Origin of the sequence: Streptomyces sp. AA4 (assembly GCF_000158875.1) — a bacterium.
In the GTDB taxonomy this organism is placed as follows: Bacteria; Actinomycetota; Actinomycetes; order Mycobacteriales; family Pseudonocardiaceae; genus Amycolatopsis.
This window is the reverse complement of record NZ_GG657746.1, coordinates 4786233-4833136: the sequence shown is the minus strand read 5'-3', so window position 1 is coordinate 4833136 and position 46904 is coordinate 4786233. Positions and strand designations below refer to the sequence as shown.

Here is a 46904-nt window from a genome sequence, read left to right as displayed (position 1 = left end):
GTGAGACAGTTCGGTCCCTATCCCGCCGCGCGCGCAGGATACTTGAGGAAGGCTGTCCCTAGTACGAGAGGACCGGGACGGACGGACCTCTGGTGTGCCAGTTGTCACGCCAGTGGCATGGCTGGTTGGCTATGTTCGGAAGGGATAACCGCTGAAGGCATCTAAGCGGGAAGCCTGTTCCAAGATGAGGTATCCCACCCCATGTGGGTTAAGGCCCCCAAGAGACGATTGGGTTGATAGGCCAGAAATGGAAGCACAGTAATGTGTTGTCGAGTTGACTGGTACTAATAGGCCGAGGACTTGCCCACAAAGATGTTACGCATCCACTCTACGGTTCTGAAACACCACACCGGCTGTCACGACAGTGACAGGTGTGTGTTGTTTCGGAGTGTTTCGGTGGTTTTAGCGTCAGGGAAACGCCCGGTCCCATTCCGAACCCGGAAGCTAAGCCTGACTGCGCCGATGGTACTGCAACCGAAGGGTTGTGGGAGAGTAGGACACCGCCGAACTTAACCTGATAGGTCTGGGCCCCGGTCCGAGAACCCCTGGTGGTTCTCCCGGGGCCCAGACTCATGTTCGCATCCGCTCGAAGCAGCGCGCGGGGACCGCTGAGGGTCCGCCCGCGCGAGGTTGCTCCGAACGGGCCCGTAGGATAGTCAATCGGCCCTCGTGCGAGGGCCTACTTCAGAATTCCAGAGTTGTCTATGGCAGGAGGCCAGGTGTCCGAGTTCGGTCGACGAGACTCAGCGGATGAGGGGTCCGGTCGGTCGGCTCGCCGCGACCAGGACTCCCGCGGCGGACGGTCCGACGCGCCCCGGGGAGACCGGCGCGGCGCGCGGCAGGACCGCGGCGGGCGCGACAGCCACCAGGGCCGGCTCCGTCGGGACGACCGCGGCGCGCGCGGATCCGGCGGGTTCGCCGGCCGCCCCGACCGCGGCGACGGCCCCCGCGAGAACCGCGGATACGCCGGCAAACGCGACGACGACCGCGACTTCCGCCCCCGCGGCAAGCGCGAGTTCGACCGTCCGCAAGGCAAGTCGTACGGCGATCGCTCCGGGCGTCCCGAGGGACGCTCGTCCTACGGCGACCGTTCGGAAGGCCGCTCCTACGGGGAGCGCTCCGGCGGGCCCGGCAAATCGTACGGCGACCGGTCGGGACGTCCGGAAGGCAAGTCCTACGGCGATCGCGGTGGGCGGCCGCAGGGCAAATCCTCTTACGGGGAGCGGTCCGGCGGGCGCTGGAACGACGACCGGCGCGGCAGCGACGACCGCCGCGGCGGTTACTCGGGCGGCGACGACCGGCGCGGTCCGGGCGGATATCGCGGCAAGGACTCTCAAGGCGGCGGATTCCGCGACGGGGCGGCTGGTTCCGGCGGATTCCGTGACAACGACCGGCGCGGCGGTTACGGCGACCGCGACAATCGCGGCGGCAAGCCGGGCGAATCGCGTGGCGGCTACCGCGATGACCGTGGCGGCAAGCCCGGTGGGTACCGCGATGACCGTGGCGGCAAGCCGGGTGGGTACCGCGATGACCGTGGCGGCAAGCCGGGCGGGTACCGCGATGACCGCGGTGGCAAGCCCGGTGGGTATCGGGACGACCGCGGTGGCAAGCCGGGCGGGTACCGGGACCGGGACGACCGCGGTGGCAAGCCGGGCGGGTACCGGGACCGGGACGACCGCGGTGGCAAGCCGGGCGGGTACCGGGACCGGGACGACCGCGGTGGCAAGCCGGGCGGGTACCGGGACCGGGACGACCGCGGGCCCCGCGAAGGCGGATTCCGTGGCGGGAACCGGGGTTCCGGCGGATTCCGGGACGACCGGTCCGGCGGCAACCGGCGCGACGACCGCGGGTTCCGCGACGACGAGCGCCGGGACAGCCGTCCGGGCGGGTTCCGCAACGAACGGCGGGACGAGGGCGGTTACCGCCGGGACGATCGCGGCGGATCTCGTGACAACCGTCGGGACGACCGGTCGGGCGGTTTCCGCGGCGAGCGGCGCGACGAAGGCGGCTACCGGGGTGACCGTCGGGACGACCGTTCCGGTGGATACCGGAGCGAAGGCGGCTACCGCGGGGACCGTCGGGACGACCGGTCCGGTGGCTTCCGTCGCGATGACCGCGCTGGCGGGGAGCGCCGGGACGAGCGTTCGGGCGGGTTCCGGAAGGACCGTCAGGACGAAGGTTTCCGGGAGTGGCGTGACGAGACCTCGTCGGCCGCGGTCGAGGAAACCGCAGTCGCCGACGAGGTGACTGCGGGCTCGGATGCCGTGGACGTGGAGTCGGGTGCGGGGGACCGGGTCGAGGCCGCTGACGGCCAGGACAAGCGCGACGCGGACAGCTCGCAGGACCGCGGCGACCGGGACGAGCAGCGCGACCGCCGGGAACGCGACGACCGGGGCGGCCGCGGCGAGCGAAGCGACCGGCCCAGCCGCGACAACCGTGGCGATCGCGACAGCCGGGACAACCGAGGCGACCGTCGCGACCGCAGGGACGACCGTCCCCGCGCCAAACGCCCGGTGACCCTCGAGGAGCAGGACGCGGCACTCGCCCGCGGGCTGCTCGAAGCGCCGGAACTGCCCGAGGACATCGAGTTCTCCGACCTCGACGAGGAAGTCCGCCGGGAACTGCGGACCCTGCCGAAGGGGCTCGCGGAGACCGTCGGGAAGCATCTGGTCGCCGCGGGCGGGCTCGTCGACAGCGACCCGGAGGCCGCGCTCGAGCACGCCCGGTACGCGAAGACCAAGGCGTCGCGGGTGCCGATCGTGCGCGAAGGGCTCGGGCTCGTCGCGTACCACGCGGGCGACTGGCAGGAAGCGCTGTCCGAACTGCGCGCCGTCCGGCGGATGACGCGCAGCGACGAGCACATCGCGATCATCGCGGACGCCGAGCGCGCGCTCGGCCGTCCGGAGCGCGCCCTGGACCTCGCCAAGGAGACCGACAAGGAGCGGCTCACCAAGTCGACCCAGGTCGAGCTGGCGATCGTCGCGGCGGGTGCGCGGCGCGACCTCGGGCAGCTGGACGCGGCGGTCGTGTCCCTGCAGGGGCCGGACCTCCAGGCGGGCAAGCGCGACCCGTGGAGCGCGCGCCTGTTCTACGCGTACGCCGACAACCTCGAGGCTGCCGGGCGCAAGGAAGAGGCCGTCCAGTGGTTCCTCAACGCGGCTGAGGCCGACGCCGAGGACGAGACGGACGCCGCCGAGCGGGCCGCCGACCTGGCGAACGAGGCGAACGCGACCGAGACCAACGAGCCCAGCGAGCCCAGCGAGACGGATGACTGACGTGGTCTACGACGCGCTGCTGTTCGATCTCGACGGCACCGTGTACCACGGGCCGCAGGTGATCGAGGGCGCCGCGGAAACCGTGACCGCCGTGCGCGAGCAAGGCACGGCGGTCCGGTTCGTCACCAACAACGCGTCCAAGGCCCCGTCGGCGGTCGCGGAGCACCTCCGGGACCTCGGGATCTCCGCGGACACCGAAGAGGTGCACACGAGCGCTCAGGCGGCCGCCGCGCTCCTCAAGGACCGCCTGCCCGTCGGGGCGAAGGTGCTCATCGTGGGCACCGCCTCGCTCGGCGACCAGGTCTCCGCCGCGGGACTGGAGCCGGTGCGGACCGCGGGCGACGACGTTTCCGCGGTGGTGCAAGGACATTCGCCGGAAACCGGATGGGCGGACCTCGCCGAGGCGAGCATCGTGATCCGGGCGGGCGGCCTGTGGGTCGCCACGAACACCGACAGCACGCTGCCCACCGAACGCGGGCTGATGCCGGGCAACGGATCCATGGTCGGGGCGCTCAAAATCGCTACCGGCGCGGAGCCCGTGGTCGCGGGGAAGCCGCAGCCGTTGTTGTTCGAGACGGCCGCGCGGTCGGCGAAAGCGAAGCGTCCGCTGGTGGTCGGGGACCGGCTCGACACCGACATCGCGGGTGCGGTCGCGGCGGGGCTCGACTCGCTGTGCGTGCTCACCGGCATCGCGACTCCGGCGACGCTGCTCACCGCGATTCCGGCGGAACGGCCCACCCATCTCGGCCACGACCTCACCGCGCTCGCGCAGCCGGTGGACGAATTGCGCGTCGGGAAGAAGTCCGGCTGGGAGATCAGCGAAAGCGACGTGCTGACTGTGCGCGGCGAAGGGGACAAGCTCGACCTGCTGCGCGCGCTGTGCGATTCGGCGTGGCGCACCGGAGTCTCGCAGGTGCGCGCGGACGGCGACGCGGCCGCGGCGGCAGTAGCCGGGCTCGGACTGGCCTGACTGGTAGTTTGGGGCTGTGCACCCGAACGTTCCGCGGCCGGTTCCCGGACCCCCGCCGATCCCCGGACCCGGCCCGCAGCAGACTGACCCGCGGGCGGGCATCGACGAGGCCGTCGCCGGGCTCGACGACCTCGACACGCTGCCGCCGGCCGAGCACGTGGACCGGTTCGAGGCCGTGCACACCGAGCTGACCGTGGCCCTGTCCAGCATCGACAAGGTCTGACCGGCGTGGCCAAACGGGCCAGGCTCGACGCGGAACTCGTGCGGCGCGGACTCGCCCGCTCCCGCGAACAAGCCTCCGCGCTGATCACCGGCGGCAAGGTCACCGTGCGCGGCATGGTCGCCACGAAACCCGCCACCGGCGTGGAAAACGACGCGCCGATCGTCGTGAAGGACGAGGACGACCCGGGCTGGGCGTCGCGCGGCGCGCACAAACTCCTTGGCGCGCTTGACCGTTTCGGTCCCGAGGGGCTGACCGTCGAAGGTCGCCGCTGTCTCGACGCGGGCGCATCCACCGGCGGCTTCACGGATGTGTTGCTGCGAAACGGCGCGGAGAAGGTCATCGCCGCCGACGTCGGGCGCGGGCTGCTCGATTGGAAGCTGCAGACCGACGACCGCGTCGTCGTCCTCGACCGCACGAACGTCCGCAACCTGACGCCGGACGTCCTCGGCGGCCAGGTCGACCTCGTCGTCGGCGACCTTTCCTTCATCTCGCTCAAACTCGTGCTGCCCGCGCTCGCCGCGTGCGCGCGCGACGGCGCGGATCTCGTCCCGATGGTCAAACCGCAGTTCGAGGTCGGCAAGGACCGGCTCGGCAGCGGCGGCGTGGTGCGCGATCCCGAACTGCGCGTCGAATCCGTGCTGGGCGTGCTCGCCGAAGCCGCGAAGCTCGGCCTGTCGCTGCGCGGGGTCGTCGCGAGCCCGCTGCCCGGTCCGTCCGGGAACGTCGAATACTTCGTGTGGCTCCGCAAAACGGAGCCGGAAGACGCGGGCAGCGAAGAGGCCGAACCGCTCGTGCGCGCCGCAGTCCAGGAAGGACCCCAGTGACCGCCGAACGTGAAGTGCTCCTCGTGGTGCACCCCGACCGGGACACCACCCGGGAGGCCGCCCGCGAGGTGTCCCAGCGGTTCGCGAAGGCCGGGATCCGGCTGCGCGTGCTCGACGAGGACGTCCTCCGGCTGATCGACCCGGACGGCTGCATGGCCATGCCGTGCACCGTGGTCGCGCCCGAGCACAACCCGGCCGAGGGAGCCGAACTCGTGTTCGTGCTCGGCGGCGACGGGACCCTGCTGCGCGCGGCGGAACTCGCCCGTCCGGCCGAGGTGCCGGTGCTCGGCGTGAACCTCGGCCGCGTCGGCTTCCTCGCCGAGGCGGATTCGGACGCGCTCGCCGACGCCGTGCAGCGCGTGGTCGACCGCGAGTACCACGTCGAGGACCGGATGACGGTCGACGTCACGGTCACCGCCGACGGCGCGGAGATCTACCGGACCTGGGCGCTCAACGAGGCCAGCGTCGAGAAGTTCAGCCGCGAGCGGGTGCTCGACGCGCTGATCGAGGTCGACGGCCGTCCGGTGTCGTCCTTCGGCTGCGACGGCGTGCTGTGCGCGACGCCGACCGGCTCCACCGCGTACGCGTTCTCCGCGGGCGGGCCGGTGCTGTGGCCGGACGTCGAGGCGCTGCTCGTGGTGCCGAGCAACGCGCACGCGATGTTCTCCCGTCCGCTGGTGGTCTCGCCCGAGTCGGTGATCACCGTCGGCATCGACCCGAAGGGCCCGAAAGCGGCGCTGACCTGCGACGGGCTCCGGTCGTTCGACCTGCCGCCGGGCGCGCTGGTGCGCGTCGTGTGCGGCACGCGGCCGGTGCGGCTGGTGCGGCTGTGGGACGGCGTGTTCACCGACCGGCTGGTGTACAAGTTCGGCCTGCCGGTGCGCAGCTGGCGCGACCGGCGCTCGGGAGACCGCTGAGCGCGACGCGCCCGCACAAGTGTTCGACCAGCGAAAAGAAGAGTTAGCGGACCTCGAACGCACAGAACGTCGGTGCGGGCCGCTACCGTATGCGTCGTGCTGGCCGAGATGCGCATTCAGGGCCTCGGAGTCATCGAGGAAGCCCTGCTGGAACTGCACGCGGGCTTCACCGTGGTCACCGGTGAGACGGGTGCGGGCAAAACCATGGTCGTCACCGGGCTGCATCTGCTCTCGGGCGGACGGGCCGAGGCGTCGAAGGTCCGGAACGGGATGCTGAAGGCATTCGTCGAGGGCCGCTTCACCGTGGGCAAGGACGACGCGGCCGCCCGCATCGTCACCGACGCGGGGGCCGACGTGGACGAGGACGGCAGCGTCATCGCGCTGCGCACGGTCGCGGCCGACGGGCGCTCGCGGGCGCACCTTGGCGGCCGGTCGGTGCCGGTCGGGGTGCTGTCGGAGCTGTCCGAGCAGGTGATCGCCGTGCACGGGCAGAACGACCAGCTGCGGCTGCTGCGCCCGGCCGAGCAGCGGGCGGTGATCGACCGGTTCGCCGGCGACGCGGTGGGCAGGCCGCTCGCGGAGTACCGCCGCGTCCGCGAGGAATGGCTGTCCGTGCTCACCGAGCTGAGCGAGCGCTCCAACCGCTCCCGCGAGATGGCGCAGCAGGCGGACCTGCTGAAACACGGGCTGAACGAAATCGACGCGGTCGCGCCCGAACCGGGCGAGGACGTCGAGCTCACCGAGCAGATCAAACGGCTCGCCGCGGTCGACGAACTCCGCGCGATGGCCACCGAGGCGCACGCGGCGGTGTCCGGCGCGCAGGACGGCGATCCGGACGCCCCGGGCGCGCTCGGCCTGGTCGGCGAGGCGGTGCGGCGGCTGGTTTCGGCGGAGGACTCCGTGCTGCGCGACCTCGTGCCGCGGCTCGAGGAAGCCTCCACGCTGCTGAGCGACGTCGGCGCGGAACTGGGCGGCTACGTCGAGAACCTGGACGCCGACCCGGCACTGCTGGAGAAGGTGCTCGCGCGGCAGGCCGATCTCAAACGGCTCACCCGCAAGTACGCGGCGGACGTCGACGGCGTGCTGGCGTGGGCCGAGGACGCGCGGCGGCGGCTCGAATCGATGGACACCTCCGAGGAAGCGCTGGCGGCGCTGGCCTTGCGCCGCGACGAGCTGGCCGTGGAGCTGGTCGCGCACGCCACCGAGGTTTCCGCCGCGCGCGGCAAGGCGGCCGCGGAACTGGCCACGGCGATCACCAAGGAGCTGTCCGGCCTCGCGATGGGCCAGGCGGAACTGGAGATCACCGTCGAACAGCGTCCGGCCGAGCACGGCGACCGGCAGGCGCTCGCGATCGACGGGCACGCGGTGCACGCAGGCCCGGACGGCGTCGACGAAGTGGAACTGCTGCTGCGGGCGCACAACGGCGCGCCGCCGCTGCCGGTGCACAAGGCCGCCTCGGGCGGCGAGCTGTCGCGAGTGATGCTGGCGATCGAGGTCGTGCTGGCGCACGCGGACACGGTGCAGACGCTGGTGTTCGACGAGGTCGACGCCGGGGTCGGCGGCCGGGCCGCGGTGGAGATCGGACGGCGGCTGGCCCGGCTCGCGCGCACGCACCAGGTGCTGGTGGTTACACACCTTCCGCAGGTCGCCGCGTTCGCCGACCAGCATCTGGTGGTGGACAAGGGAACCAGCGGCGGCGTCACGCGCAGCGGCGTGAAGACGCTCGGCCAGGACGACCGCGTGCGCGAGCTGGCACGGATGCTCGCGGGCATGGACGGCACCGAAACCGGCCGCGCGCACGCCGAAGAACTGCTTGCCACCGCGGAAAAAGACAAGGCGAAGTACGCGGGTCCGAAGCGCAAGCGCGCGAAGAAGGGCTGAGGCGGATCCGATGACCTGGGCCACGCTGGCCGACGTCGAAGCCGAACTCGCCCGCGCGCGGCGGGAGGACGATCTCGACCGCTTCCTCGAACTCCTCGGCGACGAGGAGCTGTTCGTGCCGATCCACCGGGACGAGGCGCAGCGGCTCGCGCAGGAGCGGACCTGGACGCCCGCGAAAGTCTGCTGCGCGCACGGCGGCGAACCCTCGCTGCAGGTGTTCACGCGCGGCGCGCTGCCGGATTTCGGCGCGGACGTGGTGTTTCTCAGCGGCGACCTCGACTGGGCCACGCACGGTCTCGCGCCGGACGAGCAGGTCGTGTTCAACCGCGGCACGCTCGGCGAATGGCGGGTGAGCGCGGCCGCCGTGCTGCCCTGGGTCGACGCGAACCCGCACCGGGTCACCGCGGTGGAGCAGCAGGTCGAGCGGCTTTACACGGCGCGGTACGGAATTCTCGACGGCCCGGTCGCGCACGCGCTCGCGTGCGGCGCGCACCAGGCGGTGCTGTCGGCCGAACCGTGGAACGTGCTCGACGCGCGCTACCACGATTACGTCGCCGAGGTCCGCGGCCTGCGCGACTGGTGGGGCGTCGCGGACGCGGAGGGCTGGCGGGCCGCGATGGACCGGCTGCTCGGCGATTCCTACCAGCTGACCACCGGAAACCTCGTGCTCGTGCTGCGCGCCCGCAGCGGGCTCGCGCTGGACGTCTACGGCTGGGTCGAGCTGGTCCGGCAGTGGTGCGCGGACAACGACGCCGAGGACCAGGCCGGGCCGCTCGTCGACGCGGTGCGTCGGATCGTCCGGTACGAACAGCGGTTCCGCGCCGACGGCCTGCTCGCGCCGGACGGCGTGGTGGACAGCATCATCGGCTGGGACGTCGGCCGCGCGGTCGAACTGGCGCGGTGGGGGCTGGCGGTCGGCTACTGCGACGCGCTCACCGCGGAGCTGATGGTGCTGGAGGCGGGCGCGATCGCCCGGCGCTACCACGGTTCGTGGGCGGAACTGTCCACCGGCTACGTGCTCGGCAGGCTGCTCGCGCTCGACGGCGAGGAATTCGGGCCGGAGTACGTCTCGGCCGCGCGGGTGCGCCACCGGCTGCTGAACGATCCCGCGAGCCCCTGGTCGACCTTGGATTTCGAAGCGGGCGGACCGCACAGTTAACCCCGGCCCGGCGCCGCGCGCGACATGGCTCACCACAACGAGTCATGTCCGCTTCGGCGCGTCGGCTCCGCACCCACGCACAAATTTGTCACCATCAGCCACATGAAGCTCACTGGTCTTCTCGCGCGGAACCAAGAAGCCCTCCCCGGCGTCATCGGTGTCGCGCGGGTCGACCGGCGCACGCGGGAGCTGCTGCGCCGGGTCAGCGCAGGCGACATCGTCGTGCTCGACCAGCTCGACCTCGACCGCGCCACGGCCGACGCGCTGGTCGCCGCCGAGGTCGCCGCGGTGGTCAACGCGTCCCCGTCGATTTCCGGCCGGTTCCCCAACCTCGGCCCGGAAATCCTCGTGGCGGCGGGCATCCCGCTGGTCGACTCGGTCGGCGGCGACCTGCTGCGCAGCGTCAAGGACGGCACGAAGCTGCGCGTCCACGAGGGCGCGGTGTACCTGGGGGAGCGGCAGCTGGCGACCGGGGTCGAGCAGACCGCGGAAAGCGTCGCCGACCAGATGATCGAGGCCAAGGCCGGGATGTCGACCCAGCTGGAAGCCTTCTCCGCCAACACGATCGAGTTCCTGCGCCGCGAGCGGACGCTGATCCTCGACGGCGTCGGCGTGCCGGAGCTGAAGGTCCCGGTGCGCGACCGGCACGTGCTGGTCGTCGCCGCGGGGACCGGGCACGCCGAGGACCTCAAGAAGCTCAAGAAGTACATCGGCGAGCACCGGCCGGTGCTGATCGGCGTCGACGCCGGCGCGGACACCCTGCGCGCGCAGGGCTACCAGCCGGACGTGATGGTCGGCGACCCGACCGGGATCGGCACCGCGACGCTGCGCAGCGGCGGCGAGGTCGTCGTCCCCGCGCAGCCGGACGGGCACGCGCCGGGCGTCGAGCGGATCCAGGACCTGGGCATCGGCGCGGTCACCTTCCCCGCGTCCGGCAACGCCGAGGACCTCGCACTGCTGCTGGCCGACGCGCACGGCGCGAGCCTCGTGGTCACCGTCGGGTTCCAGGCCACGCTGCGGGAATTCCTCGACCACGGCCGGTCCGGGTCGAACCCGTCCACGTTCCTCACGCGGCTCAAGCTCGGCACGAAGCTGGTCGACGGCAAGGCCGTCGCGACGCTGCACCGGGCCCGGGTGTCGCTCGGCGCGGTCGCGCTGCTCGTGCTCGCCGCCATCGTCGTCGTCATCGCCGCGCTGCTGGTCTCCGACGTCGGCTCCGTCTATCTCGAGTGGATCCAGCACACCTGGTCCACGTTCGTCGCCTGGGTGAAGGGTCTCTTCACGTGATTTCCCTGCGGTACCACATCGTTTCCATCACCGCGTGCTTCCTGGCGCTGGCCGTCGGCGTGGTGCTGGGCTCGACCGCGCTCAACGGTTCGCTGCTGTCCGGGCTCGCGGACCAGAAGAAAGACCTCGGCACGCAGGTCGCCGACCTCGAGGCGCAGCGCAACAACCTCAAGGCGCGGCTGGCCGACGCGGACGCCTTCGCCGGGACCATGGGCCCGAAGGTCGTCGCGGGCGCGCTCGACAAGCGCAGCGTCGTCATCGTCACCACGCAGGACGCGCGTCCGGCCGACCGCGACGCGCTCAAGAAGCTCGTCGGCCAGTCGGGCGCCTCGGTGACCGGCGAACTGCAGCTCACCAGCGCGTTCACCGACCCGGCGAAGGCCGACCAGCTGCGCGACGTCGTCACGAGGCTGCAGCCGGCCGGGGCGAAGTTCCCGACCGCGGGCGACTCCGGCACGCTCGCCGGCGCCCTGCTCGGTTCGGTGCTGCTGCTGGACAAGGCCAGCGCGAAACCGCAGTCGAGCGGCGACGAACTCGCCGCCGCGCTCGGCGGGCTGACCGACGGCGGGTTCGTGAAGCAGAGCCAGGGCGTGCAGCCCGCCCAGCTCGCGATCGTGCTCACCGGCGCCCAGGAGACCGGCGACGGCGCGGGCGACCGGGCCGCCACGATCGCGCGGTTCGCCGCGCAGATGGACCGTTCCGGCGCGGGCACGGTGCTCGCCGGGGACCCGGGCTCGGCCGAGGGCGCCGGTCCGATCGGCGTGGTGCGCGCGGACACGTCGGCGACGTCGATCCTGTCCACTGTGGACAACGCGGATTCGGCGGCCGGGCGCGTGGCGACGATCCTGGCGCTGCAGGAACAGCTGAACGGCGGTTCGGGGCGGTACGGCATCGCGGGCAACGCGCAGGCGATCGCGCCGGGCGTGGCCGCTTCGGGGAACTGAACGAGAGACTTTCCGCCTCCCGCACTACAGTCGGCGGCGGCGCCGGATTCCCTTCGTGGGCGAGGAAACCCGGTGCCGTCGTCGGCTTGTGCTTGCCGCGAGGGCGGCGAGCAGGGAGGACGTCCGGCGTGATGCGCGGATGTCCAATGTGGACAACGCGGACCGGATGACAGTGCGGGAGCCGGGGCATCCTCGGCCAGCGGCTGACCTGGGTGCTCGCCGCGGGGCCGGTGTCCGGTGCGGACAACGGCGGCACCGGGCCCCTTCGGGGTAGGGAACCCGGTGCCGCCGCCGTTATTCATGCGCCTGCCGCGGGGGTCAGCAGGTGCCGTTGTCCGCCCAGACCGCTGCGCTGCCGGGCGTTTCGCCTCGCGTCCACCACTTGGCGGACCAGCGGTGGCCGTTGTAGGACACCACCGCTCCGGCGTTGTAGGACTGGGAGGTGCTCCACGCCGCCGGGCACGCGGTCGTCGGCCCGCCGCCGCCGGAGCAGGCTCCGTTGTCCGACCAGACGTCCGAGGTGCCGGGCTGCTCGCCCTGCGTCCACCACTTCGCCGTCCAGGTGTGGTTGTTGTACGACACGACCGCGCCGCCGTTGTAGACCTTGCCCGAATCCCAGGCCGGCGCCGTGCACTGGCCGCCCGGCGGGGTGGTCGGAGTGGTGGGCGTGGTCGGGGTCGTCGGAGTGGTCGGCGTCGTGGGGGTGGTCGGAGTGGTAGGCGTGGTGGGCGTGGTGGGCGTCGTCGGGGTGGTCGGCGGCGGGCCGGAGCAGCCCTCCGTCGGCGCGGCGAGCCCGTCCACCACCGCGTGGAACAGCGTCGAATCGGGGTCGAGGTCGTACAGCGAGAACATCATCGCGCCGCCGAGGCCGTTGCAATGGATGTAGTCGGTGCGCGCCTTGATCGACTGTTTCGACGATCCGCCGTAGAAGCTCGTCCCGTCGTAGAACCACGCGGATTGCGTTGTCGGGTCCCAGAACGTGGTCGCCGGGTTGTCCACCACGCCGGTGAGTTCCTTGTACATCGCGACGCCGGGCACGTTGCCGCTCAGCGGATGCGGAGCGGACGGGCCGGTCGCCGTCTGGTACAGCCCGTGGTTCGAGCCGGCCGGAACGCCGGTCCAGCCCCGGTAGTAGAACGGGATGCCCAGGGTGAGCTTCGAAGCCGGGAACCCGCCGGGGATGCCGTACGCCGGATCTCCTTGCGTGTACGCCTTCATCACCTGGTCGATGGTGTACTTCTCGGTGCCCGGCGGAACGTTCGGGGACGGGTCGTTCGGCGACGGGTACAGCGGGTCCTGGAAGTTCGTCGGACCGGTCTTGTCCCACGCGCCGTGCATGTCGTAGGTCATCGGGTCCGCGAAGTCCATGTACTGGTGGATCTTGTCGGTCTGGATCTTCGCGATCTTGTCCTGGCCGCCGGGCAGGGCGGCCGAGAGCGCGTAGTGCTTGCCCAGAGCGTCCAGCTGGCCGCGGAACTCGGCGAGCAGCGAGGTGAAGTTCTGGGTGTCGTTGGGGCTGTAGTGGTTGCCCGTGTGGCCGCCGGGGTGCGCCGGGTACTCCCAGTCGATGTCGAACCCGTCGAAGATGTTGGCGGCGGTGCCGGGGCCGCCGAAGCCGCCCGCGGCCGGGATGTTGCCCTTGATGAACATGTCGATGCAGGAGCTCACGAACTTCTTGCGCGAGGCGTCGCTCGCCGCCGCGTCGGAGAAGTACTTCGAGTACGTCCAGCCGCCGAGCGACAGCAGCACCTTCAGGTTCGGGTGCCGCGCCTTGAGTTCCTGCAACTGGTGGAAGTTGCCGACGATCGGCATGTTGTAGGTGTCGGCGGTGCCGTCGACGCTGATGTCCGAGCCGAACGACTTCTGGTAGTCGGCGAACTGGTCGCCCGCGCCGTCGCCCGCGTTCGGGTCGTCCTCGCCGCCCGGGTCGGGGGTGGTCGCCTTGGTCGTCTCGAAGCAGGTGAGGTTGGCCGGGTCGATGTTCTCGAAGTCGTAGAGCAGGTAGTCGATGTTGTCGGCGATCTTGTCGACGTTCTTGAGGTAGTAGGCGTTCTGGTAGATGCTCCATTGGTCGAAGTAGGCGATGCGCAGGCCTCCCGAGGAGGGCGCGGGCGTCGCGGTGGCCGGGGCGGGCCGGGCCAGGATGGTGAGACCGGCCACGACCACGGCGGCCAGGGCGGCGCAGGCCACGGCCAGCGGTCTCAAGGTCCGGTGGGGCATGAGCGTTTCTCCCTCGCACAAGCGAAGTCCGCCCGCCGCACCGGAATGCGCGGCGAGCGTCGGACGTCGGGTGATCACTGCAGGAGCGGGGGCCGGCCCGCTTCCGAATGTGAACCAGGGCACAGCCGGAGTCAATACTGTGGACTAGACCAATTTCCGCGGCTGGGCGGTTTGTGGTGAAGTGTCCGGAAAGGCCCGACGAACGGCCTGTTCCAAGCGGGCCGAGTGGTCCGGACCACTGCGGGCGTCCGGTTCACCCGTCCGGGTGTGGCTGACCCGACATCCGGCTCGCGCGGCATCAGCCGGGTCTCAGGAAGATCATGGGTGGTTCACAGCTGCGCACGAGAGCCTGGCACCATGAGCGCCAACGACCCCGGGAGCACGGCCGAACGATGACCACTACCGAGATCCCGCTCGTCCGCGCGGACGAGCCGGCGCCCGCCAGATCGCCGCACCTGCGTCAGCTCGACGCGTACCGGGTCGTCACGTTCGCCTTGGTCATCCTCATCCACGTGATCGGCTCCACGACCTTCCCGCAGGACGTCGTCGCCGACGCGATCCAGACCCCGCTGCACCTGACCCGCGAAGCGTTCTTCGCGCTGACCGCGTTCGTGCTCGTGTTCCAGTACCGCGACCGGCCGCTGAAGGCCGGGAAGTTCTGGCGCAGGCGGTTCCCGCTGGTCGCGGTCCCGTACGTGGTGTGGACTGTCATCTACCGGGGTTATTCGGTGCTCACCTCGGACCAGCCGTTCGGGTCGATCGGCGCGCAGCTGCGCACGCTCGGACTGGACCTGCTGACCGGGAACGCCTGGTACCACATGTATTTCATGCTGGTGACCCTGCAGGTGTACCTGCTGTTCCCGCTGCTGGCCAAGCTGTTCGACCTGATCCGCCGCCGTCCGTGGACCGTGCTGGCGGTCTCCGGCACGGTCCAGGTCGGGGTCGCGATCTTCATGAGCTACCCGCCCGCCGCGCTGGGCTACGTCTTCGTCAGCAAGTTCTTCGCGACCTTCGTGGTCTACCAGTTCTACATGCTGCTCGGCGCCGCGGCGGCGCTGCACTTCGAGGCGGTGCACGCCTGGCTGCGCACGCATTCGCGCTGGGTCCTGGTCGCGATGGCGGCCGGGCTCGCGATCGCGGAAACCGGCTACTTCGTGAGCGTCCGCTTCGGCGAGTGGCCGGAGATGGCGTCGGACGCCTTCCGCCCGTACCTGATCCCGTGGTTCGTCGCGGTGATCGCCGGGATCTACCTGGCGGGCGCGCGCTGGGCGGAGAGCAGGCAGCGCGGCGGGCGGTTCGTGTCGTGGGCGGTGAACCGGTCGTTCGCGGTGTTCCTGACCCACCCGATCGCGATCGCGCTGCTGGACCCGCTGTTCGTCTTCGTCGGCGACCGGTACGGCGCGCCGTGGACGACCCTGGTGGCGTACCCGGCGACGGTGGCGCTGACCTTCGGGATCGTCGAGGTGCTGCGGCGGCTGCCGTGGAGCAAGGCGCTGACCGGGCGCGCCCGGGTGCCGGTGCGCGCGGCGGCCTGAGGGGCAAAGGTCCGTGAAGGACTCCTTGAGGGAATCAGATTCCCTCAAGGAGTCCTTCACGGACCGCGGAGCTGCTTCAGGCGCCGGGCCAGGTGCGGTGCTTGTCGAGCGGACGGGCGTAGGAGCCGGCCCGGCTGGTGCGCAATCCCAGCGCCACCAGGGATTCCGCGAGCCGGACCGCGGCCGCGACGCCGTCGACCACCGGCACGTCGAGCATCGCCGACATCTTGCGGTCCAGCCCGGTCATCCCGGCGCAGCCGAGCACCAGCACCTCGGCCCCGGCGTCGCGGGCCCGGAGACCGGCGGTGAGCAGGGCCGATTCGGTCCGTTCCTCGTCGCGCAGCTCCAGCACGCTCAGCCCGGTGCCGACGACCGCGACGCAGTTCCGGTCCACCCCGGCCGAATGCAGGCTGTCCTCGATCAGCCCGCACGTGCGGTCCAGCGTCGTCACCACGCCGTACCGGCGGCCGAGCAGCCCGGCGAGATGCGCCGCGGCCTCGGTGATGTCGACGACGGGCACGTCCAGCAGTTCCCGCGCGCCCTCGCGGCCGTGCTCGCCGAACCCGGCGAGGACGACCGCGTCGAACGGTTCCTCGGTGGTGCGCAACAGGTCCAGCACCGCCGCGGCGGACAGGAAGCTGTCCAGCCAGCCCTCGGCCGATTCCGGGCCCCACTTCGGCGTCAAGGCGATGATTTCGGTGCCGGGGCCGGCCGCCGCCCGCGCCCCGGTCTCGATCTCCTTCGTCATGGCCTCGGTGGTGTTGCAGTTGGTGACGAGGATCCGCATCAAGCCCTCCGCTGGCGGTACGAAACGGCGTAGTAGAGCACTCCGGCGCTGGCGGTGCCGAGGAACCACGAGTACGGCGCGGCCGGCGCGAAGAACGGCACCAGCGCGATCGCCGCGGACAGCACGGCGCACGGGAAGAAGGCCGCCATCGCGCGCGGATTCACCTTGGGGTACTTGCCGTCGCGCACGAAGAGCTGCTCGACGTCGACCTTGCCGCGGCGGATCAGGTAGTAGTCGACGATCATGATCCCGAACAGCGGGCCGAGGAACGCGCCGAGCCCGCCGAGGAAGTAGTTGACCACCACCGGCGACGAGTAGAGCTTCCACGGCAGCACGCACAGCGCGGCGACGGCGCTGATCATGCCGCCGACGGTGAACGAGATCCGCTTGGGCCAGATGTTGGCCAGGTCGTAGGCGGGGGAGACGAAGTTCGCGACGATGTTCACGCCCATGGTGGCGATGGCGAAGGTGAGCGCGCCGACGATCAGCACCGGCGTGTTGTGCACGCGGGCGAGCAGTTCGGCCGGGTCGGTGATCGCCTCGCCGAACACCTGCAGGCTGCCCGCGGTGACGATCACCGACAGCAGCGCGAACGCCGTCGAGTTCACCGGAAGGCCCCAGAAGTTGCCGCGCCGCACCGTTTTCTGGTCCGGGGCGTTGCGGGAGAAGTCGCAGAAGTTGAGCATCAGCGTGCCGTAGGTGGACAGGATCAGCCCGGCCGCGCCGAACCACTGCCGCACCTGCTCGCCGCCGGACAGCTGCCGCGGGCTGCTGGTGAACGAGATGTGCCAGTGGCTCGCGGCGAGGATCCAGACCGCGAGCGCGATCATCACGACCCAGATCAGCGGGCCGCACCAGTCCTGGAACTTCCGCACCGCCTCCATGCCGCGGGTCAGCACGAGCGCCTGCACCAGCCACAGCGCGACGAAGCACATCCAGCCGAGCGCGTGCAGGCCGAGGAAACTGTGCTCGGTCAACGGTTTCAGGCCGGGGTCGATCGCCAGCACCAGCAGCGTGATGGCGACGCTCGCGAGATAGGTCTGGATGCCGTACCAGAAGATCGCGATCACCGCGCGGATCAGCGCGGGGAGGTTCGCGCCGAACGTGCCGAAGCTGATCCGCGCCACCACCGGGAACGGGACGCCGGTGCGCTGCCCGATCCGGCCCATCAGGTTCATCCCGAAGAAGATGATCACGAACCCGAACAGCAGCGCGGTGAACACCTGCCAGGCCGAAAGGCCGAGCACGAACAGCCCGGCGGCGAAGGTGTAGTTGCCGAGGTTGTGCACGTCCGACATCCAGAGCGCGAAGATGTCGTACACCTTCCAGCGCCGTTCCTGGGCGGGCGCGAGGTCCTCGTTCCACAGCCGGGGGTCGGGTTGCGTCTGGACGTTCGCGCTGGTTGCGGTGGACGGGGCGTGCGTCATCGCTGACCTCCGGGCGTCGTGCCGGCAGCTTTGGGATCCCAAACTTGGAATCCCAATATCGCCCCGCGCGGCTGCTGCGTCAACCCTCTTACCGATAAACTCGCGATTGTCCGGTGTCGGCGAGAGGGGGTCAGGTGGGCGCCATCCAGGAGCGGCAGCCGCTCGCGGCGACGCGCGCCCGGGTGCTCGACGAGCTGCGCGAGCGGATCCTGACCGGGCGGCTGAAGCCGGGGGACCGGCTGGTCGAGCGCGAGCTGGCCGACGATCTCGGGGTCTCGCGGGTGCCGGTGCGCGAGGCGATCCGCAGCCTGGAAGCCGAGGGGTTCGTGGTCGCGCCCTCGCCCCGGCGGGTGGTGGTGCGGCAGCTGGCGCGGGTGGACGTCGAGGAGCTGTTCGACGTCCGGGAGGCGCTGGAGAGCCTCGCCGCCGCGCGCGCGGCGGAGCGGGCCGGGAAGCCGGAGATGCGGCGGCTGGAGCGGTTGCTCGCCGAATCCGCGCGGGTGACCCAGGGCGGCGACGGCGCGCGGATCTCCGAGGTCAACAGCAGGCTGCACGACGAGATCATCGCCATCGCGGGCAACCGCCTGCTGACCACGATGCTGCATCCGCTCGAGGGCCAGCTGCGGTGGCTGACCAGCCAGAACGAGCACTGGGGCGAACTGCTCGACGAGCACCGCCGCCTGGTGGACGCCATCGGGTCCGGCGACGTGGAGCGGGCGCGCGAGTACGCCGCCGAGCACGTCCGGGTCAATCGCGCGGTGACCTTGCGCGACCTGTTCGGGGACGACGAACGGGACGAGCGCCCGGCGGGATAGCAAGGTGCCCTAACTTCGGGTGAAGGGGTCGCGGGTGGCGCACGGGCAGGGCGAGCCGGAGTGGGTGTCCACAAAGGACGGACGACGGCTGTGCGCGATGGTGCTGCCGGGTCCGGAGCGCGCGCCGACCGTGGTGTTCGAAGCGGGGGCGGGCGCGAGCCGGTCGTCGTGGGGACTGGTGCAGCCGCTGGTCGGCGAATTCGCGCGGGCCGTGGTGTACGACCGGTCCGGGCTCGGCCGCAGCGCGCCGGATCCGTCCGGGCGGACGCTGGACCGGATGGCCGGCGACCTGGTCGACGTGCTGAGCCATTTCGGGCCGGGTCCCTACGTGCTCGTCGGGCACAGCGCCGGGGGACCGATCGTGCGGCTCGCCGCGTCCCGGACGTCCGCTCGAATATCGGGGTTAGTGCTGGTCGACCCGACCGACGAAGCGGCGGAAGTGCTGTTCTCGCCCCGATTCCGCAGTGCCGAACGGGCTTTTCTGCGTACTGGCCGGGTCCTCGCGGCGATGGGGCTGCTGAAGTTCTTGTACCGCCCCATGCTGCGGGCGGTTCCCGAGGACGTCCGGCGCGATCTGCTGCGCGAAGGCTTTACTCCGCAGGTGTTGCGGACCCAGACCGAACAGGCACGGACGTTCCTCGACGAGCTGGCGGTCTGGCGGACGAATCCGCCCGCGCCAGGCGACTATCCAGTCACCGTCGTGTCCGGCGGGCGCGCCGGGGACGGGATGAACGCTGCGGTGCGCGCGGAGGCGAATCCCGCGCACGCGCAACGGGTCTCGCCGGGCGGACGGCACCGGATCGCTGAGAAGTCCGGGCATCTGGTGCCGATCACCGAGCCCGAGGTGGTGGCCGAGGAGATCCGCCGGTTGCTCAGCTGACCGCGTCGCTCCACGTCTCGACGAACTTCGGGAACGTCTTGCCGACCGTCTCCGGGTTTTCCACCAGCACGCCCGGCACGCGCAGCCCCAGCACCGCCGCGGCCATCACCAGGCGGTGGTCCTCGTAGGTGCGGAACACGCCGCCGTGCATCGGGGCCGGGGTGATCTCCAAGCCGTCCTCGAGTTCGGTGACGCGCGCGCCCAGGCCGGAGAGTTCGGTGGCCAGCGCGGTGAGCCGGTCGGTCTCGTGGCCGCGCAGGTGCGCGACGCCGGTGATGCTCGACGGACCCTCCGCGAAGCACAGCATCGCCGCGATGACCGGGGTCAGCTCGCCGACCTCGTGCAGGTCGAGATCGATGCCGGGGAACGCGCCGCCGCCGGTGACGACCAGGCCGTCGTCGTCCAGCGTCGCCTTCGCGCCCAGTTCGGCGACCAGGCCGCGCAGCCAGTCGCCCGGCTGCGTGGTCTGCTTCGGCCAGCCGTGCACCCGGACCGTGCCGCCGCCGACGACCGCCGCGGCCACGAACGGGGCCGCGGTGGACAGGTCCGGTTCGACGACGTACTCGGGACAGGAAAGTTTCGCGGGCTCCACATGGAATTCCGGGCCGGAACGCTCCACTGTGGCCCCGAACCGGCGCAGCATGTCCAGCGTCATCGCGATGTGCGGTTCGCTCGGCGGGGCGCCGCCGACCAGCCGCACGGTCACGCCCCGCTCGAACGCCGGACCGGCGAGCAGCAGCGCGGACAGGAACTGGCTGGAGGCCGAGGAATCGAGGTCCACCCGGCCGCCGCGCAGCCCGCCGCTGCCGTGCACGGTGAACGGCGGCGCGTCGCGGCCGCCGTCGTCGATCCGCGCGCCGAGCTTGCGCAGCGCGGCCAGCAGCGGGCCGATCGGGCGGCGGCGGATCGCCTCGTCGCCGTCGAACAGCACCGACGCCTCGCCGAGCGTCGCGAGCGCGGGCGTGAAGCGCGCGACGGTCCCGGCGTTGCCGAGGGCGACGGTCGTCTCGTCGCCGCGTCCGCCGATCGTGCCGAGCGGGTGGACGAGGAAGCCGTCGATGGTCTCTTCGGACAGCGCGCCCAGCGAGGCGAGCGCGGCCAGCATCAGGCGGGTGTCGCGCGAATCGAGCGGATGGCGCACCCGGGTGGGAGCGCCCGCGAGCGCGGCGAGGACGTAGGCCCGGTTGGTGATGGACTTCGATCCGGGGACGCGCACCGCGGCGTCCAGCGAGGCGCCCGCGACCGGGGCGGTCCAGTGGTCATCGCGGAGGTTCGGCACGCCGCGCAGCCTAGCGCGGCGCGGGCGAACCGATTCCGCCGCGCCGGGAAGAGGCGTCGGCGAGCGAACCGGCGGGAGTGGGATATGCTGGCGGCCCGTGGGACTTCAGTCGCGGGCTACCAAGTATGTCTTTGTCACCGGAGGCGTTGCCTCCTCTCTGGGTAAGGGTCTGACGGCGTCCAGCCTCGGACAGCTCCTCACCGCGCGCGGACTCCGCGTCACGATGCAGAAGCTCGACCCGTACCTCAATGTCGACCCCGGGACGATGAACCCGTTCCAGCACGGCGAGGTGTTCGTCACCGACGACGGCGCCGAGACCGACCTCGACATCGGGCACTACGAGCGCTTCCTCGACCGCTCTCTCGACGGCAAGGCGAACGTCACCACCGGACAGGTGTACTCGGAGGTGATCGCCAAGGAGCGCCGCGGCGAGTACCTCGGCGACACCGTCCAGGTGATCCCGCACATCACCGACGAGATCAAGGCGCGGATCACCGCCGCGGCCGGGCCGGACGAGAACGGCGTCGCGCCGGACGTGGTGATCACCGAGGTCGGCGGCACGGTCGGCGACATCGAATCGCTGCCGTTCCTCGAGGCGTGCCGCCAGGTCCGCCACGACGTCGGCCGCGACCAGTGCTTCTTCCTGCACGTGTCGCTCGTGCCGTACCTCGCCCCCTCGGGCGAGCTCAAGACCAAGCCGACCCAGCACTCGGTCGCCGCGCTGCGCAACATCGGCATCCAGCCGGACGCGCTGGTGTGCCGCGCGGACCGGGAGATCCCGGACGACCTCAAGCGCAAGATCGGCCTGATGTGCGACGTCGACACCGAGGCGGTCATCGCCTGCCCGGACGCGCGCTCGATCTACGACATCCCGAAGGTGCTGCACGGCGAGGCGCTCGACGCGTACGTGGTGCGCCGCCTCGGCCTGCCGTTCCGCGACGTCGACTGGACGGTGTGGGGCGACCTGCTCGACCGCGTGCACAACCCGAGCGAGATCGTCCGGGTCGCCGTGGTGGGCAAGTACATCGACCTGCCGGACGCGTACCTCTCGGTCACCGAGGCGCTGCGCGCGGGCGGGTTCGCGCACCGCGCCAAGGTCGAGATCGTCTGGGTCGCCTCGGACGACGCGCAGACCGAAGCGGGCGCGGCGTCCGTGCTGTCCGATGTGGACGGTGTACTGATCCCCGGCGGGTTCGGCATCCGCGGCATCGAGGGCAAGGTCGGCGCGATCCACTACGCGCGCACGCACGGCGTGCCGCTGCTCGGGCTGTGCCTCGGCCTGCAGTGCATGGTCATCGAGAGCGCCCGGAACCTGGCCGGCATCGAGGGCGCGAACTCGGCCGAGTTCGACGAGACCACCAAGCACGCGGTGATCTCGACCATGGCCGACCAGCGCGACGTCGTCGCGGGCGAGCGGGACATGGGCGGCACGATGCGGCTCGGCGCGTACCCGGCGAAGCTCAAGCCGGGTTCGCAGGTGGCCAAGGCGTACGGCACCACCGAGGTGTCCGAGCGGCACCGGCACCGCTACGAGGTGAACAACGCCTACCGCAAGCAGATCGGCGACGCGGGGCTCGTGTTTTCCGGCACCTCGCCGGACGACCGGCTGGTCGAGTTCGTCGAACTGCCCGCGGACGTGCACCCGTTCTTCGTGGGCACCCAGGCGCACCCCGAGCTGAAGAGCCGCCCCACCCGGCCGCACCCGCTGTTCAGCGCGTTCGTGAAGGCGGTCGTGGACCGCAAGGTCGCCGAGCGGCTCCCGGTCGAACTGCCCGAGACGCCCGTGGCGGCTCGGTGAGCGCGCCCGGCACGCACGAGTTCTCCGTCGCCGGCAGCACGGTCGTCCACGTGGGACGCGTCGTCGGCCTCCGGGTCGACGACGTCGTGATGCCCGGCGGGGAGACCGCCAAGCGCGAGGTGGTCGAACACCTCGGCGCGGTGGTGATCGCGGCGCTGGACAGCGAGGACAACGTCACCCTCGTGCACCAGTACCGGCATCCGCTCGGGCGCCGGCTGTGGGAGCTGCCCGCCGGGCTGATCGACAAACCGGGGGAGGACCCGGTCGAGGCGGCCCGGCGCGAGCTGGCCGAGGAGGCCGGGCTGGCGGCGGGCCGCTGGGAGACGCTGGTCGACGTCGCGGCCTCGCCCGGGTTCACCGACGAGGTGGTGCGCGTCTTCCTCGCCCGCGATGTGTCCGAAGTGGACCGCGAGGTGCTCGGGGACGAGGAAGCCGACCTGGTGGTGCGGAAATTCCCGCTCGCCGAGGCGGTCCGGATGGCGCTGGCGGGCGAGCTGGTCAACGGCGCGACCGTCTCGGGCGTGCTGTCCGCGCACGCGGTCGTGACCGGGGCGGCCCGGACTCGCCCGGCCGACGCGCCGTGGCAGGACCGGCCGACTCGGTTCGCCCGCCGACTGGCCGAGGGCTGAGTTTCCGGATTCTGTCGGGGTGCCGCCTTAGAGTGGCGGCGTGAATAACGCGGGTGTCGAGGTGCGGGGCGCGATCGCCACGTACCTCGACCACCTCGTCGTCGAACGCGGCACCGCCCGCAACACCCTCGACAGCTACTCCCGCGACCTCCGCCGCTACGCCGCCCACCTGGAAGCGGCGGGCGTCGTGCGGCTGGCCGAGGTCACGCCCGCGCACGTCACGTCGTTCGGGGCCGCGCTGCGCGAGGGCGACGAGGAACACCAGCCGCTGGCCGCGTCGTCGGCCGCGCGGGCGCTGGTCGCCGTCCGAGGGCTGCACAAGTTCGCGCACGCCGACGGCCTCACCGAACACGACCCGGCCCGCGACGTCCGTCCGCCCGCCGCGGCGAAACGGCTGCCCAAGGCGCTGCCGGTCGCGGACGTCCTCAAGCTGCTCGACACTCCGCCGCGGGACGGCGAACGCGCCCTGCGCGACCGCGCGCTGCTGGAGCTGCTCTACTCGACCGGAGCCCGGATTTCCGAGGCGGTCGGCCTCGACGTGGACGACGTGGACGACACCGAGCGCACCGTCCTGCTCGACGGCAAGGGCGGCAAACAACGGCTGGTGCCGATCGGCCGTCCCGCGCTCGAAGCGCTCGACGCGTACCTCGTGCGCGCCCGCCCGGCGCTCGCCGCGAACGGCCGGGGCACGTCGGCGATCTTCCTCAACGCCCGCGGCAGCCGGCTCTCCCGGCAAAGCGCGTGGCAGGTGCTCAAGGACACCGCCGAACGGGCCGGGATCACCGCCGCGGTGTCGCCGCACACCCTGCGCCACTCGTTCGCGACCCACCTGCTCGAGGGCGGCGCGGACGTCCGGGTGGTGCAGGAACTGCTCGGCCACGCCTCGGTGACCACGACCCAGGTGTACACGCTCGTCACGGTCACGACGCTGCGCGAGGTCTACGCCACCGCGCATCCGCGCGCCCTCGGCTGAACCCGCGGCGCGGTCAAGGGCCTTCCCACGCTGCGGTGACTCGGCCCGTGCGGCCCGGCGCGGCGCTTTGCCGGTGCTCCGGAAATCCGCATAGGCTGCGCCAGACCCCGCCGAACAAGGAGCTTTCGCGCCATGTCGACACCGACCCCGAACCAGCCGGAGGACCCGGCAGCGTCGCCCGGGCCCGCCGCGCCAGCAGGGCCGTCCGGGTCCGCCGGGTCTTCCGGTTCGGCCGCGGCGAACCTCGAGCACGCGCGGATCGCCACGCCGGCCGACCACGAGGGCGACGAGCCGGAACGGCCGATGACCCGCGGCGAACGCGCCCGGATGCGGGCGAAGGAGCGCGCGGAGAGCGGGATCGGGCCGACCGGCCGCCCGCTGCGCGAGATCCCCGAGCCGCCGCCGCTGGAGCGGCACGGCCCGGCGAAGGTGCTCGCCATGTGCAACCAGAAGGGCGGGGTCGGCAAGACCACGTCCACGATCAACCTGGGCGCCGCGCTCGCCGAATGCGGCCGCCGCGTGCTGCTGGTCGACTTCGACCCGCAGGGCGCGCTGTCGGTCGGCCTCGGCATCCAGCCGCACGAACTGGACCAGACGGTCTACAACGTCATCATGGAGCGCTCGGTCAAGATCGAGGACGTGCTCCGCAAAACCCGCGTCGACGGCGTTGACCTGCTGCCGAGCAACATCGACCTGTCCGCGGCGGAGGTCCAGCTCGTCGCAGAGGTAGGGCGCGAGCACACGTTGTTACGGGTCCTTCGTCCGGTGATGAACGACTACGACTATGTTCTTGTCGACTGCCAGCCCTCGCTCGGCCTGTTGACGGTGAACGCATTGACCGCCGCGGACGGTGTGATCATCCCCCTGGAGTGCGAGTTCTTCAGTCTGCGAGGCGTCGCGCTCCTGATCGACACGATCGAGAAGGTGCAGGAACGCCTCAACCCCAAACTGGACATCACGGGGATTCTCGCCACGATGTACGACCCGAGAACCCTGCACTCGAAGGAGGTCATGGCTCGCGTGGTCGAGGCATTCGGCGAGACCGTGTTCGACACGGTGATCAACCGCACCGTCCGGTTCCCCGAGACGACGGTCGCGGGCGAACCCATCACGACCTGGGCCCCCAAGTCCGCCGGCGCCGCGGCCTACCGCGCGCTGGCCCGCGAGGTGATCGCTCGGTGAGCAGGCGCGCTTCCCTGCCCGGAGCGTCGGAGCTTTTCCGCCTCACCTCCAGTCCGGCGACCCCCGCCCTCGAACGCCCCGCCGTGCCCGCCCCGGCGGAACCGGTGCAGCGCGCCGCGAAGCCCGCGGGCGGCGCGGAGGCCGAGCAGCTGGCCCGCAACGCGGCGCGCAGCGGGTCCGGGCGCACCAAGCACGACGCGAAGATCACCGTGTACGTCTCCGGCGAGGAACTGCTCGCGATGGAGCAGGCCCGGCTGAACCTGCGCGCCAAGCACGACCTGGTGGTCGACCGCGGCAGGCTGGTCCGCGAGGCGGTCGCCGTGCTGCTGGCCGACTTCGACCAGCGCGGCGAGGAGTCGGTGCTGGTGCAGCGATTGCGGGCGAGCGGCGAGGACGGCGGAACCGAGGGCTGATGGACGAACCGGCATCGGCCGAGCTGCCGGAGCCGGAAGCGGCGGTCTCGGAAAACGTCTCGGAGAACACCGAAAGCACCGCTGGCTCGGAGAGCGCTGAGGGTGCGGACAGCCCCGCGGTCCCGGAGACCCCGGAGGCTCCGGCCCAGCACGAGACGGTGCACGGCGGCACCATCCCCGAGGGGTACGCCGCCGAGGAGGGCTCCTCGAAGTTCAAGGTGCGGCTGCAGAACTTCGAGGGCCCGTTCGACCTGCTGCTGCAGCTGATCTCGCAGCACCAGCTGGACGTCACCGAGGTCGCCCTGCACACGGTCACCGACGACTTCATCGCCTACACGCGCGCGCTCGGCCCGGACTGGAACCTCGACGAGACCACCGAGTTCCTGGTGATCGCGGCGACCCTGCTCGACCTGAAGGCCGCCCGGCTGCTGCCCGCGGCCGAGGTCGAGAACGAGGACGACCTGGCCCTGCTGGAAGCCCGCGACGTGCTGTTCGCGCGGATGCTGCAGTACCGCGCGTACAAGCAGGTGGCCGCGCTGTTCGGCGAGCTGGAGGAGAACGCGCTGCGCCGGTACCCCCGGTCGGTGGCGCTGGAGGAGCGCTACCTCGGGCTGCTGCCGGAGGTGATGCTGGGCGTCACGCCGGAGCGGTTCGCGGAGATCGCGGTCGCGGTGTTCCGGCCGAAACCGCCGCCGCAGGTGTCGATCGCGCACATCCACATGGGACGCGTGTCCGTGCGCGAGCACGCCGCGCTGCTGCGGGTGAAGCTCGCCGAGGCCGGGCAGGCGACGTTCAAGGAACTGACCTCGGACTGCGAGCACACGGTCGAGGTCGTGGCCCGGTTCCTCGCGCTGCTGGAGCTGTACCGCGAATCGTCGGTGCAGTTCGACCAGCTGGAGGCACTGGCGGAACTGCACGTCCGCTGGACCGGCGGCAGCGTGGCCGAGGCGTCCGCCGCCGCCGAGCAGGACCGCGCGGCGGCCGAGGAGGAGGAATACGGGTGAGCACCGAAGACGACCGCGCACCGGAGCGGGAGGAGACCCCGCGGGCTCCGGACGCGCCGGAGGCTCCGGCGGACGAGGCTCAGGTCGAGGCCGAAGAGGAGGCCGCGGCCGAGCCGGTCGAGGCGGCCGGGAGCGAGCCGGAAACCGTGCCGCAGCCGGAAAACGAGGCCGAGGCGGAAGCCGCCGACGCCGACGAGCCGGAGTCCGAAGCCGCGGAGCCTGCCGCGGCCGAGCCGGAAGCCGAAGCCGGGCCGGAGGGCGAAGCCGCTCCCGAAGCGGAGCCGGAAGCCGAGCCGTCCGACGACGAAGGCCTGGTCGCCGTGGACAGCGGCCTGCCCAGCGTCGAGGACGACGAGGCGCTGGAGGCCGCGCTCGAAGCGCTGCTGCTCGTCGTGGATTCGCCGATCGGGGAGGATTCCCTCGCCGAAACGCTGGACCAGCCGGTCGCCCGGGTGACCGTCGCGCTGCGCACGATGGCGCAGAAGTTCGCCGAGCGGGCCAGCGGGATCGACCTGCGGCGCGTCGGCGAAGGGTGGCGGTTCTACACTAGGGACACCTACGCCCCGTTCGTGGAGAAGCTCCTGCTGGACGGCCAGCGGTCGAAGCTGACCAGGGCCGCGCTGGAGAGCCTCGCCGTGATCGCGTACCGGCAGCCGGTCACCCGGGCCCGGGTCGCGGCGGTGCGCGGGGTGAACGTGGACGGCGTGATCCGGACCCTGCTGGCGCGGGGGCTCATCGAGGAGATGGGCACCGACCCGGAGACCACGGGCACGCTGTACGTGACGACCGAGCTGTTCCTGGAGCGACTGGGGCTGTCGTCGCTGAACGACCTGCCCCCGATCGCTCCGCTGCTACCCGAAGTGGACACCATCGATGACATCTGAGCAGCACCCCGACGGCATCCGCCTGCAGAAGGTCCTGTCGCAGGCCGGCGTGGCGTCGCGCCGCGCGGCCGAGGACCTGATCGCGGCCGGCCGCGTGGAGGTGGACGGCGAGGTCGTCACCGAGCTGGGCCGCCGCGTGCATCCGGACGAGGCGGTGATCCACGTCGACGGCACGCGGGTCAACCTCCGCGACGACCTCGTGTACCTCGCGTTCAACAAGCCCAAGGGCGTGCACTCCACGATGTCCGACGACCGGGGCCGCCCGTGCGTCGGCGACTACCTGCGCGGCCGGTGGGAGGAGACCCCGGGCGTCGTGCACGTCGGGCGGCTCGACGAGAACACCGAGGGCCTGCTGCTGCTGACCAACGACGGAGACCTGGGGCACCGGCTGATGCACCCGTCGTACCGGGTGCTCAAGACCTACTTCGCGGAGGTCGAGGGCCTGGTGCCGCGCGGGCTCGGCAAGGAGCTGCGCGCGGGCTGGGAGCTGCCGGACGGGATCGTGAAGGTCGACCAGTTCCGGGTCAAGGACATGCATTCCGGCCGGAGCATGATCGAGCTGGTGATCCACGAGGGACGCAAGCACATCGTGCGCAGGCTGATGGCGGCCACCGGGCATCCGGTGCGCAAGCTGGTGCGCACCGCGGTCGGCGACGTGCAGCTGGGCAACCAGCGCCAGGGCACGATCCGCAGGCTGAACCGCGGCGAGGTGGGCGCGCTGTACCGCACCGTGGGACTCTGACCGGTTCCCCACTTTCGGCCCTGCTGCGGGTCCCGCCGTCCCGGCCAGAGTTGTCGGCACCCGACGACGACTCTGGAGGGCGACGGGAATGCGTGTGCTGACAGGGCTGTGCGCCGCCGCGGTGCTGGCCGCGGGAGTGGTGGTGCCGGCGGCCGCGACGGCCGCCCCGGCGAGAACCGCGACGGAGCCGCAGTACGACTACGCCGGGGCGATCCGCGAAACGGTGTGGGTCGACCTCGGCCGGGACGGCGACGGGGACGGCGTGCCGGACCGGGTCGCCGCGGACATCGTGCGGCCGAAGGAACCGGCCGAGGCGGGCAAGAAGATCCCGGTGATCATGGACGCCAGCCCGTACTACTCCTCGGTGGGGCGCGGCAACGAAACCCAGTTCAAGACATACGACGCGCAGGGCCGCCCGGTCGGCTTCCCGCTGTTCTACGACAACTACTTCGTGCCGCGCGGGTACGCGGTGGTGCTCGTGGACCTGGCGGGCACCAGCCGGTCGACCGGCTGCGTGGACGTCGGCGGCAATTCGGACGTCCAGTCCGCCAAGAAGGTCGTCGACTGGCTGAACGGCCGCGCGACCGGCTACACCGCGAAGACCGGCGGCACGAAAATGTCCGCGGGCTGGAGCGACGGCGGCGTCGGGATGATCGGCAAGTCCTACGACGGCACCATCGCCAACGGCGTCGCCTCGACCGGCGTCGAGGGGCTCAAGACCATCGTCCCGATCTCCGCGATCAGCTCCTGGTACGACTACTACCGCTCGGACGGCGTGTCGTTCGGCTTCAACCCGGACGGGCTCGCGCAGACCGTCGAGCGGCGCAACGGCGGCCAGGATTGCTCGGCGCAGAACCGGAAACTCGCCGCAGGCGCGACCGAGAACGGCGACTACGGTCCGCTGTGGGCGGAACGCGACTACGTGGCGAACGCGAAGAACGTGCGCGCCAGCGTGTTCATCTCGCACGGCGTGAACGACCTCAACGTCATGCCGATCAACTACGGCCAATGGTGGGACGCGCTCGCCGCGAAGGGCGTGCAGCGCAAGATCTGGCTCGCGCAGACCGGCCACGTCGACCCGTTCGACTACCGCCGCACCGAATGGGTCGACACCCTGCACCGGTGGTTCGACCACTACCTGATGGGCATCGACAACGGCGTCGACAAGGAACCGATGGCGACCGTCGAACGCCAGCCGGACCAGTGGGTCAACGAAGCGACCTACCCGGCTCCGGGCACGAAGGAGACCGTGTTGCGGCCGCAGCCGGGCCGCACGCCTGGGGTCGGCACGCTCGGCACCGCGGGCGGCCGGGGCAGCGCGTCGTTCACCGACAACCCGAAGATCGGGGAGAACGAGTGGGCGGCGGATCCGTCGGCCGCGTCGGCGAACCGGGTCCTCTACAGCACCGCCGCGCTCACTGCGCCGGTGCAGGTTTCGGGCACCTCGTCGATCACCGTGACGGCCACGCCGAGCACTTCGACCGCGCACCTGTCGGCGATGCTGGTGGACTACGGGCCGGCGAAGATCCGGAATTTCTCGGGCCCCGGCGAGGGAATCGTGACCGGCACGGACCGCACGTGCTGGGGTTCGAGCACCGACGGCGACAGCGCTTGCTACAAGGTGACCAGCGCGGACACGACGAACGTGGACTACACGATCATCAGCCGAGGCTGGGCGGACCTGGCGAATTACCAGTCGCTGAGCCGGGAAGCGCGGCTCACGCCGGGCAAGGCGTACACGATGACGTTCCGTCTCGCGAGCACCGACCACATCGTCCCGGCCGGGCACCGGCTGGCGCTGGTGATCGGCGGGACGGACGCTAATTTCATCACCGCGCCCGCGAATCCGCCGAAGCTGACCATCGACCTGGCCAAGACCTCGGCCCGGATCCCGCTGGTCGGCGCGGTTCCGGCGCGTCCGCGGACGGAATCCGCCCCGGCGGGTCCGCTCGCGCACGTGCCCGCTGCCGCGCGCTTCGACCTGCGCTGACAAAGTCCGTGAAGGACTCATTGAGGGAATCTGATTCCCTCAATGAGTCCTTCACGGACCATTCGCCCAACCAGGACGTCAGTTGGCGGTGACGGTTTCCTTCGCGGCCGCCTTGCGCTGCAAGGCTTTCGCGACCGGCTCGACCACTCGCGCCGCGGTCGGGCCGAGAATCGCCATCAGCAACACGTACGCCGTAGCCAACGCCGCCAGCTCCCCGTCGACCGCCCCAGCCGCAACTGCCAGCCCCGCGATCACGATCGAAAACTCGCCCCGCGCAACCAAAGCCGCCCCGGCTCGAGCCCGGCCGAGCCGCCCGATTTTCTGCCGACGCGCGGCCCACCAGCCGGTGGCCACCTTCGTCAGCGTCGTCACGACCGCGAGCACCGCGGCCCAGCCCAGCACCGGCGGGATCGACGCCGGGTTGGTGTTCAGCCCGAACACCACGAAGAACATCGCGGCGAACAAGTCCCGCAAGGGTTCCAGCAGCCGGGTCGCGTTGTGCGCGGTCGAGCCGGACACCGCGATGCCGAGCAGGAACGCCCCGACCGCCGCCGAAACCTGCAGCGCCGACGCGATCCCGGCCACCAGCAGCGCCGCGCCGAGGATCTTGAGCAGGAACACTTCCCGGTCGTCGCTGTCCACCAGTGCCGAGACGTACCGGCCGAACTTCAGCGCGATCACCAGCACCACGGTGATCACCAGCAGCGAAATGCCGACCGCTTCCAGCCCGCCGAGCAGGCTCACCCCGCCCAGGATCGCGGTGAGGATCGGCAGGTACAGCGCCATCACGAGGTCCTCGAACACGAGGATCGACAGCACCACCGGCGTTTCGCGGTTGCCGAGCCGGCCGAGGTCGCCGAGGACCTTCGCGATGATGCCGGACGACGAGATGTACGTGACGCCCGCCATGACGATCGCGCCGATCGGGCCCCAGCCCAGGATCAGCGCGACCGCGGCGCCGGGCGCGGCGTTGAGCACGATGTCCACCAGCCCGGCGGTCCACGACCGCCGCATGCCGGTGAACAGCTCGGCCGCGGAGTACTCCAGGCCGAGCAGGAGAAGCAGCAGCACCACGCCGATTTCGCTGGCGAGGTGGGAGAAATCGCCGATGTCGGCGAGCGGGATCAGGCCGCCGGAGCCGAAGCACAGGCCGCCGAGCAGGTACAGGGGGATGGGGGAGAGGCCGATCCGGCCGGCGAGCCTGCCCAGCGCGCCGAGCACGAAGAAGACCGCGCCGAGTTCGATCAGCGAAAGTGCGGTGTGGTCCATCAGCCGTGCTTGAGGATCTTGGCGGCGGCCTCCAGGCCCTCGGACGTGCCGACGACGACGAGCAGGTCGCCCGCGGTGAAGAGGAAGTCCGGCGTCGGCGACGGGTGCACCTGCCCGGCCCGCATCACCGCGACGATCGAGACGCTGGTGCGCGTGCGCATCGCGGTGTCGCCGAGCGAACGGCCGTCGAACGGGCTGTCCGCGGTGATCGGCAGCTGCTTCGTGTTGATCCCCGGCAGCTCGCGGTGCTCCTCGTTCAGCTGCGCCACCAGCTGCGGCGCGCCGAGCAGGTTCGAGAGCGCGCCCGCCTCGTCCGCGGTCAGCGGCAGCGACGCGAGGCAGGCGTCCGGGTCGTCCGATTTGGAGACGATCAGCTCGATCTTGCCGTCCCGCTGGGTGACGACGCCGATGCGGCGTCCCGCGCGGGTGGCGAAGTCCTTGCGGACACCGATTCCGGGAAGAGGGGTGACTTCGACGTTCACGTCCGCCACGGTAACTCATTGTCCGATTCGCGGAGTTCAGCCCAGCAGGAGCAGCACCGAGGTGACGGCCATGAGCGCGGCGGTCGCGCCGTGCACGCCGTAGGCCATTCCCTTCCTGCCCTTGTGCCGCAGGACGATCAGCATGTCGCAGACCGGCATGACGGTCGCGGCCAGCAGCAGCCAGCCGACGAGGTGCGCGCTGCCCGCGAGCATCGCGACGCCGAGGATCAGCCCGGTGCCGAGGTCGCGGTCTCCCTTGATCTCGAAGAACGCCGTCGAGCCGGTGGGGATTTCCCGCAGGCCGAACGTCGCGGCGGTCTTCGCCGGGGCGAACAGATAGGTGAAGCCGACGTAGATGATCCCGAGCACGGGGACGGCGGCGAGGACGTAAGCGGCGATCAGCATGGGGGACCCTCCGAGGAAGTTAGCGGCGCTAGAAACAAGTGCAACGCTAACTTAGCGCCGCTAGGTTGTCTAGCGTCGAATGGGAGTCCGCCGTGGACACCGCCTGAGGTGCCGGGACCGGCTACCGGCAGAATGAACCGGACCGGGAGTGCGGGACGAACGTGAGGAGAACATCGGTGACGGGAGCCCTACGTGGGGTGGTCGCGCTGGACGGCCCGTCGGGAACCGGCAAGACCACGGTGGCGCGCAAGCTCGCCGGCCGGCTGAGCGCCCGCTACCTGGACACCGGGGCGATGTACCGCGTCGTCACGCTGGCGGTGCTGCGCGCCGGGATCGACCTCGCCGACGAACACGCGGTCGGCGCGCTCGCGCACGACGTCGACTTCTCGCTCGGCACCGACCCGGAGCGGCCGGACGTCCGGCTGGCCGGCGAGGACGTGGCCGCCGAGATCCGCGGCCCCGAGGTGACCGGCGCGGTGTCGCCGGTGTCGGCCGTGCCGCAGGTGCGCGAGGTGCTCGTCGCCCGCCAGCGCCGGATGATCGCCGACGCGGTCGAGGGCGACGGCGGGATCGTCGTGGAGGGCCGCGACATCGGCACCACCGTCGCGCCGGACGCGCCGCTCAAGGTTTATCTGACCGCCTCGGCCGAGGTCCGCGCCGCGCGGCGGAACACCCAGGACTCCGCGGCGGGACGCGCTTCGAGCGTCGAATCCGCCCGCGAATCGGTCGAGCGCCGCGACCGGATCGACTCCACCCGCGCCGCCTCTCCGCTGCGCGCGGCCGGGGACGCGGTCCAGGTGGACACCTCCGAGCTGACGATCGACCAGGTCATCGTCGCGCTGGCCGAACTCGCCCGCGGCCGGGGGCTGCTCGGCGACTGCCCGGCCGAACCGGCCGCGGCCGAGGCCGGGGTCAGCCGGTGAGCGGCGCCCTTCCCGAGGGTGCGCACGGGCTCCTGCTCGACATCGGGCGGACGGCGGGCCGGTATTATCTGCGTCCGGCGTTCCGGATCCGGGTGCACGGCCGCGACCGGGTGCCCTCGGACGGGCCGCTCGTCGTGATCGCGAACCACAGCTCGAACGTCGATCCGCAGCTGGTGATCGGAATGCTTCCGAGGCGCAGCGCGTTCTTGGCGAAGGCCGAACTGTTCAAGGGGATCGGCGGCTGGTTCCTGCGGGCGATCGGCCAGATCCCGGTCCGCCGGGGCGAGATCGACCGGACGCCGCTGACCACGGCGGTCGGCGTGCTCAAAGCGGGCGGGGCGGTCGGGATCTTCCCGGAAGGCACTCGCGGCGAGGGCGACGTCGGGGCCGCCGAACGCGGCGCGGCGTGGCTCGTGCGCGCTTCCGGGGCCACGGTGCTGCCGGTGGCGATCCGCGGGACGCGCAAGCCCGCCGACGGCAGACGCCGGTGGCGCCCGCGCGTGGACCTCCTCTTCGGGGAGCCGTTCGCGCTGAAGGTCGGTCCGGGCCGCAAGGGCCTGGACCAGGGCACTGAAGAGCTGCGCACGCAGCTGTCGGCGCTTGTACAGGCTTTGGACGACTGGCGGGGCGAACACGGGTTCGCCACGCCGTAGGTGAAGTTGGGAAACGATGACAGGGTTTGACGCCGCCGACAGCTCGGTGGACGGTCTCGGCGAGGTCGACGGAAGCTGGTCGGACGAGTCCGAGTTCGCCGCGCTCGACGCGCAGATCGAGGCCGAGGAGGCCGAGGGCCGCGCCGCCGCCGCGCAGCCGGTGCTCGCCGTGGTCGGCAGGCCGAACGTGGGCAAGTCCACGCTGGTCAACCGCATCCTCGGCCGCCGGGAAGCGGTCGTGCAGGACGTGCCGGGCGTGACGCGCGACCGCGTCGCCTACGACGCGTTCTGGGCCGGGCGGCGGTTCACGCTCGTCGACACCGGCGGCTGGGAGCCCGACGCCACCGGCCTGCAGGCCTCGGTCGCGCAGCAGGCCGAGATGGCCATGCAGACCGCGGACGCGGTGCTGCTGGTGGTCGACGCGACGGTCGGGGCCACCGCCACCGACGAGGCCGTCGCGCGCGTGCTGCGCCGGTCGAAGAAGCCGGTCCTGCTGGCCGCGAACAAGGTGGACGACGACCGGCTGCTGGCCGACACCGCGTCGCTGTGGTCGCTGGGCCTCGGCGAACCGCATCCGGTCAGCGCGCTGCACGGCCGCAGCTCGGGCGACCTGCTCGACTCCATCATGGCCGCGCTGCCCGAGGCGCCGCGCGAAGCCGGCACGGCGACCGCCGGGCCGCGCCGCGTCGCGCTGGTCGGCAAGCCGAACGTCGGCAAGTCCAGCCTGCTCAACCGGCTTTCCGGCGAGCAGCGCTCGGTCGTCGACTCGGTCGCGGGCACCACGGTCGACCCGGTCGACTCGCTGGTCGAGCTGGACGGCGAGATCTGGCGGTTCGTGGACACCGCGGGCCTGCGCAAGCGCGTCAACTTCGCCGACGGCGCGGAGTACTACGCCTCGCTGCGCACGAAGACCGCGATCGACGCGGCCGAGGTCGCGCTCGTGCTGCTGGACGCCTCCGAACCGCTGACCGAACAGGACCTGCGGGTGCTGACGATGGTGGTCGAGGCGGGCCGCGCGTGCGTGCTCGTGTTCAACAAATGGGACCTGGTCGACGAGGACCGCCGGTACGCCATGGTGCGCGAGCTGGACCGCGGCCTCGTGCGGGTGCCGTGGGCGGAGAAGGTCAACGTCTCCGCGCTGACCGGGCGCGCGGTGCGCAAGCTCGCGCCCGCCCTGCGCACGGCGCTGGCGTCGTGGGACCAGCGCGTGTCGACCGGCCAGCTCAACGGCTGGCTGTCCGACCTCGTCGCGGCGACGCCGCCGCCGGTGCGCGGCGGCAAGCAGCCGAAGGTGCTGTTCGCGACGCAGGCGGGCATCCGCCCGCCGACGCTGGTGCTGTTCACCACCGGGTTCCTCGAGGCCGGGTACCGCCGGTTCATCGAGCGGAAATTCCGCGAGCAGTTCGGCTTCGCGGGCAGTCCCGTCCGGGTGAATGTGCGCGTCCGCGAAAAGAAGCAGAAGCCGAAGGCGGGCGGAAAAGCGGCCCGCAACCGCTGATTCCTTTCCCGGCAAGGGAATTCCCGGCGAGACCGATTTCCCGGGTTTCCCTTGCCGGACCTGCGCGCGGTGATGTCCGACACGCCGCCGTTACCCAGGCGCGACCTGGGCTTGATCGCCGCGTAAAGTGGACGGTCGCTACGGGCGCCTCATTCGGATGGCCAGCCCGAATGACGCTCGCGAAAGGTGAGTGATGGGCTTGCGCGCCCAGAGTTCGACCGTGCCCGCACCGTTCCGGAATACCGGGGCGCACCCGGCCGCCGAGGTGGCCTGGTGACGCTGACCGCCGATTCCGGCAGCGCCGAAGCCCTGACTGTCGCCGTCGAGGCCGCGCTCTCGCCCGCTCTGTTCGAGACCGCCGCCCCGTCCGCCGAGCGCACCCTGCTGGACATCCTCGCCGCGACCGCGGAGCGGCACCCGAACGCCGCCGCGCTCGACGACGGCACCGGCCCGCTGAGCTACCGCCGGCTGATGGAAGAGATCGACGCGTACGCCCGCGAATTGCGCGAGCACGGCGTCGGCCGGGGCGACCGCGTCGGCATCCGGATCTCCTCCGGCACCGCCGAGCTGTACGTCGCGATCCTGGCGACGCTGTCGGTCGGCGCGGCGTACGTGCCGGTCGACGCGGACGACCCCGACGAGCGAGCCGAGCTGGTGTTCGGCGAGGCGGGTGTCGCGGCGATCGCCACCGACGGCGAGATCGCCGTCGCGGGCACGCCGGGCGGCGCCACCGGGCGGCCCGGCCCGGCCGACGACGCGTGGATCATCTTCACCTCCGGCTCCACCGGCAAGCCGAAGGGCGTCGCGGTCACGCACGCCTCGGCGGCGGCCTTCGTGGACGCCGAAGCCCAGCTTTTCCTGACCGACGAGCCGATCGGCCCCGGCGACCGGGTGCTGGCCGGGCTGAGCGTCGCGTTCGACGCCTCCTGCGAAGAGATGTGGCTCGCCTGGCGGCACGGCGCCTGCCTGGTCCCCGCGCCGCGCGCCCTGGTGCGCACCGGCGTCGACCTCGGCCCGTGGCTGGTTTCGCAGGGCATCACGGTCGTGTCGACGGTGCCGACGCTGGCCGCGCTGTGGCCGGCGGACGCGCTGGAAGACGTGCGCCTGCTCATCTTCGGCGGCGAAGCGTGCCCGCCGGAGCTGGCCGAGCGCGTGGCCGTCGAAGGCCGCGAAGTCTGGAACACCTACGGCCCGACCGAAGCGACCGTCGTCGCCTGCGCCGCGCAGATGACCGGCGAGGGCCCGGTGCGGATCGGCCTGCCGCTGCTCGGCTGGCAGCTGGTCGTGGTGAACGAAGAAGGCGAACCGGTCGCCATGGGCGAGACCGGCGAGCTGGTCATCGGCGGGGCCGGGCTCGCCCGCTACCTCGACGCGGAGAAGGACGCGCAGAAGTTCGCGCCGCTGCCGTCGATGGGCTGGGAGCGCGCCTACCGCAGCGGCGACATGGTCCGCGCGGAGCCGGAAGGCCTGCTGTTCCTCGGCAGGCTCGACGAGCAGATCAAGCTCGGCGGCCGCCGGATCGAGCTGGGCGAGGTCGACGCGGCGCTGCAGGCGCTGCCCGGCGTGCGCGGCGCGGCCGCGGCGGTCCGGCGCACCAAGGCGGGCAACCAGGTCCTGGTCGGCTACGTCGTGCCGGAGGACGGCGAAAAGCTCGACACGGACGACGCCGCGACCCGGCTGCGCGCGCAGCTGCCCGCCGCGCTCGTGCCGCTGCTGGCGACGATCGACGACCTGCCGACCCGCACGTCCGGCAAGGTCGACCGCAACGCGCTGCCGTGGCCGCTGTCCACTGTGGACGCGAGCGCGGCCGGGCTTTCTCCGACCGAGGCGTGGCTCGCCGAGGGCTGGAGCGAGATCCTCGGCGTGTCGGTGAGCAGCGCGAACGCCGACTTCTTCACCAACGGCGGCGGAAGCCTCACCGCGGCGCAGCTGATCGCGCGCATCCGCACCCGCCACCCCGAGGTGTCGGTCAGCGACATCTACCAGAACCCGAAGCTCGGCGCGCTCGCCGCGAAGCTCGACGCGCTGAGCGGCGAGGAGACCGAACGCCGCGAGATCGCGCCGACGCCGCGCCGCGCCGGGCTCGTGCAGTCGCTGCTGATGGTCCCGCTGATGGGCCTCGTCGGGCTGCGCTGGACCACGCTCGCCGCCGCCTGCTCGAACGTGCTGGCGCTGCTGGGCGTTTCCTGGGCGCCGACGCTGAACTGGGCGTGGCTGGTGCTCGCCTGGCTCGTGCTGTTCACCCCGGCGGGGCGGATCGCGATCGCCGCGGGCGGCGCGCGCGTGCTGCTGGCCGGGGTGCGCCCCGGCGCCTACCCGCGCGGCGGAAGTGTCCACTTGCGACTGTGGACCGCCGAGAAGCTGGCCGAGTTCAGCGGCGCGGACAGCGTCGCGGGCGCGTCGTGGATGACGACGTACGCGAAGGCGCTCGGCGCGCGCATCGGCAAGGACGTCGACCTGCACTCGCCGCCGCCGGTCACCGGTTTCCTCAAGCTGGGCCGCGGCGCGGCGGTGGAGCCCGAGGTCGATCTGTCCGGCCACTGGGTCGACGGCGACGTCGTGCACATCGGCAAGACGCGGATCGGGGCCGAGGCCCGGGTCGGCGCGCGCAGCACGCTGTTCCCCGGCGCCCGGATCGGCAAGGGCGCGGAGATCGCGGCCGGTTCGACCGTGCGCGGCGCGGTCCCGGCGGGCCAGCGCTGGGCCGGTTCGCCCGCGGTGCGCTCGGACGTCAAGGACGCGCTGAAGTGGCCGTCGAGCCGCCCGCCGCGCTCGCGGTTCTGGGCTTCGGTGTACGGCGCGACCTCGGTGTTCCTCGGGCTGCTGCCCGGAATCGCCGCGCTGCCCGGCGTCGCGGTGGCCGGGTACGCGGTCGCCGGCACCTCGAGCTTGAGCGCCGCGCTGGGCCAGGCGCTGCTGTTCGTGCCGGTCGCCACGGTCGCCTACTTCGTGACGTACGCGCTGCTCGTGCTGGCCGGGGTCCGCGCGCTGGGCGTCGGGATGGTCGAGGGCTACCACCCGGTGCACGGCCGCGTCGCGTGGCAGGTCTGGGCGACCGAACGGCTGATGGGGATGGCCCGCGAAGGCCTGTTCCCGTTGTACGCCAGCCTGTTCACGCCGGTGTGGCTGCGGCTGCTCGGCGCGAAGGTCGGCCGGAACGTGGAGGCGTCGACTGTCCTCGCCCTGCCGAAAATGACCAAAGTGGACAGTGGCGCGTTCCTGGCCGACGACACCATGGTCGCCACCTACGAGCTGGGCCACGGCTGGCTGCACGCCGCCCCGGCGCGGATCGGCAAGCAGGCGTTCCTCGGCAACTCGGGAATGACCGCGCCGGGCCGTTCGGTGCCGAAGCGCGGGCTGGTCGGGGTGCTGTCCTCGACGCCGGCGAAGGCGAAGAAGGGCTCGTCGTACCTGGGCATGCCGCCGCTGCCGGTGCGCCGCGCGGTGGAGGAGAGCGACACCAGCCGCACGTACACGCCGCCGCTGCACCTCAAGGCGGCGCGGGCGCTGGTCGAGCTGTGCCGGATCGTGCCGGTGATGTGCGCGGTCGCGCTGACCGTCGGCGTCGCGGTCGCGCTGCTGGCGCTGGCGTCGTGGGGCGGCTTCTGGGTCGCCGCGCTGCTGGCCGGGCCGGTGCTGCTGGCCGCCGGGGTCGTCGCCGCGCTCACCGCGACCGCGGCGAAATGGCTGCTGGTCGGGAAGTTCCGCGAGATCGACCACCCGCTGTGGAGTTCGTTCGTGTGGCGCAACGAGCTGGCCGACACGTTCGTCGAGGCGCTCGCGGTGCCGTGGCTGATCGGGTCGCTCGGCGGCACGCCGCTGCTGCCCGCGTGGCTGCGCACGATGGGCGTCAAGATCGGCCGCGGCGTCTGGCTGGACACGTACTGGCTGCCCGAGTCCGACCTGGTCGCACTGGGCGACGGCGCGACGATCAACCGCGGCTGCGTCGTGCAGACGCACCTGTTCCACGACCGGATCATGACCATGTCGCGGGTGACGCTGGACGAGGGCGCGACGCTCGGCCCGCACGGGATCGTGCTGCCGGGCGCGAGCATCGGCGCGCGCACCACGGTGGGCCCCGGCTCGCTCGTGACGCGCGGCGACGCGGTGCCCGCGGACTCGCGCTGGCTCGGCAATCCGATCTCGGCCTGGCGGCGGTGAGGGTACGACCGTTGCGGACCCCGTCGCGGTACCTCATGCTGGAAAGGATCACGGCGGCGGCGGGCGAAGGCGGGTTTCGGTGCGGGTGAACGGGAAAGCGGCCGCGCCCGGCGCGGAGACCTCGGGCGACGGGTACCTCCCCGCGCACGGGAACGGCGGCTACCGGGTCCGGCACTACGACCTCGATCTCGACTACCGGATCGGCCCGAACCGGTTGTCCGCCACCGCGGTGCTCACCTGTGCGGCCACCCAGGCGCTTTCCCGGCTGACGCTCGACTTCGGCGAGTTCCGGGTGTCTCGCGTGCTGGTCGAGGGCAAACCGGCGAAGTACACGCGGCGCGGCCTGAAGCTGCAGGTCAAACCGGCGCGGTCGGTGCCCGCCGGTGCCGAGTTCCAGGTCGAGATCCGTTACGCGGGCAACCCGAAGCCGGTCGGCAGCCGGTGGGGCGACATCGGCTGGGACGAGCTGACCGACGGCGCGCTGGTGGCGAGCCAGCCGGTCGGCGCGCCGTCGTGGTTCCCGTGCAACGACCATCCGGCGGACAAGGCGAGCTACCGGCTCGCGGTGGCCACGTCGTCGCCGTATCTCGTTGCGGCGACGGGGAATCTCGTGTCGCGGTACCAGTCGGCGAGCACCACGAAGTGGGTGTTCGAACGGCCGGAGCCGACCTCGACGTATCTGATGAGCGTCCAGATCGGCCGGTACGAGGACCTCGAGTTGTCCGACGGCGCCTGGGTTCCGGAGATCGCGGTCGACCGCCCGGGCGGCGTCGTGCAGCGGGCCGCCGTCCCGCCTCGGCTGCGCCGCGCGTTCGGGCGGGACTTCGGGCGGCAGGGCCGGATGATGGACGCGCTGGAGGAGTGGTTCGGGCCGTACCCGTTCGGCGAGTACGTGGTGGTCGTGACCGACGACGAGCTCGACGACCCGATCGAGGCCCAGGGTATGGCGATCTTCGGGGCCAACCACGTGGACGGCAAACGCACCCACGAGCGGCTCGTGGTGCACGAACTGGCGCACCAGTGGTTCGGCAACAGCCTGACGGTGGCGGACTGGCAGCACATTTGGCTCAACGAAGGCTTCGCGACCTACACCGAGTGGCTGTGGTCGGAGCGCGCCGGCGGCGAATCGACGGAGGCGTTGGCCCGGACGTGGTACGCGCGGGTGCGGGCCAAGCCGGCCGACGTGACGATCGGCGATCCCGGCGTGGCGCGGATGTTCGACGAGCGGGTGTACAAGCGCGGCGGGTTGACGCTGCACGCGTTGCGCGGGGAGATCGGGGACCCGGCGTTCTTCGCGCTGGTGAAGGCGTGGGCCGTGGAGAACCGGCACGGTGCGGTGACGACGGAGCAGTTCGTGTCGCTGGCGGAGTCTTACGCGGGGCGCTCGTTGCGGGAGTTCTTCGCGGCCTGGCTGGACCGGGTGGCGTTGCCGCCGCTCTGAAATCCGGCCCGGGCAAAAATTTCGCCTCCGCTTGTCGAATCCGGTGCCGGGCGATCGACGCACCGGTGAGTGCGGCTGGCAGCGGGCCGGGGCATGCGAAGGAGGCACCGGAATGCGAACCTTGCACGTCGGATTGCGGGTGACCGATCTTCCCCGGTCACTGGAGTTCTACTCGGCGCTCGGCTACGAGGTCGTCGGCACCGTGCCCGGGACGTCGATCGGGCAGCTGACCATGCTCAAGCTGCCCGGCGACGAGTTCGTCACCGTCGAGCTGGTGCACGACGGAAACCCGGTCGAGCGCGGCACCGGCCTGAGCCATCTGGTCGTGCAGGTCGAGTCGATGGCCGCGACGCTCGAGGACCTGGCCGGTCACGGGATCGAGCCCGTCACCGCGGTGCAGGACCACGGGCACGGCATGAAGACGACGTTCCTCGCCGACCCGGACGGACGGCGGATCGAACTCGTCCAGTGGCCCGCGGGGCATCTCGACGGCATCACCGCCGCCGACTGGACCGAAAGCGGGGCGGGACGATGAGCCGGACGCCGCTGCGGCTGTACATGTCCGTGTCGGTCGACGGGTACATCGCCGGACCGGACGACCGCGCGGGCCAGGAACTCGGCCGCGGCGGCGGACGGCTGTTCGACTGGCTCGACGACCGGATGTCCGAGGGGATCAACGGGCAGGTGTACGCCGAGGCCTCGGCCACCGGCGCCGTGATCTCCGGCCGCCGCACGTTCGAACTGGCCAAGCGATGGAACGGCGACCACCACGACGGCGTCCCGATCCACGTCCTCACCCGCCACGTCGATCCGGCCGACGAGCCGCCGGGCAGCGCGCGGTTCTACACCGACGTCGACGCTTGCGCCGACGAAGCCCGGGACAAATCGGGAGGCCGTGCCGTACTGGTCCACGGCGCGGGCGCGGCACAGGCTCTGCTGGCAGCGGGCCAGCTCGACGAACTGGAACTGCACCTCGTGCCGGTGCTGCTGGGCGAGGGACGGCGATTGTTCGAGCCGACCGGGCTCGGTTCCGTGGAACTGGAGCCGGTGCGACGGCTCGAAGGCCGCGGCGTCACGCACCTGCGGTACCGCGTGGTCCATCCTGCCCAGTGATTTTCACGTATCTGAACCCGCATCCGGCGGATCCCAGTCATCGGATGTCTGTGCGGCTTTCCGAGTGAACAACTCTGGCTTTTGCCTGTCCTGTCTGGATATATTCCGCTCACTTCGCGCTAGCGAGGGTGAAACGTAATATGAATCCGGAGGGCGTCATGGTCGGGGTGTCGCGGCGGACGGTGCTTCGATCGGTGTCCATCGCTGCTGGAGCGGCGGCGTTCGGCGGGCTGTGGGCGCAGGGCGCGCCACTCGGAACAGCCGCGCCGCGCAGCAACCCGCATCGGGACGTCGTCATGGACGCGCGGATGCGTTGGCAGCGGTTGCCGAAGAACTGGCAGGAAGCGCCGTTCCTGGCCAACGGTTATCTCGGCGTGCAAGCGTACGCCGGGCAGACGCCGCAGGTGCTGAAGTTCATGCTCAGCCACACCCAGGTCCAGGACCAGCGCATCCAGTGGGAGGCGGGGATCGGGCTGTCGCGGCTGCCGATCGGCGCGATCACGCTGACCTTCGCGGGAGCGATCACCGGCGTCGACTGGACGCTGGACCTCTACAACGCCGAACTGGGCGGCACCATCACCACCACGCGCGGACAGGTCGCGTTTTCCGCCGTGGTGCACAACGATCTCGGCGTACTGCTCGTCTCGCTCGACCCGAGTGCGGGCGAATCCGGCGCGGCGTGGGGATTCGCGCCGCTCGTGTCGGCGACGACGCGGACGGTGCGCAAGCCGCCGGATTACACCGCGAACCCGGACCCTGAACAGACTGACGGGTACTGCGCGCAGCCGTTGATCGCCGGTGGCGGGTATACGACGGCGTGGCGGGAGAAACGGGTCGGCACGAAGCGGCTGTTCGCGGCGGCGGTCGCGTATTCGTTCCCGGGTTCCACGCACACCCGCGACGCGGTGTCGCTGGTCGGTCGGACGGTCACGATGAACCCGGACGTGCTGCTCGCTTGGCATCGCCGCTGGTGGAACGATTTCCACCAGCGCAGTTTCGTGTCCGTGCCGGACAAGCAGGTCCAGCGGTTCTACTGGATCCAGCTCTACAAGATCGCCTCGGCGACCCGCCGGGACGGCCCGGTGACCGCCGAATGGGGGCCGTGGTTCCCGGAGGTCGGCAACAGCTGGACGGCGGTGTGGTGGAACCTGAACGTCCAGGTCACCTATCCGATCGTGAACAGCGCCAACCATCCGGAGCTGGACGCGGTCACCGAGACCTTCCGCCGCGATCACGCGAACCTGGAGGTGTCGGTTCCGCCCGCGTACCGGGACGGCGACACCTACGCTCTTTCGCATCCGGGGGACTGGCGGCTGCGGCCCGGCGGCGTCCGGACGGTCGGCGTTCCGGGGACGCCGTCCAAAACGGATCAGACCGGAAACCTGTTGTGGGGCTTGCACAACGTCTGGCTCGCGTACCGGCATCATCTCGACCATTCGGTACTGCGCGACGTGCTGTACCCGACGCTGGCCAAAGCGCTCAACTTCTACCGGCACTTCCTTTTCACCGGGCCGGACGGGCTGCTGCACCTGCCGCTCACCCGTTCGCCGGAGTACGCCGACGCGGCCGACTGCACCTACGACCTGTCGCTGATCCGCTGGGCCGCGACGACGCTGGCCGACTCCGCGCGGATCCTGCGGCTGAACGACTCGCGCGTGCCGATGTGGCGGGAGATAGCGGCGAAACTCGTTCCGTACCACGAGGATCCGGCCGACGGCGTGCTGATCGGCGACGGCGTCCGGCTCGCCGATTCGCATCGGCACTTCTCGCATTTGCTCTGGCTGTACCCGTTGCGGGAGCGGAACTGGGAACGCACCGCCGATCGAGACCTCATGACCCGCACCTTCCGGCATTGGGCGGCGGACCAGTCGGCCTGGCACGGCTACAGCTACGCGGCCGCGTCGTCGATGAACTCGGTGATGGACCAGCCCGAGGAAGCCTTGCGGGACTTGAAGTTCTTCCTCGACCGGAACATCGTCGCGGACACCGAACTGACCGCTAACACGATGTACCGCGAGGGCTCGAACTTCGCCATCGAAAGCCCGATCACCGCCGCACAGTCCGTGGTGGACATGCTGCTGCAAGGCTCCGGAGGCGTGGTGAAGGCGTTCCCGGCAGTGTCGGCGAAGTGGCCGGACGCGTCGATCGCCGGGCTGCGCACCGAGGGCGCGTTCCTGGTGGACGCATCGCGGCGGCGTGGGGCAACGGAATTCGTGCGAGTGCGCAGCGAAGCCGGTGCGCCGCTGGTGCTCGACCACGGGATCGACGGCGACATCGACGTGCGCGATCAATGGGGTCGGCGGTTGCCGTGGCGGCCGGTCGGACCGCGGCGGATCGCGCTGGAGTTGCGGCGGGGGAGCACGGTCACTGTCACCCCGCGTGGTGCCCGGCCGGACTTCGGGCCGCGTGACGTTCCTTCGCTCGGTGCTGCTCCGGCTTGGGGTTTGCCTGACTAGAAACGAGGAGGCTGGCGGACATGGACATCTCGCGCCGGACAGTGCTCGGCGGAGCGCTCGCCGGGATCGCCGCCGGAGCAGTCGGAATCCCGCCGGCCAGTGCGGCGGAACTGGGCCGCGACGGCGTCGGCTGGGCGGATTTCCTGGCGACCGCGGACCTGCGCTGGCGGCGGATGCCGACGACCTGGTACGAGGGACCGTTCCTGGGCAACGGTTTCCTCGGCTCCGGAATCTACTCCGAACCCGGCCGCAACGCGGTCCGCTTCAACGTCCAGCACAGCCAGGTGCAGGACCACCGGCCGCGGTTCGGCTCGCTGTTCGGCCTGGCGCGGCTGCCGATCGGGTACTTCACGCTCGAACCGGTCGGCGCGATCACCGGCCTCGACTGGCGCCTCGACCTCTGGAACGCCGAACTCGCCGGCACGATCACCACCGCGGCCGGGAGCCTGGAGCTGCGCGCGCTCGTCCACACCGGACAGTCGCTGCTCGCGGTGGAGGTGCGGCCGTCGGAGGGCGAACGCGGGTTCCAGTGGGTGTTCCATCCGGCGAAGGCGATCAGCCCGCGAGCCGATCCGGTGTGGAAAAAGCCGCCGCCGGAAGGATATGCGGAGAACCCGCCGGTCCAACTGCAGCAGGCGGGTGACGCTCACCTCGCGGTACAGCCGTTGCTGGCGGGCGGCGAACACGTGACGGCTTGGCGAGAGGTCACCCGGGGCAGTGCGCGGACGTTGTACACGTCGGTCGCGTGGTCGCATCCGGAGAAGACGTCGGCGGTCCGGGCACTGCAGACCGTGCGGCGGGCGGGTGCGCTGGACGTGCTGACCTGGGACCACCGTCGTTGGTGGCACGACTACTACCAGCGCAGCTTCCTGTCCATTCCGGACACCCGGCTGCAGAGTTTCTACTGGATCCAGCTGTACAAGGTCGCGTCGGCCGCGCGCCGGGAAGCGCCGGTGATGGCGACGTCCGGGCCGTGGCTGGAGAACACGCCGTGGCCCGCGACGTGGTGGAACCTGAACGTGCAGCTGGAGTACTGGCTCATCCAGGGCTCCAACCACCTCGAGCTCGACGCGGTCAGCTACGCGCTCGGCAAGTACCGGGACCGGCTCACCAGCCAGGTCGCGCAGCCGTACCAGGCCGATTCGGCGGGCATCCCGCGCACCACCGACATGACGCTGCTCAACGGCCTCGCCGACTCCACGAGCGGCTACCCGGTCGGCATCCCGGGCAAGGACACGCCGACGCCCGAGGTCGGCAACCTCACCTGGGCGCTGCACAACGTTTGGCTGAGCTACCGGCACACGATGGACCGCCAGTTGCTGCGGGACACATTGTTCCCCTTGCTGCGCAAGGCAATCAACTACTATCTCCACTTCCTCGCGCCCGGCCCGGACGGCCGCCTGCATCTCCCGGCGACCTTCTCGCCCGAGTACGGCGTGAACGCGCCCGACACCAACTACGACCTCGCCCTGATCCGCTGGGGCTGCAATACCTTGCTGGACACCGCGCGAGAGCTGCGCATTGCTGACCCGCTGGCGGGGAAGTGGCAGCAAGTGCTCGCCACGCTCACCGATTATCCGGCCGACGAGAACGGCTACATGATAGGCGCGGGCGTCCCTTTCGCGAAGTCGCACCGGCACTACTCGCACCTACTGCAGATCTATCCGCTTTACGAGATCACCTGGGAACAGCCGGAGCACCGCGCGATCATCGAAACGTCGCTCAACCATTGGCTCGGCTTCGAGGGCGCGCTGCAGGGCTACACGTTCACCGGCGCCGCGTCGATCTCCGCGCAGATGCTCCGCGGCGAGAAGGCCGCGTATTACCTCGGCGAACTCCAAAAGCGTTATATCCAGCCGAATACGATGTACAAGGAATCGGGCCCGGTCATCGAAACGCCGTTGTCCGCGGCGAAATCCATGCAGGACATGCTGGTGCAGAGCTGGGGCGGCGTCGTCCGGCTGTTCCCGGCGGTCCCGGACGCGTGGGGTGACATCGCGCTGCGCGACTTCCGGACTGAAGGCGCGTTCCTGCTCAGCGCATCGCGGGAAGGCGGGAAAACGCGTTGGCTGAAGGTGCACAGCGAGGCCGGTGCGCCGTGTGTCCTGCGGCCGGGCATCGACGGCGAACTGACGGTGACGGACGCGCACGGCCGCCCGCGTCGCTGGCGCCGATTGGCCAACGGCGACGTGCAGGTCGACCTCGGCCGCGGTCAGGACGCGTACGTGTACCGCCGCGGCGACCGGCCGGACTTCACGGTCCGGCCGGTCGCGCCGGGCGGGGCGAGCGAGCCGTGGGGGATGCCGTGAGCTAACGGTCGAGGAGACGGCGAAGTGCGTCCAGGAGGCCGGTTCCGGCAGCGGGGCGACGCCAGGCGACATAGCCGTCCGGCCGGATCAGCAGGCAGCCGTCTTCCTCGATGCCGCTGCTGCGCGCCCAGTCTCCATAGGAATCGCGGGCCTCGG

The 46904-nt window shown here is 71.2% G+C and carries 37 protein-coding genes, 2 rRNA genes and 1 pseudogene (2 of these 40 cut by a window edge); 32 read left to right on the top strand and 8 right to left on the bottom strand.

Going from position 1 to position 46904, the window contains the following annotated elements; translation table 11 throughout:
* The 11 genes from SSMG_RS22175 to SSMG_RS22120 form a co-directional block, all read left to right on the top strand.
* Positions 1–308 (top strand): 23S ribosomal RNA (locus SSMG_RS22175); it begins 2770 nt to the left of the window's first position.
* An 84-nt stretch (positions 309–392) separates the two neighbouring features.
* A 5S ribosomal RNA gene (rrf, locus tag SSMG_RS22170) occupies positions 393–509 on the top strand.
* Between the two features lie 210 nt (positions 510–719).
* Positions 720–3275, top strand: a complete 2556-nt coding sequence (locus SSMG_RS46300) for a hypothetical protein (RefSeq protein ID WP_199785954.1) — start codon at positions 720–722, stop codon at positions 3273–3275.
* Complete coding sequence (locus SSMG_RS22155) at positions 3268–4245, top strand: HAD-IIA family hydrolase (RefSeq protein ID WP_009079581.1); 978 nt, start codon at positions 3268–3270, stop codon at positions 4243–4245. Before SSMG_RS46300 ends, SSMG_RS22155 begins: the two co-directional genes overlap by 8 nt.
* A gap of 16 nt (positions 4246–4261) precedes the next feature.
* Entirely contained in the window at positions 4262–4468 is a 207-nt protein-coding gene (locus tag SSMG_RS22150) for a hypothetical protein (RefSeq protein WP_009079580.1), read from the top strand.
* Positions 4465–5292, top strand: coding sequence for a TlyA family RNA methyltransferase (locus SSMG_RS22145; RefSeq protein WP_009079579.1), 828 nt, complete (start codon positions 4465–4467; stop codon positions 5290–5292). Before SSMG_RS22150 ends, SSMG_RS22145 begins: the two co-directional genes overlap by 4 nt.
* Complete coding sequence (locus SSMG_RS22140; protein WP_009079578.1) at positions 5289–6209, top strand: NAD kinase; 921 nt, start codon at positions 5289–5291, stop codon at positions 6207–6209. Before SSMG_RS22145 ends, SSMG_RS22140 begins: the two co-directional genes overlap by 4 nt.
* A 108-nt stretch (positions 6210–6317) precedes the next feature.
* On the top strand, positions 6318–8090 hold the full coding sequence (gene recN / locus SSMG_RS22135) for a DNA repair protein RecN (protein WP_086024988.1): 1773 nt from the start codon (positions 6318–6320) through the stop codon (positions 8088–8090).
* Between the two features lie 10 nt (positions 8091–8100).
* Positions 8101–9249, top strand: coding sequence for a DUF1266 domain-containing protein (locus SSMG_RS22130; RefSeq protein WP_037714487.1), 1149 nt, complete (start codon positions 8101–8103; stop codon positions 9247–9249).
* A gap of 102 nt (positions 9250–9351) precedes the next feature.
* Positions 9352–10536 (top strand): putative cytokinetic ring protein SteA, encoded by a 1185-nt coding sequence (gene steA, locus SSMG_RS22125; RefSeq protein WP_009079575.1) that lies wholly within the window; start codon positions 9352–9354, stop codon positions 10534–10536.
* Entirely contained in the window at positions 10533–11480 is a 948-nt protein-coding gene (locus SSMG_RS22120) for a copper transporter (RefSeq protein WP_009079574.1), read from the top strand. Before steA ends, SSMG_RS22120 begins: the two co-directional genes overlap by 4 nt.
* Before the next feature lie 318 nt (positions 11481–11798).
* Here the strand turns inward: SSMG_RS22120 and SSMG_RS22115 are convergent, their stop codons facing one another.
* Positions 11799–13700, bottom strand: a complete 1902-nt coding sequence (locus SSMG_RS22115; protein ID WP_009079573.1) for a glycosyl hydrolase family 18 protein — start codon at positions 13698–13700, stop codon at positions 11799–11801.
* 392 nt (positions 13701–14092) lie between these two features.
* Between SSMG_RS22115 and SSMG_RS22110 the strand changes: the two genes are divergently transcribed.
* Positions 14093–15235 carry an acyltransferase gene (locus tag SSMG_RS22110; protein WP_037714485.1) on the top strand — a complete coding sequence of 381 codons (1143 nt, stop codon included), beginning with the start codon at positions 14093–14095 and terminating at the stop codon, positions 15233–15235.
* 76 nt (positions 15236–15311) lie between these two features.
* Here the strand turns inward: SSMG_RS22110 and SSMG_RS22105 are convergent, their stop codons facing one another.
* Both SSMG_RS22105 and SSMG_RS22100 read right to left on the bottom strand, forming a co-directional pair.
* A complete protein-coding gene (locus SSMG_RS22105; RefSeq protein WP_009079571.1) occupies positions 15312–16022 on the bottom strand; it encodes an aspartate/glutamate racemase family protein in 711 nt (236 codons plus the stop codon).
* A complete protein-coding gene (locus SSMG_RS22100) occupies positions 16022–17449 on the bottom strand; it encodes an NCS1 family nucleobase:cation symporter-1 (protein WP_037714483.1) in 1428 nt (475 codons plus the stop codon). The genes SSMG_RS22105 and SSMG_RS22100 overlap by 1 nt, the downstream gene beginning before the upstream one ends.
* A 134-nt stretch (positions 17450–17583) precedes the next feature.
* On the opposite strand from SSMG_RS22100, the gene SSMG_RS22095 reads away from it, so the two are divergent.
* Together SSMG_RS22095 and SSMG_RS22090 are read left to right on the top strand one after the other, a co-directional pair.
* On the top strand, positions 17584–18264 hold the full coding sequence (locus SSMG_RS22095) for a GntR family transcriptional regulator (protein ID WP_009079568.1): 681 nt from the start codon (positions 17584–17586) through the stop codon (positions 18262–18264).
* Between the two features lie 34 nt (positions 18265–18298).
* Positions 18299–19144 (top strand): alpha/beta fold hydrolase, encoded by an 846-nt coding sequence (locus SSMG_RS22090; protein ID WP_037717700.1) that lies wholly within the window; start codon positions 18299–18301, stop codon positions 19142–19144.
* Here SSMG_RS22090 and aroA read toward each other — a convergent pair.
* Complete coding sequence (aroA, locus tag SSMG_RS22085; protein ID WP_037714481.1) at positions 19137–20423, bottom strand: 3-phosphoshikimate 1-carboxyvinyltransferase; 1287 nt, start codon at positions 20421–20423, stop codon at positions 19137–19139. The genes SSMG_RS22090 and aroA overlap by 8 nt on opposite strands.
* 97 nt (positions 20424–20520) lie before the next feature.
* Between aroA and SSMG_RS22080 the strand changes: the two genes are divergently transcribed.
* The 9 genes and pseudogenes from SSMG_RS22080 to SSMG_RS22040 all read left to right on the top strand — a co-directional run bounded on the left by SSMG_RS22080 (position 20521) and on the right by SSMG_RS22040 (position 30038).
* Positions 20521–22221, top strand: coding sequence for a CTP synthase (locus tag SSMG_RS22080; RefSeq protein ID WP_009079563.1), 1701 nt, complete (start codon positions 20521–20523; stop codon positions 22219–22221).
* Entirely contained in the window at positions 22218–22850 is a 633-nt protein-coding gene (locus SSMG_RS22075) for an NUDIX hydrolase (protein ID WP_009079561.1), read from the top strand. The genes SSMG_RS22080 and SSMG_RS22075 overlap by 4 nt, the downstream gene beginning before the upstream one ends.
* A gap of 40 nt (positions 22851–22890) precedes the next feature.
* Positions 22891–23823, top strand: a complete 933-nt coding sequence (gene xerD / locus SSMG_RS22070) for a site-specific tyrosine recombinase XerD (protein WP_009079560.1) — start codon at positions 22891–22893, stop codon at positions 23821–23823.
* Positions 23824–23955: 132 nt separating this feature from the next.
* Positions 23956–25005 carry a ParA family protein gene (locus SSMG_RS22065; protein ID WP_009079558.1) on the top strand — a complete coding sequence of 350 codons (1050 nt, stop codon included), beginning with the start codon at positions 23956–23958 and terminating at the stop codon, positions 25003–25005.
* A gap of 176 nt (positions 25006–25181) precedes the next feature.
* A pseudogene (locus SSMG_RS47710) lies at positions 25182–25418 on the top strand (hypothetical protein); the annotation flags it as partial.
* Positions 25418–26422, top strand: a complete 1005-nt coding sequence (locus tag SSMG_RS22055) for a ScpA family protein (RefSeq protein WP_009079556.1) — start codon at positions 25418–25420, stop codon at positions 26420–26422. The pseudogene SSMG_RS47710 and the gene SSMG_RS22055, both read left to right, overlap by 1 nt.
* Positions 26419–27306, top strand: a complete 888-nt coding sequence (gene scpB / locus SSMG_RS47090; protein WP_037714476.1) for an SMC-Scp complex subunit ScpB — start codon at positions 26419–26421, stop codon at positions 27304–27306. Before SSMG_RS22055 ends, scpB begins: the two co-directional genes overlap by 4 nt.
* Positions 27296–28048, top strand: a complete 753-nt coding sequence (locus SSMG_RS22045) for a pseudouridine synthase (protein ID WP_009079554.1) — start codon at positions 27296–27298, stop codon at positions 28046–28048. Before scpB ends, SSMG_RS22045 begins: the two co-directional genes overlap by 11 nt.
* A gap of 88 nt (positions 28049–28136) precedes the next feature.
* Positions 28137–30038 (top strand): Xaa-Pro dipeptidyl-peptidase, encoded by a 1902-nt coding sequence (locus SSMG_RS22040; RefSeq protein ID WP_009079553.1) that lies wholly within the window; start codon positions 28137–28139, stop codon positions 30036–30038.
* A 78-nt stretch (positions 30039–30116) separates the two neighbouring features.
* On the opposite strand, the gene SSMG_RS22035 is transcribed toward SSMG_RS22040, so the two are convergent.
* From SSMG_RS22035 to SSMG_RS22025, 3 genes are read right to left on the bottom strand one after another with little or no spacing between them, the layout of a single operon-like run.
* Positions 30117–31307 (bottom strand): cation:proton antiporter, encoded by a 1191-nt coding sequence (locus SSMG_RS22035; protein ID WP_009079552.1) that lies wholly within the window; start codon positions 31305–31307, stop codon positions 30117–30119.
* A complete protein-coding gene (locus SSMG_RS22030) occupies positions 31307–31789 on the bottom strand; it encodes a cation:proton antiporter regulatory subunit (RefSeq protein ID WP_009079551.1) in 483 nt (160 codons plus the stop codon). Before SSMG_RS22030 ends, SSMG_RS22035 begins: the two co-directional genes overlap by 1 nt.
* A gap of 36 nt (positions 31790–31825) precedes the next feature.
* A complete protein-coding gene (locus SSMG_RS22025; protein ID WP_009079550.1) occupies positions 31826–32194 on the bottom strand; it encodes a DUF4267 domain-containing protein in 369 nt (122 codons plus the stop codon).
* Between the two features lie 176 nt (positions 32195–32370).
* Between SSMG_RS22025 and cmk the strand changes: the two genes are divergently transcribed.
* The 9 genes from cmk to SSMG_RS21980 all read left to right on the top strand — a co-directional run bounded on the left by cmk (position 32371) and on the right by SSMG_RS21980 (position 46748).
* Positions 32371–33117, top strand: a complete 747-nt coding sequence (cmk, locus tag SSMG_RS22020; protein ID WP_009079549.1) for a (d)CMP kinase — start codon at positions 32371–32373, stop codon at positions 33115–33117.
* A complete protein-coding gene (locus tag SSMG_RS22015) occupies positions 33114–33770 on the top strand; it encodes a 1-acyl-sn-glycerol-3-phosphate acyltransferase (protein ID WP_009079548.1) in 657 nt (218 codons plus the stop codon). The genes cmk and SSMG_RS22015 overlap by 4 nt, the downstream gene beginning before the upstream one ends.
* A 16-nt stretch (positions 33771–33786) precedes the next feature.
* Positions 33787–35268 (top strand): ribosome biogenesis GTPase Der, encoded by a 1482-nt coding sequence (gene der / locus SSMG_RS22010; protein WP_009079547.1) that lies wholly within the window; start codon positions 33787–33789, stop codon positions 35266–35268.
* 309 nt (positions 35269–35577) lie between these two features.
* Positions 35578–39429: a Pls/PosA family non-ribosomal peptide synthetase gene (locus SSMG_RS22005; RefSeq protein ID WP_286157061.1), complete on the top strand. Its 3852-nt coding sequence runs from the start codon at positions 35578–35580 to the stop codon at positions 39427–39429.
* A gap of 79 nt (positions 39430–39508) precedes the next feature.
* A complete protein-coding gene (locus tag SSMG_RS22000) occupies positions 39509–40870 on the top strand; it encodes a M1 family metallopeptidase (protein ID WP_009079544.1) in 1362 nt (453 codons plus the stop codon).
* 112 nt (positions 40871–40982) lie between these two features.
* A complete protein-coding gene (locus SSMG_RS21995) occupies positions 40983–41405 on the top strand; it encodes a VOC family protein (protein WP_009079542.1) in 423 nt (140 codons plus the stop codon).
* Positions 41402–41983, top strand: a complete 582-nt coding sequence (locus SSMG_RS21990; RefSeq protein WP_009079540.1) for a dihydrofolate reductase family protein — start codon at positions 41402–41404, stop codon at positions 41981–41983. The genes SSMG_RS21995 and SSMG_RS21990 overlap by 4 nt, the downstream gene beginning before the upstream one ends.
* A 194-nt stretch (positions 41984–42177) precedes the next feature.
* Entirely contained in the window at positions 42178–44439 is a 2262-nt protein-coding gene (locus tag SSMG_RS21985; RefSeq protein ID WP_286156969.1) for a glycoside hydrolase family 95-like protein, read from the top strand.
* Positions 44440–44459: 20 nt separating this feature from the next.
* Positions 44460–46748, top strand: a complete 2289-nt coding sequence (locus SSMG_RS21980) for a hypothetical protein (protein WP_009079536.1) — start codon at positions 44460–44462, stop codon at positions 46746–46748.
* Between the two features lies 1 nt (position 46749).
* Here SSMG_RS21980 and SSMG_RS21975 read toward each other — a convergent pair whose 3' ends face one another.
* Positions 46750–46904: the 3' end of an FAD-dependent monooxygenase gene (locus SSMG_RS21975; protein ID WP_009079534.1), read on the bottom strand. The gene runs 1576 nt beyond the window's last position; the window shows 155 of its 1731 coding nt (coding positions 1577–1731); its start codon lies beyond the right edge, outside the window — the gene reads right to left on this strand; its stop codon occupies positions 46750–46752.

Excerpts from the sequence above, each read along its gene's own strand:
- SSMG_RS21980 (WP_009079536.1), top strand. The coding sequence starts at position 44,460 with ATGGACATCTCGCGCCGGACAGTGCTCGGCGGAGCGCTCGCCGGGATC.
- SSMG_RS22155 (WP_009079581.1), top strand. The coding sequence starts at position 3,268 with ATGACTGACGTGGTCTACGACGCGCTGCTGTTCGATCTCGACGGCACC.
- SSMG_RS22115 (WP_009079573.1), bottom strand. The coding sequence starts at position 13,700 with ATGCCCCACCGGACCTTGAGACCGCTGGCCGTGGCCTGCGCCGCCCTG.
- SSMG_RS21995 (WP_009079542.1), top strand. The coding sequence starts at position 40,983 with ATGCGAACCTTGCACGTCGGATTGCGGGTGACCGATCTTCCCCGGTCA.
- SSMG_RS22025 (WP_009079550.1), bottom strand. The coding sequence starts at position 32,194 with ATGCTGATCGCCGCTTACGTCCTCGCCGCCGTCCCCGTGCTCGGGATC.
- SSMG_RS22040 (WP_009079553.1), top strand. The coding sequence starts at position 28,137 with ATGCGTGTGCTGACAGGGCTGTGCGCCGCCGCGGTGCTGGCCGCGGGA.
- SSMG_RS22055 (WP_009079556.1), top strand. The coding sequence starts at position 25,418 with ATGGACGAACCGGCATCGGCCGAGCTGCCGGAGCCGGAAGCGGCGGTC.
- SSMG_RS22035 (WP_009079552.1), bottom strand. The coding sequence starts at position 31,307 with ATGGACCACACCGCACTTTCGCTGATCGAACTCGGCGCGGTCTTCTTC.
- SSMG_RS22065 (WP_009079558.1), top strand. The coding sequence starts at position 23,956 with ATGTCGACACCGACCCCGAACCAGCCGGAGGACCCGGCAGCGTCGCCC.
- SSMG_RS22105 (WP_009079571.1), bottom strand. The coding sequence starts at position 16,022 with ATGCGGATCCTCGTCACCAACTGCAACACCACCGAGGCCATGACGAAG.
- SSMG_RS22100 (WP_037714483.1), bottom strand. The coding sequence starts at position 17,449 with ATGACGCACGCCCCGTCCACCGCAACCAGCGCGAACGTCCAGACGCAA.
- steA (WP_009079575.1), top strand. The coding sequence starts at position 9,352 with ATGAAGCTCACTGGTCTTCTCGCGCGGAACCAAGAAGCCCTCCCCGGC.
- SSMG_RS21990 (WP_009079540.1), top strand. The coding sequence starts at position 41,402 with ATGAGCCGGACGCCGCTGCGGCTGTACATGTCCGTGTCGGTCGACGGG.
- der (WP_009079547.1), top strand. The coding sequence starts at position 33,787 with ATGACAGGGTTTGACGCCGCCGACAGCTCGGTGGACGGTCTCGGCGAG.
- SSMG_RS22130 (WP_037714487.1), top strand. The coding sequence starts at position 8,101 with ATGACCTGGGCCACGCTGGCCGACGTCGAAGCCGAACTCGCCCGCGCG.
- SSMG_RS22045 (WP_009079554.1), top strand. The coding sequence starts at position 27,296 with ATGACATCTGAGCAGCACCCCGACGGCATCCGCCTGCAGAAGGTCCTG.
- SSMG_RS22110 (WP_037714485.1), top strand. The coding sequence starts at position 14,093 with ATGACCACTACCGAGATCCCGCTCGTCCGCGCGGACGAGCCGGCGCCC.
- recN (WP_086024988.1), top strand. The coding sequence starts at position 6,318 with ATGCGCATTCAGGGCCTCGGAGTCATCGAGGAAGCCCTGCTGGAACTG.